Below are 57,671 nucleotides of genomic sequence, written 5' to 3' on the forward strand. Positions count from 1 at the left end.
ACCGGGCAGACCTTCGTCGCCATCGACTCGGGCGCCAACGTCAATTTCGACCGTCTGCGCCATGTCGCCGAGCGCGCCGAACTGGGCGAAGGTCGCGAGGCGATCATTGCCGTGACCATTCCCGAGCAGCCGGGCAGTTTCAAGGCGTTCTGCGAGGCCGTCGGCAAGCGTCAGATCACCGAATTCAACTACCGCTACCACACCGACCGCGAGGCGCACATCTTCGTCGGCGTGCAGACCCACCCGGAAAACGACCCGCGCAAGGCGCTGATCGCCAGCCTCTCGGCGCAGGGCTTTCCGGTACTGGACCTGACCGACAACGAACTGGCCAAGCTGCACCTGCGGCACATGGTCGGCGGCCATTCGGAACGGGTCAGCGATGAAGTAGTGCTGCGCTTCGAATTCCCCGAGCGACCGGGCGCGCTGTTCAACTTCCTCAACAAACTGGGCGGCAAGTGGAACATCTCGATGTTCCACTACCGCAACCATGGCGCCGCCGACGGCCGCGTGGTGGCCGGGCTGGTCGTGCCGGAGGAAGAGCGCCATCTGGTGCCGCAAGCGCTGGCGGAAATCGGTTATCCGTATTGGGACGAGAGCAACAACCCGGCGTACAAACTGTTTCTCGGCTGAGTCGCCACTGCGGATCCCGGCGGGGGTGAGCCAACGGTCTCTAACGCCCCTTAGGTCTACGGCGAACACCCCGACGCCTTCCCGGCTAAAGCCGGTCCTACGAAAAGCTTGCGGCATCTGTAGGATCGGCTTCAGCCGGGAAGAGGCTGATACATCCGCTGGATACTCAGCGCCCGGAATTCAGTCTTCGCGAGCAAGCTCGCTCCTACAGGTCCTGTGGCCCGTTCCCGAAACCAGTCAGCGCCGCGTTACCCTTTTAGGAGCGCGCTGGTCTCTGAGCCGCATCCGGACGATCGGCTGCGCAGCAGTCGTAAAACCGGTTGATGCGTTGTGCCTGTCACACGCATACATCCAGATCATTGGGCTGGCGCTGCCTCGGGCGCAGGTTCGGCGGCGGGCGTCGCGTTGACTTCAGGCGATGGCGCGGGTGCTGGGGCTGGCTCCGCTGGCGTGGCAGTCTCAGCTTTCAGTGGCTCAGGCTCTGCCGGGGCAGGCATGGTCTCACTGCCCTGATCCGCTGCTGTGGCAGACGGCGTGGCAGGCGTACTCAACGCTGCCGGAACCGGCGCGGGGGCGGCTGCCGGCGCGGCTTCAACCGGTTTCTGCTCATTCAACGCCGCGGCCTTGGCGGGAGCAGGCTCCGGCATGCCCAAGTCGGTCTTGGGTTTTTCTTCAATGTGCGCAGCTTTCTTCACCTCCGGCGGCAGGAAATTTTCCACCAGCGCGAAGAAACGATCATAAAACTTGGAGGACGCCACCGTCTCACTGGCCACCTTGACCATCGAGTCGTCCGTCGAGCCGATCGGCATCGAGACAGAGCCCAGCACGCCGACACCCAGGCTCGCCGAGTTGTTGACCTTCTTCAGCGCATAACGGTCCTGCAGGGCGTTGGCGAACATCGTCGCCTTGGCGTCCGCGCCACCGTCGGCAGCACACACCACATTGAAGCTGATCTCCATGTGGGTTTCGCCGGTCTGCTGGAAGCTCTTGTGGCCGCTGATCATTTTCGGATCGCTGCTGGTGATGATGTATCCCTGGCTGAGCAACGCGCGCCGCCCTGCCTCGCACGTGGCAGCATCGGACACTGGATAGTTGCGTGAGAACGTACCGGCGTCGTCGAAGTTTTCATGCTCGTAGATAGCCTGCTTCTTTGACGAGCAGCCTGCGGCGGCCAGCAGGGTCAATGCCCAGCATGCGGTACGAAAGCTCAGTAATTTAGACATCGAACATCCCGGGAAAAAGGTCGACACAATAGTGGACCGAAGGAAACGCCGGTAAGTCTGCAACAAGGCTGGCACCGGATCAACGCACAGTTTGCAACCGTGTGGATACATCGAACTTTTCATCGGCGCGACTCGCCACGTGCACGCGACTGACGGGCGTTTCATGACTGTGGGCGTCTGACAACGCCGCAGCTCGGATATCGCCGGACGGAAGCGGGAATCGACTGACGGTCGTCAGCGACCCGCTCCCGCCCGATACGCTCAGACCTGGCCGTGTTCGAGCTTCACGCCCAGGAACTCCAGCGCACGCCAGTAGCCTGGATAGGTCTTGGCGACGCAATCCGGGTCCTGAATCCGAACCCCCGAGACCTTGAGCCCGGCCAGCGCGAAACACATGGCGATGCGATGGTCCGAATGGGTGTCGATCAGCGCATGGCTGCTGGTACCGGCCAGGCTCGGGTCGGACGCCACCAGCAAGTCGTCGCCCTCTACCGAGGCCAGCCCGGGACGCACTTGATTGAGCCCGTCATGCAGCGCCTGCACACGATCGCACTCTTTGACTCGCAGGTTGGCCAGATCGACAAAACGCACCGGCGTCTCATTGAAAGCCGCCAGCACCGCCAGCGTAGGAATCGCATCCTGCATCTGCGAGCCGTTGATCACCGCCGGCATCTTCGGGAATTGCGCGATCACATCCATCGCCTTGGCATCAGGCTGGGTAAACGCCTGGGCAGCGACGCCCAGATCGATATTGCCGGCGGTCAGGGCCTGCGCAGCCCACAGATAGGTGGCGGCAGAAGCATCCGGCTCTACATGATAATCGCAGGCGGTGTAACCGGTCGGCGATACACGCCACAGCGCCTCATCGACGACTTCAACCTCAGCACCGAAAGCGCGCATGCAGGCGATGGTCAGATCGATGTAACCGCGAGCGCCGATTTCCTTGCCGGTCAAAGCCACCTCGATCGGCGCATCGCCGCACGCGGCCACCATCAGCAGTGCGGAAACGTACTGGCTGGACAGACCGCCGTCGATTTCGAAACGGGTGGCCTTGATCGAACCGTTGCCGTGAATGACCACCGGCGGGCAGCCCGTCGCGCTTTCGGCATCCAGCCCGCCTTTGCGCAATGATTCGAGCAAAGGACCGATCGGGCGCTTCTGCATGTAATGGTCGCCGTCCAGCGTGACACTGCCGTTGACCGTGCAGACCGCCGCCGTGAGAAAACGCACCGCAGTGCCCGCATTGCCCAGAAATAGCGGACCTTCAGGCACCTCGAGGCGACCCGAACTGGTGACGACGAAGCTGGTGTCGTCCGGCTCGTCGATGACCACGCCCATCTGCCTCAGCGCGTTGGACATATGGCGAGTGTCGTCGCTTTTCAGCGCGCCACGCAGATGACTGGTGCCCTTGGCCAGGGCCGCCAGCAGCAACGCGCGGTTGGTGATCGACTTCGAACCCGGCGGTGAAACATGCCCCGTCAACGGTACACCCGGCGGGATCACAGTGATGGTTTGGTTCATGCCCATGGTCCAGCTCTCCAAATTCGAAATCAGGCAGTGCGCAGCGCTGCATTAAGCGAGCCGGCAATCATGTCATTTCTCGCCGCTCTGTGCAGCATCTCGTCGCCTTCCAGACAGCGGAACATCGGACAGGAGTCATCGATTGCCCTGCCGACCCAAGCGGTATTCCCTGCCGACCTGCATGAGGGCGCGCAGCGTATCGGTGTCAGGCTGATAGCCCAGAACCTGCCTCGCCCGCGAGCAGTCAACGGTCAGTGAACCGCACAGCTGGGTGTACAGATCGCCCTTGCCCGCAGCCTTGAGCATGACGGCCAGCAACGCGCCAGGCACCGGCAAGGCGAAGACGCGCTTGCCCATTCCCTGCGCCAGCGCGCCCAGCATCTGGTGAGTCGACACGTCACTGCCATCGCTGGCCAGAAACGTCTGGCCTGCTGCATCCGGATGCTGGCAGGCCAACGCAATCAAGGTCGCGAGATTGTCGACGGAAATGATGCTGCGTGCGTTGCGAACCAGCGCGAAGGGACTGGGAATGCCTTTCTCGACCACTTTCAGCAGCGTCCTGAAATTGCCCGGCGCGTTGGCCCCGTACACAAGTGGAGGACGTATTATCACCCACTCCATGGTTGCGCCGTCGAGCAACTGGCGCAGACCGATTTCAGCCTCCAGCTTGGAGCGCGCGTAGTCGGCGACCGGATGAGGCGTTGAAGTTTCGGAGAAGCGCTGAGTCCCGGACTCGTTGCCGTTGACGCCAATCGAGCTGATGAAGACAAAGCGCCGGACGCCGGCCGACAGCGCTTCTCGGGCCAGCTGCAGCGTCGCGTCGCAGTTCACCGCCTGATACAGATCAGCCGAGTCGCCCTGTTTATCGAGCACATGCGCTCTGCCAGCCAGGTGAACCACGCAGTCAATGCCGTTGAGCATCCCGCTGATGGCCTGCGGATCTGTGAAGTCGGTCGCGATGTATTTCACGCCGACCACCGAACCCTTGCCGCTGCGGCAGATGCCCGTGACGTCCTGAGATTGATCCATCAGCAGCTGACAGAGTCGGGTGCCGATGAATCCGCTGGCGCCTGTTACAAGTATCCGCATGATCGAGACTCGCTGTCCTTAAGTTGTCCGAATGATAAGCGCAGAAACCCTCACAGCGCCGATGGCTTTCTGTCAGGCACAAAAAAAGCGACGCTAAGGTCGCTTTTTTTGTCGCTTCAAGGAGTTCAAGGGCCTTGAGGCTATGTATGGCGCAGCGGACGGGACTCGAACCCGCGACCCCCGGCGTGACAGGCCGGTATTCTAACCGACTGAACTACCGCTGCGTGTCGCACAGACTTTCATCTGCTTAACTCTTTTGAAACGGGTTGAAACCTGTTTCGTATGACTCTGATCGATCGCCTTGGCGTTCAATCTCAAACCCGGCTCTGAAAACAAAACCCGATCTGTAAAATATGGCGCAGCGGACGGGACTCGAACCCGCGACCCCCGGCGTGACAGGCCGGTATTCTAACCGACTGAACTACCGCTGCGCAGTGTGGACTTATCGTCCTGCTGAATCTCAGTAACCTTCAGCGTGTCTTGCAACTCTCAACGATGGTGGGTGATGACGGGATCGAACCGCCGACCCTCTGCTTGTAAGGCAGATGCTCTCCCGGCTGAGCTAATCACCCTTTGCTTCGCTGAGGCCGCGAAATTTACGCAGGTGCCGAACCTAAGTCAATAGCCTGCTTGAAGTTTTTTTCAAAAAAGCGGTTTTCGCTGACTGGCATGAAAAGCCAGGCAAGGAACGAAAAAGCGAGCCCGAAGGCTCGCTCTTGATTCACTCGCAGCGCGCGGCGGAAAGTTGCCGCCGCGCTCAATCCACATAAATCATCTTCTTGCTCATGCCGCCATCGACCACGAATTCCTGCCCCGTGACAAACCCGGCATTCTTCGACAACAGCCATGCCACCGCGGCGGCAACATCTTCCACAGTCCCTACCCTGCCGGCAGGATGCTGCGCGTGATCGGCGTCGGACAATGGCTCGGCGCGCCGCACAGACGGGTCGCGGGCATCGATCCAGCCGGGGCTGACGGCATTGACCCGAACCTCTGGGCCCAGGCTCATGGCCAACGCGTGCGTCAGAGCCAGTAACCCGCCCTTGCTTGCCGCGTAAGCCTCGCTGTCAGGCTCGGATTGACGCGCGCGGGTCGAGCTCAGATTGACGATGCTTCCGCCGTGCGCCCGCAGATAAGGGGCGCAATGCTTGGCGAGCAGCATCGGCCCGCTCAGATTGACCGCCAGCACGCGGTTCCAGTGCGACAGATCAAGACTCTCGAGGACCGTGTTATGAGGATCGGCCACCGCCGCGTTGCACACCAGTGCATCCAGACGCCCGAACATGCCGAGCACTTCGGCGACGCCATCCACCACTTGTGGTTCGCTGGAGACGTCCATAGCAATGAACGAAGCATTCTCGCCCAGCACATCCGCCACGGCCGCGCCGCGCTGACGGTCCACATCGGTCAGCACGACCTGCCAGCCTTCAGTGACCAGCCAGGCAGCGATTGCCAGGCCGATCCCCCGAGCGGCGCCGGTCACCAACGCGACCCGACCGTTATGCACGCCGGTCGCGCCCACCGTCCACTCATTCACAGGCGGCACTCACTGCGCGACTCACAGCGCAGCCAGGCCGCGCGCGAGGTCCACCTTGAGGTCGGCGACGTCTTCCAGACCGACCGCCACGCGGATCAGGCTGTCGCGAATACCGGCGGCCTCACGCTCCTGCGGCGACAGGCGGCCGTGAGAGGTGGTGCTCGGGTGGGTGATGGTGGTCTTGGTATCGCCCAGGTTCGCGGTGATCGAGATCAGGCGTGTAGCGTCGATGAAACGCCACGCGCCGTCCTTGCCGCCCTTGACCTCGAAACTCACCACGGCACCGAACGCCTTCTGCTGGCGCTTGGCGAGTTCGTGCTGCGGGTGACTCTCCAGACCGGCGTAGTGAACGCGCTCCACACCGTCCTGCTGCTCCAGCCACTGCGCCAGCTCCAGCGCGCTCTGGCAATGGGCGCGCATGCGGATGTTCAGCGTTTCCAGGCCTTTGAGGAACAGCCACGCATTGAACGGGCTCAGGCTTGGGCCGGCGGTACGCAGAAAACCGACCACTTCCTTCATGTGCTCGCTGCGCCCGACAACCACGCCACCCATGGCGCGTCCCTGACCGTCGATGAACTTGGTCGCCGAATGTACGACCACGTCGGCACCCATGCGCAGCGGCTGTTGCAACGCAGGCGTACAGAAGCAGTTATCGACGACCAGCAGTGCGCCCTTCGCGTGGGCGATCTCCGCCAGCGCGGCGATATCGACCAGTTCAGCCAGCGGGTTGGACGGTGATTCGACGAAGAGCAACCGGGTATTGGGCTTGATGGCCGCGTCCCAGCCCGACAACTCAGCCAGCGGGACGTAATCGACCTGCACGCCGAAACGTTTGAAGTACTTCTCGAACAGGCTGATGGTGGAGCCGAACACACTTTTGGAGACCAGCACGTGGTCACCTGCGCTGCACAGGCTCATCACGGTCGCCAGAATGGCGGACATGCCCGTGGACGTTGCTACGGCCTGCTCTGCACCTTCCAGCGCGGCGATGCGCTCTTCGAACGAATGCACCGTCGGGTTGGTGTAACGCGAGTAGACGTTGCCCGGCTTGTCTCCGGCGAACGTCGCGGCCGCGTCGGCTGCAGTGCGGAACACGTAGCTGGACGTGAAAAACAATGGATCGCTGTGTTCGCTCTCCGGCGTACGGTGCTGTCCAGCACGCACGGCGAGGGTGTCGAAACCCACGCCGTCGAGATCGCTGTCCAGTCGACCGGCATCCCATTCCTGAGTCATGCCGCCTGCTCCTTGTCTGGATTAGTTGTTGTACAGATCGATGATCGCGCTGACCGCCTGAGTCTTGGCCTTGGAGGCGTCGTTACGCGCCTGCTCGATCCGGTTCAGGTAGTGCTCGTCGATGTCACCGGTCACGTACTTGCCGTCGAAAACCGAGCAGTCGAAATTATCGATCTTGATTTTCTTGCTGCCACTGACCGCTTCGATCAGGTCGTTCAGATCCTGATAAACCAGCCAGTCGGCACCGATGAGGTCGGCCACGTCCTGGGTGGAACGGTTATGAGCGATCAGCTCGTGAGCACTCGGCATGTCGATGCCGTAGACGTTGGGGAAGCGCACGGCCGGGGCCGCGGAACAGAAATACACGTTCTTGGCACCGGCTTCGCGGGCCATCTGAATGATCTGCTTGCAGGTGGTGCCGCGCACAATGGAGTCATCGACCAGCATGACGTTCTTGCCGCGGAACTCGAGCTCGATGGCGTTGAGCTTCTGGCGTACGGATTTTTTCCGCGCTGCCTGTCCCGGCATGATGAAGGTGCGGCCGATGTAGCGGTTCTTGACGAAGCCTTCGCGGAACTTGACGCCCAGGTGGTTGGCCAGTTCCAGCGCCGCCGTGCGGCTGGTGTCAGGAATCGGGATGACCACGTCGATGTCGTGATCAGGACGCTCGCGCAGAATCTTGTCGGCCAGTTTCTCGCCCATGCGCAGGCGCGCCTTGTAGACCGAGATACCGTCGATGATCGAATCCGGACGCGCGAGGTACACGTGTTCGAAAATGCATGGCGCGTACTTGGGGCTGGTCGCGCACTGACGCGTGTGCAGTTTGCCGTCTTCAGTGATGTACACCGCTTCGCCCGGCGCCAGGTCACGGATCAGGGTAAAGCCGAGCACGTCCAGCGCGACGCTTTCGGAAGCGATCATGTACTCGACGCCTTCGTCGGTGTGACGCTGGCCGAACACGATCGGACGAATCGCGTCCGGGTCGCGGAAACCGACGATCCCGTAGCCGGTGATCATCGCGACGACTGCGTACCCGCCACGGCAGCGGTTATGCACGTCGGTGACCGCGGCGAAGATGTCTTCTTCGGTCGGCTGCAGCTTGCCGCGCACGGCCAGTTCATGGGCGAAAACGTTGAGCAGGACTTCCGAGTCGGAGTTGGTGTTGACGTGGCGCAGGTCTGATTCGTAAATCTCCTTGGCCAGTTGCTCGACGTTGGTCAGGTTGCCGTTATGCGCCAGCGTGATGCCATAGGGCGAGTTGACGTAGAACGGCTGGGCTTCGGCCGAAGTCGAGCTGCCCGCTGTTGGATAACGTACGTGACCGATGCCCATGTGCCCGACCAGACGCTGCATATGGCGTTGGTGGAACACGTCACGGACCAGACCGTTGTCCTTGCGCAGGAACAACCGGCCGTCATGGCTGGTCACGATACCGGCAGCGTCCTGGCCGCGGTGCTGGAGGACGGTGAGCGCGTCATACAGCGCCTGATTGACGTTCGACTTGCCGACGATACCGACGATGCCACACATGCGACACAACCCCTACTTAGTGGAACTGGATTTACCGAGCACTTCCTGCGGCGTTGTAGGCGGCAGGAGGTGATCCTTGAACGGAATATCAACAGGTACGCTGATTCCGCTGGCTAGCCACTTGCTGGACATCCCGAGAATCAGGTTTTTCGACCAGTCAGCGACCATGACAAATTGAGGGAGGAGCCGCGACTCCTGCCACCATTGATCCTGTTGTACCGGGCCCAGGCTCAACAGCCCTACCGCTACGACCACCAGCAAGCCTCCGCGCGCAGCGCCGAAGACCATGCCCAGAAAACGATCGGTCCCGGAAAGGCCGGTGACGCGAATCAGTTCCCCGATAAGAAAGTTGACCATGGCGCCGACCAACAGCGTGGCGACGAAAAGAATGGTGCAGCCCGCAATCACGCGTGCCGAAGGTGTTTCGATGTAGTTGACCAGATACTGGGCCAGCGAACCGCCAAACATCCAGGCGACGACACCTGCAATGATCCAGGTCAGCAAGGACAGTGCTTCTTTGACGAAGCCGCGCTTGAGACTGATCAGAGCGGAGATGGCGACAATTGCAATGATCGCCCAGTCAACCGGAGTAAATGACACGTTGCAGCCTACAGACTGATAAGGCGGCGCATTTTAGCAGAGCGCTCGCCCGGCGGTAAGCAGGGAATGCGGATGGATGCCAATTAAGGCGAACTATTGGACTTTGCCGGACGTCGATGCTCGCCAGACTGTGCAGATAAAGGCGCCTGGACCGACCCCTTCCCGGCTCAGGCCGGTCCTGCGAAGACAGTGCATGCCTGTAGGACCGGCGTCAGCCAGGAAGCGTCCTTCCAGCGGAGCGAGTCTTACTTACGCTCCGGCTGGAAACGCACAACGATGCCCTTGATCTTCTGCTGCTTTTCCAGGGTGTCGCGCAGGCGATCCGCTTCGGCACGTTCGATGACCGGGCCGACGAACACTCGATTAACCCCATCGGAGGTGCGGATGTACGCGTTGTAGCCTTGGGTGCGCAACGTTTTTTGCAGGTTATCGGCGTTCGCCCGATTGGACAGACTCGCCAATTGCACGGCCCACGTGACCGACAGGCCATTGGTGTCGACGCGAGCCGGATCGGCGACCGGAGCGACAGGCGCAGGCGCCGGGGTTGCAGGCTTGGCGGGTGTCTGAGCCGGCGCCTGCGCCGGAGCTGACGCGACCTTTGCCGGTGGCGCGGACGCTGTCGGCCTGGAAGGCGCCGGTGCGATAGGCATCGAGGGCGGTTGCTGGGTGGCAGGTGCCTGGCTCGGCTGCGACAACTCTTCATCGGTCGGCACCGGTTCCTGCGGCAGCGGCTGCTGCTCCGGCACGTTCACCGGCTCGACCTTGATCTGAGATGCGGCCGGCGCCTGCGGAGCGGCAGGCGCATCCACCTGCACATGGCGCGCTTCATCCTGACGGGAAAACAGCATCGGCAGGAAGATCACCGCGATGGCGATGAGCACCAGCGCGCCCACCATGCGCTGCTTGTACGCCTTATCCAGCAAAGCCATGTGTCACTTCCTCCGTGAGGCGCCCGCAAGCCATTCCAGGGCCTCGGCCACGCAGTAAAAAGACCCGAACAGAACGATTTCGTCGTCGGCAGTCGCCTGATTGCATTGCGCTTCGAGCGCCAGCGCGACACTGGCGTAGGACGTCACGTGCGCGCCAAGGTTCTGCAGCGCCTGGGCAATCTCTTGCGCAGGACGACTGCGCGGGGTCGGCAGGGGCGCAACTGCCCAGCTGCTGAAGCGATCAGCCAGTTCCGCCAGCACGCCGTCCAGATCCTTGTCGTTGAGCAGACCGAACACTGCGAGGCGCCTGCCCGACACGGGACGCTGATCGAGGCGCTGGGCCAGGAACGTGGCCGCATGAGGGTTGTGTCCCACGTCCAGCAGCACCTGCAACGGTTTGCCTTGCCACTGGAACGATCGACGATCCAGCCGTCCTGTGACACGTGTGCCGAGCAATGCTGTGCGGATCGACGAGGTCTGCCACTCCAGCCCCGATAGCAGGTAGGCCTGCAGGGCCAGCGCCGCGTTCTGCATCGGCAGATCGAGCAACGGCAAGTCACGCAGTTCGACTCTCGCCCCATTGAGGTCAGTGCCGAACCAATCCCATGCAGCCGGGCCGATGGTCAGATCGAAGTCGCGGCCGCGCAGCGAAAGCGGGCAACTCAGGGCATCGGCCTGATCCAGCAGCGGCTTCGGTGGATCGAGATCACCACACAGCGCGGGACGCCCTTCGCGGAAAATCCCTGCTTTCTCGAACGCCACAGACTCGCGGGTATTGCCCAGCCATTCGGCATGGTCGACACCGATACTGGTGACCAGGGCCATGTCCGCATCGATCAGGTTGACCGCATCCAGGCGCCCTCCCAGACCGACTTCCAGCACCACTGCGTCAAGACCGGCTTGTTCGAACAGCCAGAACGCCGCCAGCGTGCCCATTTCGAAATAGGTCAGCGAAATTTCGCCACGGGCCTTTTCGATGACCTCGAACGCCGCACAGAGCTGCTCGTCGGTGGCCTCGACGCCCTGCATTTGCACCCGCTCGTTGTAGCGCAGCAGGTGGGGTGAACTGTACACGCCGACTTTCAGGCCCTGCGCCCCAAGCAGCGCGGCAAGAAACGCGCATGTCGAGCCCTTGCCGTTGGTGCCAGTGACCGTGATCACGCGCGGCGCTGGGCGAGTCAGCCCAGCCTGCAGCGCCACCTGTCGCGAGCGCTCCAACCCCATGTCGATGGCGGATGGATGCAGCTGCTCCAGGTAGCTCAGCCAGTTGGCCAGGGAGCGTGCGGTCATACGTTCGCCGGAGCGGGCGGAACCACGATCGGCTCAAGTTTCGGCGCTACGAATTTAGGGGTCGGCAAGCCCATCATCTGAGCCAGCAGGTTGCCCAGACGCTGACGCAGCTCCTGGCGGTGAATGATCATGTCGATCGCACCGTGATCCAGCAGGAATTCACTGCGCTGGAAGCCTTCAGGGAGTTTTTCGCGCACGGTCTGCTCGATGACGCGAGGACCGGCAAAGCCGATCAGCGCCTTTGGCTCGGCCACGATCACGTCGCCCAGCATCGCCAAGCTGGCGGAAACGCCACCGTAGACCGGATCGGTCAGGACGGAGATGAAAGGCAGACCCTCTTCACGCAGACGCGCCAGCACAGCCGAGGTCTTGGCCATCTGCATCAGGGAAATCAGCGCTTCCTGCATGCGCGCACCACCGGAGGCGGCGAAGCAGATCATCGGGCAGCGGTTTTCCAGCGCGTAGTTGGCCGCCTGGACGAAGCGCTCGCCAACGATCGCGCCCATGGATCCGCCCATGAACGAAAATTCGAATGCGCTGCACACCACCGGCATGCCCAGCAGCGTACCGCTCATGGAAATCAGCGCGTCCTTCTCGCCGGTCTGCTTCTGCGCGGCAGTCAGGCGATCCTTGTATTTTTTGCTGTCGCGGAATTTCAGGCGATCGACAGGCTCAAGGTCAGCGCCGATTTCTTCGCGACCTTCGGTGTCCAGGAAGATGTTCAGGCGCGCACGCGCGTCGATGCGCATGTGGTGGTTGCACTTGGGACAGACATCCAGTGTTTTTTCCAGCTCGGGGCGATACAGCACCGCCTCACAGGAAGGGCACTTGTGCCAGAGACCTTCGGGTACCGAGCTTTTCTTGACCTCGGAACGCATGATCGAAGGGATCAGTTTGTCTACCAACCAGTTGCTCATGCTTTCTTTCTCCAGTACCGGTGGCTTTGAACGCGACGGCGGTCTGTGCCGTGCGCACGCCCTAACTTAATTCATCTGCGGTGTCGCGAAATGTCGTACAACGATCGGCGCCTGGCCTGACCTGCTGAACCGACAGCCCGTCGCTCACCACCCTCAACTTCCTGCGCAAGACGCAGCACGTCTCGCTTACTCAATTCGGCCAGCCCCAAATCCGGGTGGGCAGGCTAGTGGACGGCGACCGCCCGTCCGTCGTCACATCGGCAGCCGCAGCGGCCGGAAATTCGTTCAGGCGCCGTGGACCGCACTCATGAAAGCGCGAATCTTGTCGTGGTCCTTCAGGCCCCTGGATTTTTCCACGCCGCCGCTGACATCCACGGCGTAGGGGCGAACCTGGGCAATCGCCTGGGAGACATTGGCTGACGTCAGCCCGCCCGCCAAAATGATCGGCTTGCTCAGATGTTTTGGAATTAGTGCCCAATCGAAAGTTTCGCCGGTGCCGCCGGGGATGCCCGCAACATAGGTATCCAGCAGAATGCCGCACGCCTTTTGATAGAGCGCGCAGCTGGCCGCGATGTCATCTCCGGCCTGAACGCGTAGCGCCTTGATGTAAGGGCGTTGATAACCCTCGCATTGCTCAGGGGTTTCGTCCCCATGAAACTGGATAAGGTCCAACGGCACGACATCGAGCAGCGCCTTCAGCGCTTCGCGCTCGGCGTTGACGAACAGGCCGACGGTGCTCACGAACGGTGGCAAGGCGGCGATGATCGCCTGCGCCTGTTCTATCGTCACGGCCCGGGGACTCTTGGGGTAAAACACGAATCCGATGGCATCGGCTCCCGCTTCGACCGCGGCCAACGCATCTTCTATGCGGGTAATCCCGCAGATCTTGCTGCGTACGGCTGACATGTGGTGAGAACCTCAAGCCTTTGGAAAGTCACGAATGGTAGCAAATGCAGCCCGGGACGTCAGCCGTCCAGTTCCGTGAAGCCTGTCAGAAAGTGCGGGCCGATATAGCGCTCCGGTAACGGAAACTCATCGCGGTACTCGACCTGCACCAGATACAGCCCGAATGGATGGGCCGTTACACCGCCCGTACGCCGAATGCGGCTCTGCAGTACCTCGCTGACCCACTCCACCGGGCGCTCACCGGCACCAATGGTCATCAAGACCCCGGCGATGTTACGTACCATGTGATGAAGGAAGGCATTGGCGCGGATGTCGATGACGATCATCTTGCCGTGCCGGGTGACGCGCAGATGGTGAATCTGTTTGATCGGCGACTTCGCCTGGCATTGTCCGGCACGAAATGCGCTGAAATCGTGAGTGCCGACCAGATACTCGGCAGCCAGCGCCATTCGCTCGACATTCAGCGGGCGATGATTCCAGGTGATTTCCTGGCCCAGATGAGCCGGACGGATCTGATCGTTATAAATCACATAGCGATAACGCCGGGCGATTGCCTTGAACCGCGCGTGAAAGTGCGCGGGCATGACTTTGGCCCAAGTGACACTGATGTCATGGGGCAGATTGATATTGGCTCCCATGGTCCAGGCTTTCATGGTGCGCTCGGCCTGAGTATCGAAATGCACCACCTGACCGCACGCATGCACGCCGGCATCGGTACGCCCGGCGCACATCAGCGACACGGGCGAATCAGCCACTCTGGACAGCGCGTTCTCCAGCGTCTCCTGCACGGTCAGCACGCCGGTGGACTGACGCTGCCAGCCACTGTAGCGCGAGCCTTTGTATTCCACGCCCAGTGCGATCCTGGAAAAACATTCGGCGGCCATTTCGGCTGCCGCTGTCTCTGCCTCGGTGTCTGTAGTTGCCAAGTGCTTAAAGCCTGTCGATATGCGCAAGGGCGGCCATTATACGGATGGCAGAAAAAGACGCCATCGGCACCTGACAGCACGACAGACCACAAGGCCCACAAACGAAAACGACCGCCGAAGCGGTCGTTTCATAGCAGTGCCCGCGCCTGTCAGACCAGCCGCGACAACATCTCCCGCGCTTCGGTCTTCTGGCCGTCATCCCCTTCAGCGACCACTTCATCGAGAATATCCCGGGCGCCGTCGGCATCGCCCATCTCGATGTAGGCACGCGCCAGATCCAGTTTGGTGGCTGCCTCGTCCGTGCCGGAAAGGAAATCGAACTCAGGCTCGTCGTCCGCCAGCAATGCGTCGTCTTCGGTAAAGCCCGGCGTTGCATCGTCAGGCCTGGTGGTAGAAGGTTGCTCCAGGCTTTGCGACAAGCGTTCAAGCTCGGCGTTGACATCATCGATCTCGGACGCAAAGGCATTGGAAGCCTGCTCGGTTTCCATCTCGTCGGCAAGGGACAGGTCGAAATCAGCCGGCAGATCGATATCGTCTTCCACGGACGGCTTGTTCGCGCCCAGATCGGCGCGCTCTTCGAACGCCGGAAGATCGCGCAGCTCATCTTCCATGCCGAGCAGATAATCATCTTCGGCCTTCAGACCCGGCTGATCCTCGGCCAGATCCAGGTCGAAATCCGCCAGATCAGTGGGCTCGCTGGCTGACGCTTCGGTCTGCTCGCGCAAGATCGCGTCGAAATCCAGATCATCGGCGGCCGAACCTCCGAATGGCGCGTCGAGGTCCAGATCATCGAGGCGGGAATCGCCAGCGGGTGTCGAGCGATCAGGCACCTGCGCAGGAGACGCAGCCTCCAGATCGTCCAGACTGAGATCGAAGGCAGTATCGAAATCATCCGGCGCCGGCGCCTGCGCAACCGGTTCGACCACCGGAGGCACTTGCGGCGCTGCCGGCGGCTCGTCGTTGAGCAGATCCTCGACGTATTTCGCATCCATCTCCGCCGCCAAAGCCGCGGCAGCCGCCACTCCCGCAGCCGCAGCAGCAGCGGCCGCCATGGCTGGATAACGGGACTTGAGCTGCTCGACTTCAGCGTGGTTCTTTCCCGTGGCGATCAATTGCCGCTCCTGCGCGACAAAATCCGCCTGATTACCTTGCTGAGCGTAGATTTCCATCAGCTTCAAGCGCAGATCGCTGCGCTGCGGCTCTTCCCTGACGGCCTCTTCCAACAACGCCGCCGCCTGGTTGATGCGACCATAGGCAATGTGGATTTCAGCCTGAACGAGTGCGTCAGCCGGATGTTCGCGGACCGGCTCGCTGACGGCGGTCGGCGCCGGCGCCATCTTTACATTGGGCGGAGGAACCTCCAGACCCTCAAAGCTGCTTTCCGGTAAATCCATGTCGGAGGCGAAGTCCGATTCCTCGGACAGCGCCCGTGCCATCTGGCGGTGCTTCTCGGCTTCGATCAGCGCATTGCGACGGCGCGCCAGCAGCAGTAACAGCAACAACAGAACCAGCAGCGCGCCGCCACCGATCAACCCCATCAACATCGGGCTGGCGAGGATCTTGTCCAGCGTGCTGCGGTTGTCCTCAGTGGCAGCAGGATCCGGCGCGACCGCCAGAGGCTGATCCGGCGTTGCGCTGGTGACCTTGGCGCCATCGACCGGCAGCGCGTCTTCCGGAGCAATTTCATTCGGCGGCTTGCCGGCTGCATCAGGCCCTGCGCTGTTCGGCACGATCTGGGCAGGCATTGCAGGATTGGCGGCATTGTTCGGGTTGGTGACGCTGTTCGGACTGACAGTGCCGCCGGCGTCGGCAGCTGGCGCAGGCACGCCAGCACCGGCCGCCTGCATCTTCGCCAGCTGGTCGTTTTTCAGCTCGATCAGGCGCTGCAGCTTATCGACCTGACTCTGCAGATCGCTCATGCGGCTTTTCAGCTCGGCATTGTCGCGGCGCGTACTGTCCAGGCTTTCCTGGGTAACCGCCAACTGATTACTGAGCTCCGCGTTATCGCCGACAGCCCCATTGGCGCCGCGCTTCGCGTTGGCCGAGACCAGGCTGAGGTTATCCTTGGCATCGATCTGCGACGGTGCAGCACCCGTGCGATTGCGACGCGTGGCATCGACCTGACGAGCGCCGCTCGGCAAACGGCGACCCTCACGCCATGCGCGGTTCTGCTCGGCGACCTCGGCCACGGCACGGGGCTGAGGCAGCGCGGTCGCTTCCTGCGGCGACGGCAGACGCAGCACCTGACCTTTCTTCAGACGGTTGATGTTGCCGGCAATAAAAGCGTCAGGGTTGAGCGCCTGAATCGCCAGCATGGTCTGCTGGACCGTACCACCATTACGCACGCGCTCGGCAATTTCCCAAAGCGTGTCGTTGTTGGCAGTCGTGTATTGAGTGAATTTCGGCTCAGCGGCCGGGGCTGGGGCCGCTGGGGCCGGCGCCGGAGCCGGGGTTTGCGCTTCAGGCGCCTGAGCCGGTGCGGTGCTCGGCGCAGTGGAAGGCAACTGCGCGGCGGCTGCGGCGGTTTGCGGCGAAAACTTCGGCGGATCCAGCAACAAGCTGTACTCGCGCAGCGCCCGGCCGTTGGGCCAGAGCACCTGAACGAGAAACTTCACGTAGGGATCGCGGATGGGCTTGCTCGAGGTAATGCGCAAAACACTCTTGCCGCCCGGATTGACCACCGGTGTGAATGTCAGGTCGTCCAGGACCGCCGTACGGCCGACGCCTGCCTGAGCGAACTCTGCGGAGCTGGCCAGGCTCGGCACGACCTGCGAAGCGTTGAGATCCTGCACTTCCGTGAGTTCGATTTCAGCAAGCAACGGTTGATTCAGGGTCGACTTGACGGTCAAACCACCGAGACCGAGCGCCTGCGCCATTCCGGATGACAGCGCTGAAGCCGCAGCGATTGCTAAAACCAGTTTACGAACCTGAACCATAGCCCATCCCTTGTTTAAAATTTCCCCGGCAACCGAGAAGATAAAGCCTGCTAGGGCATCGAGCGTGTCAACACGCCGCAGCTAGAATGATTCTTTGAATTGTTGGCAAGTATCTTTTACGCAACATCTTTTATCAACAATTCAGCGACCTGCACAGCGTTCAGAGCAGCGCCTTTACGAACATTATCTGACGTCGCCCAGAAATTAAGTTCACAGACGTCGTCGATGCCGTGACGCAAACGTCCTACATAGACAGCGTCCTGTCCTACAGCATCGCCAACCGGCGTCGGGTAATCGCCCGCTTCTACCAGCTCGATGCCGTCAGCGGACTCCAGCGCTGCATTGACTGCCGCCAGATCAAACGCTTCAGCGGTCTGCACCGAAACGCTCAGGCTGTCGCCAAAAAAGACCGGGACCTGGATGCAGCTCACGCCGACCTTGATTAAAGGCAGCGAGAGCAGCTCGCGCAACTCGCTGACCAAACGTTTTTCCAGCGGCACATGGCCGTCGGCATCCGGCACGCCTACCTGGGCCAGCAGGTTGAACGCCATCTGCCGGTCGAAAATCCGCGGTTCGAGGGGGCGCACGTTCAGCAGTTCGGCGGTCTGCCGCGCCAGCTCGGTGACACCTTCGCGCCCCTGACTGGACACTGCCAGGCAAGCGGTGACGCTGACTCGCTCGATCTTCAGCAGGTCGCGCAGCGGCGAAAGCACCAATGCCAACGCTGCGGCGCTCGGACTGGGGCAGGCAACCTGAAGGGGTCTTGCCAAGGTGGCGAGCAAGGCGCCGTTGACTTCAGGCACCACATTGGGGGCCTGATCCACGGGCAAGCCGCCCGACAGGTCGATGACCGCGCAACCGGCGGCCGCAGCGCGCGCGGCATAGCTGCGCGTGACTGCCGGGCCTGCGGCAAAGAATGCGATGTTGACTTTACCGAACTCAAACGCGTCGACCTCGCGCACGCGAACATTCTTGCCGCGATACGGCACCGAGCTACCGGCCGACTCTGCACTGGCCAGCAGATACAATTCGCCAATCGGAAAGTCACGTTCTTCGAGGATCTGGACGATGGTTTCGCCGACAGTACCGGTTGCGCCGATCACGGCGATATCAAAGGACTGGCTCATGGAAAAACCTCAGAAAAATCGGGGGGGCGGCACTTTAACCGCGTGGCGCACGCCAGGCAATTGAGCCATGAAACGGGTCGGCATCGCGGCAGCGCGCAGTTCAGGGCTCAAGACCGATGCGAAAGAACTCGCCAGCACTCCAGACGCCCAGCCAGCGCTGCCCCTCGATCTGGCGCACGACGGCCAGATCGACCAATTGATAAAAGACGTTGCGATGAATCAACGCCTCGAGGTTGGCGCGCACATGCACATAAGGGGCGGGCTCTTGCGTGTGGGGATCCACGATGACACGCATCGGATGCTCAGGACCGAGTTCGATCATGTCCTCGACGTTGGTGGTGAAGCTCAAGACCTGAGACTCGCCCTCGCCCTGCACGTCCAGCAAGACTGCCACGAACGGCGCGTCGTCGACGGTGATGCCCACCTTTTCGACCGGCGTGATCAGGAAGTAGTCATCACCGTCGCGGCGGATAATGGTCGAGAACAGTCGCACCATCGGCTTCCGACCGATGGGCGTTCCCAGATAGAACCAGGTGCCGTCACGGGCGATACGCATGTCGATATCGCCGCAGAAATCAGGATTCCACAGGTGAACGGGCGGCAGACCCTTGCCGGTCTTGGGGATTTGCGCCAATAGATCGTTGGCTTTGCCCGGACCACTCATACGTCTCTCCTCAGCGGGCTTCGACGCCCAAGAGACTGCGAGCGTAAGCCTGCATCGGTGGTCCTAGCAAATCTTCAGGCTTGGTGTCACGCAAGGTCAGCAGACCACCACGGTTGTGAATGCGCGCCGAATCGATCAAGTAGCGGGTGTTGGTTTCGATCAGCATCAGTTGAATCACACCACTGTCAACGCCCAGACGGTCCACGACTTCCTGATCCGACCACTCATCAAAGGTGCCGATGCGATCGTCAGCCTTGGCGAAACGGGTGTAGAGCAGATAATGCGCGCCGGCGGCCCTGGCTTCATTCATCGCGTCATCCAGCCCTTCCGGTGCCCGGGCGCGACGAACCATGGGAAAATATTCGACGAAACCGTTGAAGGCCTCTTCGGCCACCACATTGGGACGAGGATACGCCCCGCCTGGCGGTGCAAAAGCGCCTTGCGCGATATAGATGTAGGAATCAGGTTGCAGACGGAAGTTGTTCAGACGACGAGTCGAGCTGTGATCCAGCAGACCTGCATCACTGAGCTCATCGTGAGCGCCCTGTGCCAGATCGCTGACGTGCATGCAGCCACTCAACGCCAGAAACGCCAGCAAAAGAACCAGGCTACGCATTATTTCCTCCAAAGTCCGGCGACGGAAAACCGGCGAATGGCTGTGTAATGCAGCTTTTGCGCCAGCTCGGGAAGTGAGCAGCCGTTGGTTGCAGATTTGACGTGAAGCGGCCACCCGCGAGCCCAAAGCCCTGATGGCGTTTCATCGAATCCGTAGACTCGCCACCGATGCTCAGCGGCGAATTCACCGGCGATCAGTTGCTGGAGATTTCCGGCTTGATGTCGTGGCCGGGCTCGACGTCGCGCTTGCGCTTGTTACCCATGCGCACGCCGATGTCCATCAGGAACTGGAAGAACCCTTCCTGATCTTCCAGAACATTGCTCCAGAACGGCGAGTGATACAGCGCAACGGCGCCATGCACCAGCGCCCAGGCGGCGCAGTAATGGAAATACGGCGGAACGTCTTCGAGCTTGCCTTCAGAGATGCGGCCCTTGATCAGCAAGGTCAGGTGCTCGAAATTCGACGCGCGGATCTTGTGCAACTGCTCGACCATCTCGGGCACTTGGTTGCCCTTGACCACCTTCTCTTCCAGACGGTCGAACAGACGGTAGCGCTGCGGATCTCGCATGCGGAACTCGAAATAAGCGCGGGACAGCGCTTCTTTGTCCTTATCGACGTCAGCAGAATGCAGCAGCTCGTTCAGATCGCGCTCGTAGTCGAGCATCAGGCGCAGATAAATCTCCGCCTTCGATTTGAAATGTTTGTAGATAGTGCCTTTGCCGATACCGACGGCATCCGCAATCATCTCGACGGTGACGCTGTCTTCACCCTGTTCAAGAAACAGCTTTAATGCGGTATCGAGAATTTCCTGCTCACGGCGCCGAAATTCACGGACCTTACGAGGTTCTTTCTGCATAGGAAGAGGCTGCGGGTTCAAAATCGAAGCCGCACATTATGCCTAACTTGCAGCAAATTGCACGGATCATCCGACCATATCGACGCTTCCTGACAACTTGGCGCACCTCGTGATCAGGGAGTCCGAACACTTATGCATCAATCGAGTCCCGGCTTTTGTCGCTTTTGCCGTAGACCGATGTCAGAGTTCATGAGGCGTAAATCAACCGTTCCCGGGAACCGGCTCCGACCCTTCCACGTTCGTGAATGATCCCTGCACGATTGCGCCGAGTTGGATGCAATTGCGGGAAGAAATCTCGACCGCCATGCATTGAGCTATCAACAGCAGGTCAGGTATTCCAAAACTGTTTAAAAAACGTACAGCGGGCGCTGGACGACGGCGAATTCTGACCAATACTTAGATTCGTCGATGCGGCATCTCCCCCAAGTGCCAGCATCGGTAAAGACACCAATGGATAGCGTGTCTTTGTTTTACTCCTAATGGTCTTAACCCGGATTCACCCCCCAGAACCCGGGTTTTTTTTGCCTGCGATTTACCGTCAGGCCGCTGCTTTCACTCTTGCCAGCGGGAACAGGCGCTTGAAGTTGGCGCTGGTCTGTTCGGCGAAGCGCTCGTAACTTTCACCTCGCAGCATCGCCAGAAACTCTGCCACCTCGCGCACGTACTCAGGCAGGTTGGGTTTACCACGATAGGGAATGGGCGCCAGATAGGGCGAATCGGTCTCCACCAACAAGCGGTCGGCGGGCACTTTGCTGGCGACGTCACGCAAGGCATCGGCATTGCGGAAGGTCACGATGCCCGAGAGCGAAATGTAGAAGCCCAGGTCCAGGGCCGCCTTGGCCATGTCCCAGTCTTCAGTGAAGCAATGCAGCACGCCACCTTGCGGCAGAGCGGCCTCGCGCAAAAGCTCCAGGGTATCGGCGCGGGCGCCGCGGGTGTGCACGATCACGGGCTTGCCGGTGACGTTCGCCGCCTGCAGATGCAGACGAAACGACGCCTGCTGCAACTCTGCGGCCTCAGGTTCGTAGTGGTAATCCAGACCGGTTTCGCCGATGGCCACCACGCGGGGATGATTGAGTTCGCCAAGCAACCACTCAAGTGCCGGCGCTTCGCCCGGCTTCAGGTCCAGCGGGTGAATGCCGACCGAGCAGTCGACATCGTCGTAGCGATCGGCCAGCGCTTTCACAGCGCCCGCATTGTCGGCGCTGACGCCGATACACAGAAAATGACCTACGCCCCGCGCCCGCGCGGCCGCGAGGGCGTTATCGAGGGAGCCGTCGTGGGCGCTGAGATCGAGTCGATCGAGGTGGCAATGGGAATCTACAAGCATGGCGACAGGGGCAACTTACATCGTGTGGGTCGGACGGTCGGATTTGAGGGCTCCGGCCAGGTAGTTTTCAATCATGTTGCGGGCCGTGTTGTCGCCGTCGTTGAACTGCACACCAACGCCGGCAGCCCGGTTACCCTGCGCGCCCTTGGGCGTGATCCAGGTGACTTTGCCCGCGACCGGAATCTTCTCCGGCTCATCCATCAGATTGAGCAGCATGAACACCTCGTCACCGAGCTTGTAACTCTTGCTGGTGGGGATGAAGAGGCCGCCATTCTTGATGAACGGCATATAGGCGGCATACAGGACAGACTTGTCCTTGATGGTCAGGGACAGAATACCGTTACGTGGACCTGGACTCAGTGGCACGCTCATCTCGATTCCTCGGGTAGTACTGATATCAGGCAGATGGCCAGTCTAACCCTGTCCGGTAAGACCTGCCCACTGCACCAATAACGCTTCGAGCAATAAAACCCGGTTCAGGTTCGCCTTGGACAGCACTTTCTGGCGCTGCAGGAGTATCCAGTCCTGGATCGCCAGCACGCCGCCCTGTGGCGATTTCTGCGCCAGGTACTGCAGCACTTTCCGCATGTCGGACAGCCCGAGCCCGTCTTCATCCTGCGTCAATTGGTAGCGCAGGATCAGGTTCGACCAGTCGCAGAACCAGTCGAACAACAGCAGCAAGGGTACATCCTTCCAGCCTTCGGCCAACTGCGTCGGCGACTGTTGCCCCTTGAGCAGCTTTTTCACACCATCGACCACCAGCGCCCGCTGCTCGCGTACACCTTGGGCCTGCAGGCTGACAGCCGCCAATGGTGAACCGGCGGCCAGCGTCAGCAGCTCGCGTCGCTCCTCATCGGTACACTCCGGCAAAGCCTCGGCCAGCCAGGCGACACTCATTGCCTCACCCGGCAGTGGACACGCCTGCTGCACACAACGGCTTTTGATGGTCGGCAGCAATCGGCTCGGCTGATGACTGACGAGCAACAGAACGGTATCACCCGAGGGCTCTTCCAGACTCTTCAGCAATGCGTTGGCGGCGTTGATGTTCATCGATTCGACGGGCTCGATGAGCACCACCTTGCGCCCGCCCATTTGCGAGGTCTGCACCACGAAACTGACCAGATCGCGAACCTGATCGACCTTGATCGCCTTGTCCGCTTCTTCCGGCTCCAGCACGTAATTATCTGGATGACTGCCTGCTGCCAGCAGCGAGCAGGATTTGCAGTGACCGCACGCCTCAAGCCCCTGCGGCTGCTGGCAGAGCAGCAGGTACATGAGCCGTTCGGCGAGGGCACGTTTGCCAATGCCCGCCGGGCCATGCAGCAGATAGGCATGGGCATGCCGGGGTCGGCCAGCCAGTTGCTGCCACAGGCTTTGTTGCCACGGATAGGCCTCAGCCATTGCGACGGACCGCCAGCAGGTCGAGCAGATCCGGCACCAGCGCGTCGAGCGACACCTGCACCTGCGCCAGCGGCTGCGCGGCATCCACCAGACGATAACGCTCGGGCGCTGCCGCGGCGCGGTTCAGATAGGTATTGCGTACGGCTTCGAAGAAGGCCCGACCTTCCTGCTCGAACCGATCCAGCCGACCACGGGCAGCCGCTCGCGAAAGGCCGATCTCGACCGGCAGGTCGAACACCAGGGTCAGATCGGGACGCAGGCCACCCTGCACGAAATCTTCCAGCGCCGAAATGCGCTGCACGGAAAGACCGCGCCCCCCACCCTGATAGGCGTAAGTAGCATCTGTAAAGCGGTCACACAGCACCACCGCGCCGCGCGCCAGTGCCGGGCGGATCACGCCTGCCAAGTGCTGGGCACGGGCAGCGAACACCAGCAACAGCTCGGTGTCGGCGTGCATGGTTTCATCGCTCGGCGCAAGAAGCAGCTCGCGGATACGTTCGGCCAGCGGCGTGCCGCCAGGCTCGCGGGTGAGCACCACGTCAACGCCCTGGCTGCGCAGGCGTTCGGCAAGATACTCGCGGTTGGTGCTTTTACCGGTGCCTAATATTTTCCTTGGCAACGACGTAAACCAACCGTCAGCACCGAGTAAAACCGCTAAAAATTTCATTGAACCGATGATTTTCAATGAGTTAAATAATCCTGAAAGTAGTGAAATAGGCCCAAGGGAGGCATCGTTGTCAACCAAGGCCTCGAAGGGCCAGTAAGCACCCCAAAAGGTAAACCAAATCGTCTTTTTGGAGCCACCCGAAGTCAAATCCGGGATCCTACCTCCCGCAAAAATGTAAACCAAACGGGCTAAGTCCGTGATTGTATAGCGTCTTTTTCGCGCTGTCTGGATGGATTAAGTGCGGCAGCGGAGCACTCCCTTGAGGTGAAGCCACGCATTCCAAGCTGACGAATGGTCTTCTGTAGCCACGCACGTCCCGCAGCTCTTCCCTCACATCACTGTCGAATTTAGGGTTGCCTCACTCCTGTCGGATCGCGCGATTCTGAAACCTAAAATCGGGACTGCTGACCCGCTGGGGTCAGCCGTACATAGCGCAGCCATACGGTTCAACGCTCGCATCGGTATGATGTTCAGCCGCACCTGGCGCCGACATACGAACGACGACACAGCCTCCCCCAATCAAGTCTTCAGGATTTCGCATGAGTTCGCACGAGCTGGTCAAGGATCTGGAAAAGAAACTAGGGACATACGAGCATGCTCATCCACACAAGCCTGATTCGATCCTCGATGCTCACTCGCCCCTAGCCGACCTAATCTTAAAAGCAGAGATCTATCCTCCCCTGCTTACAAGAGAGGTAGTCAGACAATTACTGGAAGATCAGAAGTCCTGGCCAGTCGGCGAAAGTGGGCCATGCTGCCTCGCCTACCCGGTCAACCTTGGCGAGCTAGAAGCATCTCGGGCTGTCAGTTTTCCCAGCGGTACGCTCTCGATGCTCCGGCCTGTAGAACTTAATGCGGATATGCCTAGCAAGCTGCGCCACCAGCTGGGTGCCCTACAGTTCTTATATGACATCCGCACCCAAGCAAACGGACTACTTCGGCCTCAGTTGACATTGACACTGGACGATGTCGACGAGCAAGCCCGGAGCGCGCTGGCACCGTATCTTGAGCGCAGGGGCATTCACTTCCGAGTATCCATCGAAGCTGAAGACATTTTCGGAGTAGGTACCTGCCTGTGGGAGCGACTGCGCTTAACGAAGCAGACAGAGCAGGCGGCCTTCGCCGAGTACGTTGTGAGGATGACGCTCGCCTCGGATCGCAGTTACATTTTCGACATCGACCTGACTGCGAATGAGGAAGAAGGATCATTTCTTGAGGCCGCCTTCAACTTCCTAGAGTCGAATCAACGCCTGCGCGAGGACTGGAGTACGTGCGCAAAAGATGTCGCGTTGGCGGCACACGGATTGAATTCCATTATCACCCTACACCCGGCATCAACTGCCAAAGTAGGTACGCCCGACGCTCCCCGTATCTACGCCGATCAACTCGATCTGAGCCAGCTAGACGATGTGGTCAGCTCGCTGATGAGCCGCCCTCATGACACGTTCCTCCAGGCCAGTGAATGGTGGAGAAATACCTCCAATTACGGTTACGACTGGCGGAGAGATATTTGTGAACATGTGGTGTGGCTGATCATTCGACGCGAAAGGAGTGTCTATTTTCGCGACCACAGCTTTCCACTAACGAAAAGGCTGATTGAGCTGTCTAGCAGCGCTCCGCGCTTGATCGGCATCCTCCGGCAAAGCACTTCCTATCCGCCATTGATTTGTTTTTTGCTCTCTAACCATGTGACGAGCCATATAGGACTCATCGACCTCTATCGTCAATTACAGGCATATAGGCCGCCGATTTCCCAAAAAACCGATTACGAAAAGCTGTGGAATGACCTCATCTGGATGCAGGCGCTGGAAATCTTTTCGAATGCGTTTCCACCGCGCATGGATGGGCGAGGTCTACGTCAGGTCATCCACAACTTATGTGAGATGGTGGAATGGTTTGTGGGGCATGAGCTCGGATATAACTCCAGGGGTAAGTCAATCAACGACACGCGCCTTCCCAGCCTCAGGAAGGCCATAGCGTCCATCTGCGTTGATCTACAAGGCTATTCGAGAGAGGGATGGTTCTCAGAGAATATCGCTGGCTTTGTGGAGGTGATCGAAGCCAGGCTAACCCGTTTCAAAAGTGACCTGGGGCGCATGCCTTTGGGAGAATGGCTTGTCTTGTTCTGGTGCATGGACGACATCGTTTCGACGCATAAAGGAGATGATCAATCCCCCCAGTTGTTGGCCATCTCAAATACGCTAATCAGCAGCTATCTGCAGATGCTTGCGGATCGCGTACACAATGATACTCACCATGGTGATGACTCCATCGTCTTCGACGAATTCGAATGGAGCCTGATACATGCAAACGCCCCGCTATTAGCCAAGACGAAATTGGTTCACGCGCTGGATGAAATCGGACTCAGAACTATTGACTCGAACTCAAAGAATCGAGCGAGTCAAGTTTCAGCGGTACGTACACACTTGCGGCTATTGCTGGTGCTTCATGACCGAGAATCTGTACAGGTTCAGAAGGCAGTATTCGTCGACCATCTGTTGGAGCTGACTGATCGGTTTGGTTTCAGCCAGGCCTTTCTGGCAGGAGCTTTTGACAGCTACGTCGACGAGTCGGAGTACAGCCCTATTCGGCTCTGGCCAACGATCTGTAATGTCGCTAACTCCTTCAGCGAGATTCAATTTGACCGCCTCCTAAAAATCCTGGAACGGCCAGAAGCACCGTTTACGTGCTTGTTTCAACTGCTGGAGCGAACGCTCGCGTCTCATCGCAAAGACAAGGTAAGACTCAAAATCTCGGCACGAAACGTTACTAATGAAGATCCGCACTGGATGCCTGAGGTCTTTAACATGATCCACCTCGCAATTAATAACGGGGCACCGGAGGTTGCGCATTACTATCTAGACTTCGCACGCAAGCACAGCCGTACAGTTCACAAAAACAAAGTCGACGAGCTGGGTGCCAAGGTTGAGCTTAAGATTATTTTTGATCGGGAAGACTATTCTCCTGATGAGCGCGTGCAAGCTCTTAAGGCATACCGAGTCGACTTTGAAGAAAAAAGTGTCGACAACGAAGTCTCGAAATTCAAGGCGCTGCTGGTAGCCACTGCCAACATTGAGGCTAGTCCTCCTGACGCCGTACAGATGTTCAGCAAGGCGCTTCGAAGCGCGCCGAACATGCAAAACGCTACCGGTTTGGTCAAAGCGGTGCTTGCGCTCGAACCTGCGTCCGACGCGGCAGTGATCGAACTGATAGACGCTTACTCTCGCTGGAAGGACATCTATCAGGATTCCGGCGGTGGTCGCCTCTCGACTAGCGACCTATATCATGTGCTACGGCTCGCCCTTAGGATCTCCGATTTTGCGGGGTTCGAAACATTTTGGTTGCAGGCTACGCCACTGCAGCGCTCGTCATATGAACTGATTGAATTGAGATTCGAACACCTATTGGCTGTGGACAGAAGGGAGGAAGCCATCAGATACGTTGACGAATTGCGTCTCATCCATCTTACGTTGCCGCCAGGAGTCGCTGATCAAGTTGAAAGCTTGCGGGTTGGGACACAGCTATCGAAACCCGAAGCTCCACCTACCTTCGTGTATCAGAGCGAAACTGCGGTTCGCTCAAGCTTGGAGGAGAAACACCACGTTTGGCTCGAAATCCGAAATCTAGGCCCGCACGATCAATTGCAGGTTTTCAAGCCTGCGCTCGGCAGCCTTGGTGCGTTCTTATTGGAGGCCGTTCACGCGGTTGGTCTGGAGTTGCTCAAGAGGCGGAGCAACCTTCAGCGCAAAAAGTTGGGCGGCTCGGATTCGGTCATTCATCTTGACGAAGAGAACATGATCAACGACTGGCTCGTGTCGCTTTTGAACCAGAGAATGAATTATGCACGATGGACGATGGGCGACCAAAATCGCACTGGAGCATCGGCATCAGGGCTAAGTGTTGGGTCAGCCGATGGATGGATCCGAGACGGCGATGGAAATCCAATCATGCTGGTCGAAGCATTCCGATTAGGCAATTTTGATAAAGGGGTGGTGACCAAGCACCTCAATAAGCTAGCGAATTATAATTCAGTGGGCATCAGCCCTATCATGGTGGTGGCTTACGTGGCGCATCCAGAGTTTTCCGATCTGTGCGACCAGTATGAGTCGTTCGTCCGCAGCATCAGCGCTTACGACGGGTTCGATAGCACACCAGGCGAGCCGCTCAGAAGAATGCTTAACATCGAGTATCGGTCAGCTACGGTTAGGTATTACGAGGAAACACGGGTGATGAACGACCATGATGTGAAGATTTATCACCAGTTATTGGATATGAGGCCTTGAGCCTTAGTTTCGGCCCCCCCCCATACAGGTATTCGAACACGGGCAAATGCCAATGCCCGTATTCACTCATGCAGCTCCAGCATGTTCTACCCGCTGGGTTTCATAGCGGTTGAGCGTCAGCCCATCGATGCTAAGTCTCAGATCATTTTCTTGAACCGTGTCGTGTTTGTGCTAGCGATTTCAACCCAGAAGGTACCTACTACAGACAAGCGATGTTTCAGGCTGGTTGCTGGACAGGCTGCCACTGGCGTCGGCAGGCACCCAAGCGAGAATACCGTATCCATCGCAGCCCCCATCCCATAGGCTGGCGCCCTTCTCCAAATGCGAGGCCGGGCCGGATGATGTATTTGGCGCATATCCGGAAAAGATTGCAAACGGCCATCATACGATGAATGTGTGCGCTTCCAGATCGCTTCATACCTGCCCAGCTACCTACTCCGTCGACAGTCGAGAACTGCTGCAAATCACGCCTAAAGTAATCAGGATGCACCGCCGGACGGGGGTCGTTTCCATATGACCACCTTCATATGCCCTTCCAATAGCTGCTGCATGCGGAGGTATGACAGGTGAGTAGCAAATGTGGCTTTGGAAAAAAACTTATCCATGTGGGCTCACAGAGTAAAACGACGCATCAATATTTACCTAATGCGCTGGTTACATACCCGTCGGCAGACTGAGGGCCGCCGAAACTCTCTGCGGTGGATAGCCCAGCATTTACGGCACTGTCAGCTGCCGCTACCGCCAAGAACCAACCAATAAACGCCTAAACATCACTTTCCGGCCAACTAGAAAAAAACACACAACTCCAATTAAATAAATATTGGCCAGAACTCAATATAAGAAACCCATACCATCAAATCAATAATCCATTAACTAGCAGTATAAAAAAAGATTACCCACCTCACCTTGACACTTCCCAAACCATCGACTTCATTTAACGAACACTCACATCACCCATGGCGTAAAAATGATCTACTCCCGCGCCCTACAGATTGAATTCGAGCACGCTCACAACGAAGAAGGCGAGGGTGCATATACAGTTTTCAATGTCATCCAGCCATTGCTCATCAACAATAAGCCTGCAAATGAAATCATGCTCCAGAGTTTTGCAATCCTTTGGACGGGCTCTCCGGACACAAGGCTGATTGCAATGGCCGAGGAAGCGCTGATAACTGGCGTCCTCGCACCAGTCAAGCTGCTTCACGCGTCAAAGGGAAGTTTGTCTGTTGTCTACAACAAAAAACTCCGGGGCAAAGACTGTCGCCGTTTCCAAGAGAGTTGGGCTGATATCGCGTTAGGCGTTTGGTACGACGAATGGACTGCAGAGTTCGTCAGAGAAGACGAAGTAAGTTCTACGTGGGATGTCGGAAGGCTTTTCAGAACCTTTGCGCCCGTAATACTCGACAAGCATGACATTGGAGTAAAGCCGTTCACGACAGAGATGTTCCTTCACCACGAAGACTGGATGCCAGATAAATTCATTGACCCCAGCGACAATGATAATCCTTTAGATGAAATGTTAGCATTTTTCGACCCGAACCCGTTTCCTGGGTTTGACCTTGGCATCCCCCACCCAGAGACACTTCCAAAAAAGTACTGACTGCCCGCAGCTCGATAATCACTAGCCTTCTAGAATACAAGGAACCTGGGAATGCGAAATCACCGCGATCGTGCGACGTTCTTAAAGACCTTTGACGCCAAAGCGATCAAGAAGCAGATTGAGGTGTACGTGGGGCACAAACCAATTCCAGTCACTTCAGACTACATATACATGAAGACGACCTCGCCTCAACCCCCCAATTCCACCCGACATTAGCGATGGCGGAAAGAACACCAGCAAGAGAATTACCATGAACAACGCAACCTATTCCCTCAATTTGGCGGCAGGAACTTATGCGTGTACCTATCTGTATTTCTGATCTTCAAGAAGGCCAGGGCTTCACACGCCTCACAGAGGCTCTCCAGCGCGAATGGCCCGGTGCTGATCCCCTATCACTGACCGACGCCCGGCATGCCCTGTCACGGGGTTTGGGCTATCGCGATTTCAACGACCTTCAGCAATCGGCGCACAACGCACTTGCGTGCGAGCCGTTGACTGATCAGGCAGAGGCCCGGGATGGCATCAGCACGGCCCTGTTCGTTTGTTGGCAAGCGGGCAATGCCGAGGAAATGGATGAGAGCAATCTGCATCGCCTGGTGATGTCGCTCCCTTTGCAGGGGCTGATTGCCTTCGGCGCCTCCCCGGCTCATCCTCCAAGTAACCAACCCGACCCATCCGCGCCGGCACTTGCGGATGTGATCCGGGACGACTGCTGGGATTGCAGCGGACTGGCTGCTGAAGCACCAGTGCTTGATGAGGCTGGAATACGCCGAATCTGGGAGACCGTGAAGTCCAAAGGGCACCTGCGAGACCTGTGCCTGTTCATGCTGCTCATGACTGGACATCGCATGAACGCCATCAGATTGGTGAGATTCTGTGACATCTCAAAATTGGACTCAGGCACATTGGTCAAACTTACGACCGATAAAGTGACCAGTCAGGAGAGCTTCGCATTCCTTCCTCACCGCTTCATGGACATGGTCACTCAATACAAGCGCCAGGCAAATCTTTCCGAAGATGACCATTTGTTTCACTCCCGCGCGGACGCCAGCGTCCCCATGCGATCGGGTGTACTGAACAGACTTGCCCTGAAATACCTGGATGTAGCAGTGCCCAACCCTGCTTTGCGATCAGTGTATCTGTTTCGAAGATCTGTACTTTTCAATCAAATGAAATCGGGCCTGCTGCCGCTCGCTGATTTTTATGAGTACATGGCTCAACATCGGAATTCAGGCAGCTTCACTCTGCGCAAGAAATAGATAACGTCGCTCAAGCCATGCTCCGTAGACATCGGAGCATGGCTAGGCTTCTGGGTTAACTCATCGCGGCGATAGCGAAACGTCGGGTAACTCCACGGGTTTTGACCTAGCCACTACCCAGCGGCTCGTTGATGACTTGGCGATTGATATAGACCCCGGGGTAGGCACACCAAGGTCAATACTGGTGAGAAAATGGATTTCCAACCCGCTCTGTCAACGGAGCAGTTTGACTAGCTAAGCGATCGCTGGACTACCACGGCAGGCCGAGAGCCAGTGTCACGGCGTCTTACACCTGGCAGGCCGACAGTCAGGGCTGGGGCGACGTCCCAGCCGAGCCCCTCAACAGATGTTGACCCGCTCATCCAGAGTTCGCGGTTGACCTGCGCGGCGTGGGATTCACGAACTTAAAGCCTCCGCGAGCGATGCTGTCCTATGTCGATCTGAGCCATGCCAGCTTTCACGTTAGCGATCTGGAAAAGGTTTTCGTCCAAGGCTGGACACTAGGCGAGGCGATTTTTTTCAAATGTAACCTCATGCGAAGTGATCTGTTGTAGGTCGTCGCAGCCCCCTCGATGTGCGACCGCTGTACATGGACGACGCGGTGTTGGTTGGTGCTGACTTCAGGTCATCTTGTCAGGATCTGGGAGCTAAGGCCTCCAAGTCGAAAGTATCGAGGGGAAAGAATATCGTTGCCCCACTAGACACGAGCACCTGTTCAGTGACCACTCACTCCTCTTCCTCGTCCCCCAGCACATCGGTAATGAAATACCCGCCGCCCCACCATCTGCCACAGAAGGAGGGAATGTCATCCGGAGATTGCGAGTTCAGCACACTGAAATAACTGCTTCGGACGCCAAACCGCTCCCGCAACTGCTCCGAAAACTCTGTGACCATTTCCTGCCGTTCACAGAGGTCACGCCCATGATCCAATTCATCCAGGGATGCAAGGTAACGCCCCTTTTGGTTCGGCTTGACCCGGCCTGCCTTGATCAGGGCTCTGACGAAAGGGTGGGTGTTGTCCTCGAACCAGAGCCAGCATCCGCCCTGCTCCACCACGGGTTTTCTAGCAGTCGAGGCTTCCAGCATCATCAAGCGGGATGACAAGTCGAGCTCTGAAACATCGGCAGTCAGCGCCGACACTGCCATGCACGATCTGAAATCCAGGCATGCCCGGGAGAACGCGGCTGCGCGTTCCTGCTCGTCAAGCCCATCGATGCTGGGAGGCAGCTGGTCGCACACCAGGATGTGATCAAAATGCGTATCCGAAACAAGCCCTCGGTCAATCAAAGATAGGATGTCGTACTGAAGCGCACGACCTACCTGCATATCGGGTACCACGACACCGATCCCACACCACTCCTTCTGGAGCAGGTTAAGTCCAGGGATCGGACGCTTATGCATCTCATCCATCCCGATATCCTCCACACCATCGATTCCGATTTCCTCCACGCAGTGGCCATAGTCTCCAGAGTAATACCACCGCCATTCTGAGCTGCCGCTAGAAGATTCAGCGCGATCAGTTACAGCGCAGTTGGAGTCACCAGCGTTGATTGACCCAAAGTCGCTGAACAAATCAGGCAACCTGAGTCCTGCGCCGTCCGCCAGACCCGAATGCTCATCGGCACCTTCAGTCCATGGAAGGATGCCGCCCTTCTGCGCCGCCTCCGTTGGGAAAGTCAGCGCAAACCAAGTGGCGGCTTCGTTTTCAGGGGGAATGCCGTTGCGAACAGCGATGAGGTCAGCCAGGTTGAAGGGAGAGAAGCACACCGCCGGTTGCGCGCCCATGATCGTCCTCTCGCCGTTGCGGTTGCCATAGGTGGCCCACAGGTGATGCAGACGCACGGCTATCCTGAGCAAAAAGGTGGCAGACCACTGATCATCGCCACTGTCACAGTTCATGGGGAAATCGGCAGGTATCAGTTCCGGACGCGACGTGCTCGTCAGATCGACATCTCGAAAATAGTGGGCAATCCGAGGAGTCGGGCGCAAATCAATCTTCTCAGACATCCCATGCATCTCCGTTATTCAAAGACACAGCCTCCCCTCCTTCCAAACTTTTTGGAGGGCTTATACAAAACGAACTAACGTCTTTGAAATATAGACACTTGCAGCCAAGTATGCAAGCCCATATCGAAATCACGACGAAGTGCCGAATAACTAATATATTGACGAGTTTCAAATCCGCAGCCCATCCATTTAAATACCAACATCCAAAAAAAACCGTTCCACGAAACTACCAATATATTTATAACTCGATACTAAGGAGTGGCGAACACCTCCAATTTGACCCGCTTACTCAGCGGGCACACCCTAGGCCGCATGCAGCTCAAATCAATTACGACCGACAGCCGCCCTGCTCGCCAGCGACGCTGGTGAGGCATAATATTGGGCCCCGGCGTCACACGATGCTCGTATCCATTCCCAATGACAACTGGGGCAACTTCCCCCTGACCCCCGCCATGAACCTCCCGCACGCCACCCTTGTTTTGCTTTTGGCCGCAAAGGATCAAAGGCAGCACATGAAGCACCGTATGAAGCAGGCAGATCGATGCATAACCGACCATGGGGCATCTCAGCGAAGAAACAAGCTGAGGGACGCTGGCGAGCTTGCTTGGCGTGGCTCTTCGAGGACGGCTGTCGTGAACCAAGCCGCCCCGCGTCTTGGCCTTGCGGGCTTCCATCCTCACGCCATCGTATTTGCTTACAAACTACGGCGCCACATGCATCTTTGGCTTCGCAACAAATGGGTTACGGTAATGGGATGGAAACCCTGACTTTAATTGAAGGACGCTCTTTCGTGACAACCCGATCTTCGCTAGTCGCCGAACGCCTGCACAACCGTAAATTCCAAGTCGCAGGCAACCCCCATGGCCTGCCCGGGGCCGGCACTGTTTTTGAGTACCAAGTCGATGGCACTGCGATCACGAGCACCTACAGAGGCGGAAGAATCCGCAAAGGGCACCAGATGGGTCATGTGACGGGCCCCGACACATTCGATCTGCTCTTCCATTACATCACAACCGATGGAGAGATTTTTTCCGGCCGCTCTCGCGGTAAGGTCGAGGTCGATGCGGCGGGTCGCACGACGCTGTCATTTGTTTGGGCCTGGTTGTCTGGCGCCAGCGGTGGTGGCGAGTCCAGCTATGTCGAGCTCGACTCCAGGTAAGTGGTATTTCGCGGCGCTGCCTACGTGATTGCGGAGAGACTCAATGACATCCGTGTGCAACCCCTTTGTGGTAGGTTTTGGAGCATCAAAAAGCTTGGCATTGCGCCGGTAGGCTCCTCGAACTGTCCTACTCGGAATCTCGGGTAAACCAGCTGTAAAACCACCGGTGCATTTCGCCAAGCCCGAGCAATTACCAGAATTCGAGAAAGTACATGAGATAGCTTATCCAGACTCCCCACCCGATCTGGAAGGCTCATGTGGACAAAGCCAATAAGCACTGCGCCTACTACCCACAGACACAACGCGAATGCCCATGCTCTCCGTTTGTAAACCCAACATTCGTTCCTAGCCATCGACGCTCGATCTTAGGGGCTTACTGATTTGGCCATTTTTGGCGCGAATCGTTTCCAGCAATTGAGCGTCATGAGCTCGGACGTCTGAGCGAGGTGGAGGTCGTCAGGTGCATCCCCCCATCCATCCCGTCACGCCTGGTTCTGTGCAACCACTCGGAACCCCGACGAATTAGCAGCGCGTCCTGTTTCTGCTGCGACCTAGGCCTACATGCAATATCCTTACGCCACGCAATCAACCTAGAAGCAGTGAATAGAACGATGGGTTTTGAACAACTAGCTGAGCTACGTGACCGCCTGCGGGCTGAGAAAGAACCCCAAAAGGCCGAACGCGGGAAACATTCCAAGCGTAATTCTCCCCCACAGGCGAAGCCTCGCAACCAAGATCCAGGCGTAGAAGCAATCTGGCCATTGCAGAAGCATTTTCCCCTGGCGTTTCCCGTCAATCCGGCTCCGAAGGTTCCGCTCAAAGAAGGCATTCTCAAGGATGCCGAGCAACACTTGGAGCTGCTAGGGTTGACCAGCGAACAGCTCAAGCTAGGCATCTCAACTTGGTGCCAAGGATCCCGGTACTGGAATAGCATGGTGGAAAATGCACCACGCTTGGACTTGAACGGTCAGCCATTTGGAATCGTGACGACTTCACAAGCGCTACATGCGAAGCGTCAAGCCTCTCGGCAACGTGGCCAAGATAGGCGAAATCGTACACAGCCAAAATCCGATGCACCAGCGTCCGCCGCAGATCCAGATCTAAAGCGAACAGCTGACTAAGGAATGACTTAAAGATCATTCAGTCTGGAATACGCGGCTGCATTAGTGCCCCTACACAAGCGCCAATCAGGCCTTGAGAGTCAGCAATCACTTGCAGCCGTTCTCTCACTGAACTGGCTGCTTCGGGTTAGCCGCTGTTCTCAATCCAATTCGCAACGTCCTGAAGAGCAGCCGTGATAGCAGCCTGGTTTCCCAAGATGGCGTTCAGCAGCGTGGGGGTAACTTCACTGCGATGCATCGGCTGCTCCTAGCTGGTAGGCAAGTACCTTCGGGCAATACGCCACTACACAGACCAGTATCTCATCCTGGTCAATAGCTCCACATCCAAATGAACGTGTTTGTCATGTCCTGATGGGGCATGTGGAAGAAGCGCTCGCAGGATCGTAAGCGTCCGGGGAAGATACATTGCGATGGGCTAAGCTGTGATCATTCAGGATTGAGGTCTCAGCATGGAATGTCACGTTCGCACCGCCACCAACAAAGATGCAGCAGCGATTAGCCGTGTAGTTCTAGCCGCCCTGCGTGAGTCAAATTCACAGGACTACCCGCCTGATGTGATCGCTCAGGTCGAACGAAGCTTTGCCCCTGAAACCGTCATCGCACAACTCGCTAAACGCAGGGTTTTCGTAGCCTTGCTAGGCGAAAATATCATCGGTACTGCTGCACTCGACGGTGACGTAGTCAGGAGTGTTTTCGTTGACCCAGCTCACCAAAAAGGCGGTATCGGTCGGCATTTGATGGATGTCATTCACGGAAGCGCAGCCCTCGCTGGCATTGGGGTTGTGCGCGTGCCAGCGTCGATTACAGCTGAAAAATTCTATGCCGCGTTGGGTTATCAGAAAATCCGCGATGAGTTTCATGGAGCTGAACGCACCATCGTTATGGAAAAACAGCTCTAGGATTAGCCCAGACTATTTACCCACTTATTCGGCAACAAGTCAGCGATCTCAATCGCCCGCTGTGTCGGCAACCGCGTCAGCACATCTTTGAGATAGGCATACGGATCATGCCCATTCATGCGCGCCGACTGGATCAGGCTCATGATTGCCGCAGCCCGTTTTCCGCTGCGCAGAGATCCGGCGAACAACCAGTTGGAGCGACCAAGCGCCCATGTCCTGATCGTGTTTTCGACAGGGTTGTTGTCGATGGGTACAGCACCATCGTCCAGGTAACGCGTTAGCGCTACCCAGCGTTTCAAGCTGTAGTCTAAAGCCTTAGCCGTAGCAGATCCTTCGGGCACAAGCTCGCGCTGAGCCAGCATCCATTCGTGCAACTTCCCTGCGATGGGCGCCGCTTTTTCCTGGCGTAATCGCTTGCGATCTTCATCGCTCATTTCCTTGGCTTGCCGCTCGACTTCGTACAGGCCGCCAATCGAGTGCAGTGCCTGCTCTGCCAGTTGGCTTTTGTTCGCCACATGCAGGTCGAAGAACTTGCGGCGGGCGTGGGCCATGCAGCCGATTTCGGTGATACCCAGCTCGAAGCTGGCCTTGTAACCTGCGAAGTCATCGCAGACCAGTTTGCCGCTCCATGCGCCGAGGAAGTTACGCGCATGCTCGCCAGCACGGCTAGGGCTGAAGTCGTAGACCACGGCTTTCAGTGCTGTAAACGGCGTCGTGCAATAGGCCCAGACATAGGCGCGGTGCATTTTCTTTTTGCCCGGCGCCAACATCTGCACGGGCGTTTCATCGGCATGTACAACTCGCTGGGCGAGCACTGCTTCGCGCAGTGCATCCACCAAGGGCTGAAGTTGCACCCCTGTTTGTCCTACCCACTGAGCCAGTATTGAACGAAGGATGGCCAAGCCTACTCGGCCAAAGATATTTTCTTGCCGGTACAACGGCAGATGGTCGGAGAACTTGGCTACCATTACATGGGCTAGCAGACCGGCAGTTGGGATACCCTTGTCGATCACTTGCGCAGGCACCGGCGCCTGGATCAACGTTTCGCACTGGCGGCAGGCCCACTTTCCGCGCACGTGCTGTTCGACAGTGAACACGCCAGGCGTGTAATCCAGTTTCTCGCTGACGTCTTCGCCCATGCGCTGAAGCTGGCAACCGCAAGCGCACTGAGTGTTCTCTGGCTCGTGACGAATGACGGTACGTGGGAACTGGGGCGGCAACGGCGCACGCTTTGGCTTTTGACGGGTTTCGTCCGGCGCCGGGGCGGGACGAAGCGCGTTTAGCTCTGCTTCGATAGCTTCAAGATCAGTGTTGAGCAGGTCATCCAGCAAGCTGCCTTAAGCTGGACTGATTTGCTCACTGCGCTTGGCGAACTTGTGGCGTTTGAGGATGGCAATTTCGTGAGAGAGTTGCTCGATGATCGTCTCGTCGCGGTGGATCTTTCTGCCCATGGTGTCAACCTTCGACAGCAACTGCGCAGCGAATGTACGCAGTTGATCGGGCGTCATCTGATCGAGATTGGGCGAGGAAGTCATGCCGTGGATTTTACCAAAGCAACTCATCCGCCACAGCTGAGAGGCAGGGCTAAATCAATGTAATTGCGCCGTTAGCGCCGACCCGTTGCCACGGCAAGCCGAGCACCAACGCTTGCAGTTGCTCGGCATCGAGTTCGACTTCCAGACCGCGATGAGTACCAGGCCAGTGGAACTTCCCTTGATTTAGCCGTCGTGCCGAAAGCCAGATGCCCACACCATCATGCACGAGTACCTTCATCCTATTCGCACGGCGGTTGGCGAACAGGTAAGCACAGTGCGGCTTCGCCACACCAAATACCGCGACTACACGAGCCAATGCTGTGTCGGTGCCAGCGCGCATATCCATAGGTTCGGTGGCGAGCCAGATGGAGTCGATACGGATCATTGAGTCAGACCACGGATGAAACGTGCGCAACCGTCAGGATCTGAAGTTGGCCAGCTCACCATGAGTGTTTGTTTACCGAAGCCGATTTCGATATTGGCTACTGCCTGTTGGGCTGGTACCGAAGCCGTCTCCAGCTTTAACGGCACGAACGCCGGGAGCGTGGATGGTAGTTGGTCACGGAAAATGGGAATCCACTTTCGAACCAGATTGGTGTTGATGCCATGGCGCAGGGCAACGCTCGCGATGGATACATTGGGAAGTAGGCATTCCTGAACGACCTGGGCTTTGAACGTTTTGGGATAAGAGGTGCGCTGGTGCATGAGATTCCTTGCATTAAGGGTGATGGTGTCCACGTTTTTTTAGGTGGACACCATCGCCCTTAATTTGGGGGTTCTGAAGGTGTGTTCGTCGGACGCTTACGCAGGATCAGGGTGGCTTGCAGTAACAATGAAGCCGCCCTTAGGCGGCTTTATTTAATAGCTCAGATGTCACTGGGAAACCCAGGACTCCACGACATCGATGCCATGCTCGGCCTTCCAGGCTTTCAGCGTTTTATGGTTACCGCCCTTTGTCTCCACGATTTCACCATTATGAGGATTCTTGTAAACCTTCACGGTACGTGCGCGACGAGTCACTTTCTCCTGAACGACTGGTGCACCCTTCCGACTGGCTACTTGTGGATCAAGGATGTTGATCACGTCACGCAAGCTGTAGCCGTACTTAGCTAGGAGATCACGGAGTTTGGTTTCAAACTCAATTTCTTTCTTTAAACCGCTGTCATTTTTCAGTGTTTCCAGCTCAGCCAGCTGAGCAGCCAGCTGCTGTTCGAGTTTGCGAAATTCTGCGAGACGAGACATGTGAAGCTCCTTTGATCCTAATGATGATGCTCAGTGGTGTAATGCTAGTTCAAAGCCCACAGGCGGGTCACCTCTATTGAGTACAAAACTGGGTTAAAGTCCTAACTTTATTCCAAAACCGCTGGACGCCAGATGAACCTAACAGACGCGATCATTGCCCTACTGCTGGCGGCGCGAATTCATGGTACCGATCAGGCTGTCCGCGCGACTGCGAAAATGTTGTGAAGAAGCTACTACGGAGCAAACGAGAAATTATTTATAAGGTGATCGACAGCAAAAGCCCACTGTTGATGGTCGAGTTAATCGCAGAGAATCTCGATCCATAACGACACTGCTTCCGAGCCGAAAAATCGTGGTATCACCTCCTTCCTCACCTACCTATGCTGGAGAATCCTTTGAGCCAAGCACTGAAGATCACTATAGAAGACTGGGACGGTGATGGCTTGATTCGCATATCTGCTCATCATCGCGCTTGGCTTGCGCCTGCAGACCCACCGCGCTCGCCGCCAACAAATGGCAGAAGAGTTACGAGAATCCTCCTTTCAAGACGAACTGACCGGTTTACCCAACCGACGCTATCTCTTGGAGCACGTTAACCAGGCCATCTCAGACGACAGCGGCCGACATCTGACGCTTGTCTATTTCGACGTAGACAACTTCAAGACCATTAACGATTCGCTCGGACATGTTACAGGAGACGCGATCCTGAGGTGCCTTGCCCAACGGCTTGAGGCCCTCAAGCCTTCGGTAGATAAAGTCGCGAGGATCAGCGGCGATGAGTTCCTGGTCTTGGTAGATGATGGTGACCCAAGCCGGATCGCCCAACTGGTTAAGCGTATCCTGCAATTCATACAAAAACCGCTCGTGTTCGATGGCTACAATTTATCGGTGTCCGTTTCGGCCGGGATTGCCCGTTACCCTAGCCACGGCCACGATTTTACCTCCTTGCTTAAAGCCGCTGACACCGCCTTAACGCAGGCCAAACAAAACGGGCGCAACACATGGGCTTTTTACGAGGCAACCATGGGCGTGCGCGAGTTGCGCTTTCTGCACATTCAAAGCGAACTTCGTCAGGCTTTTGAACGAAATGAACTCCAGGTTTTCTATCAGCCTCAGGTTGATCTCGTCACAGAGGAGGTGGTTGGTGCGGAAGCATTGCTGAGATGGAATCATCCAACCCATGGGCAAATACCACCGTATGAGTTTATCGCGGTCGCAGAGGCTAGCGGACTCATCGTGCCGATTGGAAATTGGTTGGTGAAAGAGGTCTGCACGCAGGCGATGGCTTGGAATGAGGCAGGTCTTGGCAACCTTAGCGTGGCCATGAACTGTTCGGCAGTGCAATTTCGTCAAGGCAACCTGGTTCAGCAAGTCAGATGGGCGCTTTACGAGAGTGGACTCGACCCGAGACTACTGGAGCTTGAGTTGACGGAATCAATCCTGATCGAGCATTCCGAACATGTCATTGCAACGATGCACGGGCTAAAAGCATTAGGGGTAGGAATGTCCATTGATGACTTCGGGACAGGCTACTCCAGCATGTCCTACCTAAAACGGTTTGCCGTGGATAAGCTCAAGATTGATCAGTCATTTGTTCGCGGTATGTTGACGAGCCCCCAGGATGAAGCAATCGTCCGTGCGATAATTACTCTAGGACATAGCTTCGGCATGACCGTCATCGCAGAAGGCGTCGAAGAGATTAGTATTCGTGACGCACTGGCAACCCACGGATGTAACCATGCACAGGGTTACCTCTACTCAGAGGCGCTCAGCGCAACCGCGTTTCAGGTGTTTGTACAAGATCGGATTGAGTCTTCGTTCAGATCCCAACGTTGGGTCTGATTTTTCGCCGTCGCTGAACACGATCCGCGCGCCTGCCAAAGCAAGGTTAAGCAGCTCGAAAGCCTGCGGCACTCATCTCAGCGTTTGTTTTGATGATTGACCTCCGGCGTTCGCGAGCGCTTTGCAACAAATGCTTTGCTGAGTCATAGATACGTCTTCGACTCAGCAGGCGTCGCGGCCAAATCAACAGGGGGAGCAGACTGTCAGCTTGAAATGCTTAGCTCAAGTACAGATAACGGCGAAAATAGCGCTAACAAAAAATGAACTCGGAAGTAAACCAAAAAATCACTCGTCCAGAGGAGAAGGGAGGAAAATCGCCGAACGGGTCGGATCAAAATCCAGAGGGTGTGAAAAATAGTGCTGCCCGATCCTTCATCCAGGAAGGGCAGCACGCTGGCAAATACCCAGCCAATCTTAGGGATAACGATAATATCAAAAACGAAAAACTGCTCTGCGGTATCCGAACCTGCCCATCAACTTGTTACCTAGGCACAAGAGCAGGCGTGGGAAGGCCGCAATCGAATGGTATTTAACCAGGTACAAACACGCATCAAACCTAAAAATTTACTTATGAACGGATGTGATGTGATCCAAGTGGCTGAGCGCTCCACTTTCCAAGAGATTTTTGTATGCAATTGCATCAGACTCTCGGTGGTACACGCCTACCAATAAGTCCCCTTGCAACACTTCCCACATCGTGACGCCTGCGCTAATCGCATCATGGGACATGTGATCTTCAGTTCGCTCTTTGACAATGACTTCCATTTTGAAAATCCTCAGGTGACCGGTACTATGCAGAACATGATACGCTTTTACTTCTGAAGCACATATACAAACCAAAGCATTATGATGGAAGCGACGCCTAACGCTTAAGTATGATTGACACGTGAACTTGATTCATATTGATGTGCAGGCCGAAATTTCTGTAAAGCGTGGCAAGCTTAAGTCAGACGACCCAGAGTCAAATTATTATGTCTTGGCAAAGCCAAAGCCGAGCGGCTCCTCTATTCATACAATCGAGCGCATGGATAATTGACACTTCACTTTTTGAACCTATACTAAGAGCAAGATTTAGCCAGCTAAAGCCAGGAAGACAAAATGAAAAAGAATGTCCATCCAAACTATCGTAATGTGTTGTTCCACGATACAGCAGCAAACGTATATTTTGTCATTGGTTCGACGGTTGAAACTGACAAGATTCAGCTCCACACAGACGGCGTAGAATATCCTTACGTCACCCTGGATGTATCAAGTGCCTCTCACCCAATTTATACAGGTCAACAACGTCAAACGACGACAGAGGGCAGGATCGCTGGCTTCAATAAAAAATTTGGCTCCATCAGTTCAAAACGGTAAAAAAACGTTGACAACTTAGAAAAACAACATAATACATGAGGCCCCTTGAAGGGGCTTCTTTTTTGAGATGGAGAAATAAGTCACATTGCGTCAACTGAAGCATTGAGCGCGCGTTCAACACACTTGATGAGATTATCACTCTGAAAAGGCTTATCCAAAATACACACTGCTCCGCCATCCATAGCTCGTTTACGAATAGAGGGGTCAGCAAACCCTGTGATAAAGATGATAGGGATTTTAATTCCAGATTTGACCAACAGCGATTGCAACTCTAGCCCGCTCATGCCAGGCATCTGGATATCGACAATCAAACATACAGTCTCTGAAAAGTTGGTCGAGTACACGAAACTTTCAGCGGAACAAAATAGATCTACTGAAAACCCGGCAGATCTGATCAAACTCCCTACGGACGAACGAATTGAATCCTCGTTATCGATAATTGATATGATGGCATTTCGAGCCATACGCCTAACCTCTCACAAAAAAGTTAATAACCCTACCACTCGCTTAACTTCTATTGGGTGATCCCATCAGCGAGCATGACTTCCATTTTGACCAAATCCGCGAATGTTTTTGCGCACATTTTATCCATGGCTTGCTTGCGATGGATCTTTACGGTTACTTCACTAAGCTCTAGAATTGAGGCAATTTGCTTGTTCATCAAACCGTTCACAGCATGTGTCATGACCTGCCGCTCGCGCATCGTCAGCGTCGCATAGCGAGTGCGTAGTGACGCCAACATCTCTGAAGTATTGCGACGTTGATTGCATTGCTTTATAGACATCGCAACACTGTCTATTAATTCTTGGTCACGAAAGGGCTTCGCCAAGAAATCCAAAGCGCCGGTCTTCATAGCGCTGACTGACATTTTTATATCACCATGACCGCTGATGAATACAACGGGACTATCTATGTTCTTACTTCTCATTATCGTTGGCAAATCCAGCCCGCTCTCACCCTGAAGCCTGACGTCCAGAATCACACAATCGGGATGTTCCAATTCCGCCGCATTCAAAAAACTTAACCCAGAGGAGAACGTCTTCACCTTCAATCCAATCGATCGCAACAGAGAACTGATTGACTCACAAATAGCCAAGTCATCATCAACAACAAAAACATCTGCCGATTTAGTACTAGCCATTAAATGCTCACTTTGCCGAGCTGCGGCAATGAGAAACTAAATACCGTGCCCGAATGTCGCTCGCTTCCGGCCCAAATCCTACCGCCATGAGCTTCTATGATTGAACGGCAAATCGCCAACCCTACCCCGACCCCATTTATCTTTGTGGTAAAGAATGGCGTGAACAATTTATCGAAATCTTCACTTCTGATTCCACCTCCGCTATCACGAACAGATACGGAGAGATCACCATTGATATTACGGCTCGCAAGAACAATCACCTGGCGGACGCCCTTATAGCTGAGCGATAGAGATTCAATTGAGTTTGAAACCAAATTCATTACCACATGCTGAATTTGAACCAGGTCTCCAGCAACGACGGGAATGTCATCGTCAATATGAAAACGAACGTCTACTTGATTGAGGCGAGCGTCGCGCATCATGAAAACTTCAGCACCTTTCAAAATATCACGTATACAGACCGGCTCTACGACCCGCACGCTCTCCAGTGACTTTCCTCTTAAATTACTCATGAATGCGCCGGCACGATTAGTTTGTTCCGCCACCCGCAGCAGGGCCAGCTCCACCTCGGCAATGTCCGGTGTCGAACGATTCAGCCACCGCAAACCTGACTGAGCACTCGTAACGACAGCTGCAAGCGGCTGGTTTACCTCATGGGCTATAGAGGCAATAATTTCGTTAAATGTCATAACGCGATTAATACGTATTATCTCTGTTTGACGTTCCTGAAAACGATCTTCGCACTCACGAGCAAAAGTGACGTCTATCAAGACCACAGTGATTTCAGAAAAATCACCGGCTAGCCCTAATGGCTTAGCCACTAGCCGGATCATTTTAGTTTTACGGTCAGGCAGGATGATGCGGAATTCGGCATCGGTTGAAGACTGCTGGCGGCAAAGCCCCTGAATGGTGGTCACCACCAGGTCGTGATGGTCGACGTGAGTCAATCTGATTAAATCTCCCATCAAAGGGGAGTGATGGCTATCGAATCCAAAAATTTGCTTCGCCTCAGCCGACCACTCCATATCCATCGATGGGAGCGAAAACGAAATGCTTCCTGTAGAGCTAAGACTCTGCGTTATTTCAAACAACGCCTGGCTACGGTCTAGCACCTTTTTTTGGGATTGCAGTTTGTTTTTCGTCTCATTTTGGCCCATAACGAAATACGAAACAATATATATGGCAACGAGGGTAGACAAACACGATTCTAGAGAGAACTGTAAATTGAGACCATGAAAAAAAACATATGAGAGTACAGTCAATGCTCCGCAGCCGGACGCAACACTCAGGATCCATCGTCGGCTGCCAGTTTCACCTGAGATCGCCACAACTCCTACATAAGAAAAAGCGGCAACCATATCGAATGGGCCAATGCTGTCTATCAAGAAAATGATCATCATCATGATTATTATGAAACCTCGCTTAGCTGCGAGGCTCAGAAAATAGGCACGTCCCCTATCTATTGTCGTCGACATTTCAAATCTCGCTCGATGATCTCTTGAGGCTACGCAGCGAACCGCACAAAGCGGCGGTCGGCATTACTGGCAGATACGCAGCGCGCGCCCAAGATCCAAACACAAATGCTGAGATATGAAAGTGGTCAGCTGACGAGAAATTCATAGTAAATCTCCATATTTGTTTTTTCTCCTGGCAAACTTTTCAAGCCTGAGTTTTATCGCCTCCAATTCGTGTCTACGGCCCTCGAAGATCGAACCTGCGTCACTTTCAAAATACATCATTAAAAAACGCAGATAATCGCGTTGGGTGAGCCCGATATCCAGCGCCGAAAAGGCGAGCCCCGCTAAGTCCTTAATCATCCAACGCCCCGTTACCGATTGGCGTATCTGAGCGCGATGAAGATCGATGACTGACAACCTTATCATCCCGCTGAGGGAGTCACTGTGCAGAAGAAAGTGGCAAAGGTAGCAGTCCCGGTGGTTTACGCCGGCCTCGTGCATGTCGCGAATCAGGCGAGCAAGCGCCCCTATTAAGGAATGCTTAAACACAAAAGAAGGTGGCTCTATCTTCCAACTTTTAGTAAGTACTTCGAGATCAACAGCGGGGGCTATCTCCTCAGTTACCAAGAATGATTCTGTGCGGGCGGGGCTAAACCCTTTTGCACCAAAAGCGCCAACGGTCAGCGTTGACACACCGAACTGCTTTAGGTGAGTCGCAGCACGAAACTCTGATGTTGCACCTACAACCGGTAGTTTACCTGTCACCAAATTTTTGAATATCTCTCCCCACCCCACTCCTCGGTGGATTTTGACAAAATACCCTGTGTTAGCTAACTCAATGCGGAAAGTACGGCGACCGGCGACGTTTCTGAATTCTTCGCCGCTGAGCGCATTGACTCTGTCAAACGCCTCTTCCTCACTCCACAATGAATTGAAAGGTGCTGCAAGCACGAGCGCTGGCCGACGGCTCAACATTTCTCTCAGCGTCATGACAAAGCCTTCAAAAAAATTAAAAGGCCTGGGGATGCTCTGCATGAGAAAGGGTTCCAATGCAAATCATGCCCAAGCGCAACAACTGCAATTGCGCAGCTTTAGAAAGGCCTCTCCACTATCAGTAAGAGGCCCTCTGACCGTTAACCGGTTTACACGCCACCGCTAAGCATCGGAAAATCTGATTGATGCCACGTAGGGTAGGACGGTTGCTGTGCACTAGCAGTGTTTAGACTGGCAAGTTGCTCGGTGTTCAGGTTCCAACCGATGGCCCCTAAATTTTCCAACAACTGCGCCTCATTACGTGCACCAATTAAAATACTTGACACCGACGCTTGCTGCAGCAGCCAGTTAAGTGCGATTTGCGGAACGGACTTGCCAGTTTGCTCAGCGATTACATCAATCGCATCGATGATCCGGAACAGACGCTCTTCAGGAGCTTGCGGGCCAGTCCCTGCAATATCATATGCCCTGGTTCCCGGTTGCGCCGATTGATCGCGCCGAATCTTACCGGTTAATTTGCCCCACCCAAGTGGGCTCCAGATGATGGCCCCCACACCTTGATCTAGCCCCAGCGGCTGCAACTCCCACTCATAGTCGCGGTTCAAAAGTGAATAGTAGGCCTGATGCGCAATATAACGGGCGTAGCCATGGCGCTCTGAGCATGCAAGCGATTTCATCAGGTGCCACCCGGAGAAGTTCGAGGCCCCGATATACCTCACTTTACCGTCGCGCACCAGTTGATCCAGAGTGCTGAGTGTCTCTTCAACAGGCGTGTTCAAATCTTGGCCGTGGAGCTGCAGCAAATCGATGCGATCGGTGCCGAGGCGGGCTAGCGCTTTATCGACGCCATCGATCAGATGCATCCGCGAGGAACCATAGTCATTCGGGCCCTCGCCGGTTGGAAACGTGAGTTTTGTCGAGATCAGCAATCTGTCACGCTTGCCCTTGATCGCTTCACCAAGAATGCTCTCGGATAGCCCATCGGAGTACACATCAGCACTGTCGAACAGGGAAACCCCGTGATCGAGGCAAATATCAATCAAGCGCGATGCAGCGTTGGCGGTTGTTGAACCAAATCCCTTAAAAAATTCATTTCCGCCCCCGAAGCTGGCCGTACCAAAGCTAAGAACCGGAACTCGAAGACCTGACTTTCCCAAATGACGATAAATCACGGCGATTCCTCACAAAAATTATTGGCGTTCAACTGAAACACACCGCTCTTGCAGCCTAGAGCGGTCATTTATTAGCTAACTAGCGTAGCTTCTAAGCTAATTTCGGCGTTGAAAAGCTTTGATACTGGGCAATGAAGCTTTGCCAACGTTGCCAACTGCTGAAATTGATCGTTACTTATCTCGGGGATACTCGCCGTTAGATCCAACGAGATGGACGTGATTGCAAAACCTTTTTCGACGGATTCAATGGCAACGGTTGCGGAGGTCTCCAAATGACTGGCAGTGAATCCTTCTTCTCCAAGAATCATTGAAAACGCCATGGTAAAGCACGCGGAATGCGCCGCGCCAATGAGTTCCTCTGGGTTGGTGCCTGGTCTGGTATCGAAACGGGTGCTCACTGCGTACGGATATTCTGACAAGGCTTTACTAGCGGTTGAAACTGAGCCACCACCATCCTTGAAACCGCCTTGCCATTTTGCAGAACCAATTCTTTTAATTTTCACGATAAACTCCTTAGCGCGGAAGAGCAGCGAGGTATTGATTACCAAAATTTCAGAGCAAAAAAACTCCATTCACTGCAAGAAGTCCTTGAGATGGACAAGCAGCTCGGCCGGCTTTTCTTCGGAAATGAAGTGGCCACTACCCTCCACCCGGAAGGTCTGAGAGTTCTCCGCCTGAGCATCCAAAGCACTCTTTAGACGGGGATAACCTGGCCCTCCCAGGCCCAATACAGGCATTTGAATTTTGGAGTAGGTTTCGTTGTCTTTAATGTCCTGATCGAACGCTTGATACCATCCATTTCCCGCGCGTATTGCGTCTCGGCTGGAATACGCCGCCGCATATACAGCACGATCGCGTTTATCAATAGCGGATTCGTTCTTCAGCATATAACGGAAGAACCAGGCCTGTTCTATACCGGCGCGACCTTCCAATAAATCTTCTGGAAGGCCTTTCACTTGGTGGAATGCAAACCACCAAAGGTAAGGGTGATTCTCATCGATCTTTTCATTGAACGTTCCGGACTCCGGAAGCATCGGAATTTTCAGATAACCGGCGCTTGGATGAGCGACATCAAGCATCACGAGCTTTCTCACCTGGTCGGGATGGTTGGCCGCAAGACTGAAAGCCACCATTGCTCCGATGTCATGGCCCACCACGTCGGCCTTCTCGAAACCCAACTGACGGATCAATTCAGAGATGTCTTTCGCCATGCTTTTCTTGTCATAGCCGCCAGCTGGTTTGGACGAAGAGCCCATGCCTCTAAAATCCACAGACACCACACGGTGCGTCTTGGCCAACTCCGGCATAATCTTATGGTATGCCCACCATGTTTCCGGCCAACCAGGAAGCAGTATCACTGGCTCGCCCTTCCCTCCACTTACGTAATGCAGCCGTACCCCATTTACCTCTGCATACCCATTACTGAAGCCGGGCAGGGCTTTCACCAGCGCCGCATCAGAAATGTCCTTTCGCTCGGATGCATAAGCAAGCGAAGCCAACGCAACCAAGGTAGAGGCCAGAGCGAGATGCCCGAGTGCGCGAATTGGTTTGATCAACATCGGTAAACCCGCCTTTTATTTTAGGGTCTTCAAAACTCAGTGTCTGAGCTAACACCTTGGTTTCCAGCGTGCCCCCTTGAAGCATTCGGAAGCGCAGCCAAGCGTTTACAAAAATCACCGGGTCAAACAGTCATAACAGAGCTCGCCGGCGAGCTCCCGTGCTTTCATACGATCCCATTTATCCGCCGCCACAGCGCCGGTCTTCGTGTTGTTGGAGCCATCCGAGGCAAGCCCGCGTTCAACACGACTGTCGGCCACGGCTCCTGCGCCGACGTGGTCAGCACCATCCGAAGCCAGGGAATGCGCACTGACGTGATCCGCACCGTCCGATGCCAACGAATGCGCACTGACATGATCTGCGCCATCCGATGCCAGCGAATGCGCACGAACATGATCCGCACCGTCCGATGCCAGCGAATGCGCACGAACATGATCCGCGCCGTCAGATGCGACGGATCGAGGTCTCACATGATCGGCTCCGCTCTCTGCCACCACAGGAGGCAAAGTGTCATCATCAGCTGCGTTGGCAATGGCATTCCCGAAACCAACCATCGAGATCAAAACTATATAAGCAACTATTTTGTTCATAACATTGTGACGCCTATAGAAACATTGCGTTGCGCATCTAAAAAACATCATCGGCTACAGAGCTTGCATTTCGCTGATAAGCTCAGCAATAAACAAACCATAGGCAGGATCAGCCTGATAAAAATGCTTAAGTTGTCGATCTACTACTTCCTTAGACACACCGCGCATAGCGCCAGCGATGTTAAGAACCAAAGCGGACTTTTGTTCCTCACTCATCAAATTGAACAATTTACCAGCTTGGCTGTAGTAGTCCGCGTCCTCACGGTGATCGTATCGCCCCGCTACGCCGCGCAGTGACAGCCCTGGTTCCGCAAATGCACTGTCTTGTTTCGGCGATTCAGCGTAGCTGTTGGGTTCATAATTCGGTGAACTTGCGCCGTTAGAACCAAAGCGCATCGAGCCGTCACGCTGATAGGTATTGACAGGGCTCACCGGCGCGTTGATAGGCAACTGTTGATGGTTTGTACCGACCCGGTAACGTTGCGCATCTGCGTAAGCGAACACTCTCCCCTGCAGCATCTTATCCGGAGAAAGCCCTACTCCCGGCACCATATTGCTAGGTGCAAATGCAGCCTGCTCGACTTCTTCAAAATAATTGAGAGGATTTCGATTCAGCTCAAGTTCGCCGACTTCGATTAACGGATATTCTTTTTGAGACCATACCTTGGTGACGTCGAATGGATTTTCAACGTGGGTTTCTGCCTGATGCTCGGTCATCAGTTGAATGCAGACACGCCACTTCGGGAAGTCCCCACGCTCGATTGCCGAAAACAGATCTCGCTGCGCATAGTCTGGATCGGTGCCCGCCAAGCGCGCAGCCTCAGATGGCGCCAGGTTCCTAATGCCTTGTAGGGTCTTGAAATGCCATTTGACCCAAAAACGAGCGCCCGAACTGTTGACGAGACTGTACGTGTGGCTTCCGAAACCATGCATGTGGCGGTAGCCATCTGGGATTCCGCGATCAGAAAATAGCGTAGTTATCTGATGAAGCGCTTCAGGCGAGTGAGACCAAAAATCCCACATCATCTGCGCATCTTTGAGGTTGGTCTGTGGGTCACGTTTCTGGGTATGAATAAAATCAGGAAACTTCAATGGATCACGAATAAAAAACACGGGCGTGTTATTGCCGACGATATCCCAGTTGCCTTCCTCGGTATAAAATTTGACCGCGAAGCCACGAGGATCACGTTCAGTATCCGCAGAACCACGCTCTCCGCCTACAGTCGAAAATCGGATAAAGATCGGCGTCTGTTTTCCAACGGCGGAGAAAATATTAGCTGAGGTATATTGACTGATATTGCGGCTAACAGTGAATGTACCGTGTGCTCCTGAACCTTTAGCATGCACACGGCGTTCAGGGATATTCTCACGATTGAAATGAGCCAGTTTCTCAACCAAATGAAAATCATCAAGCAGGAGTGGGCCTCGCGCACCGGCAGAGCGAGAGTTCTGATTATCAGCAACTGGCGAGCCGCCAGCAGTTGTAAGAACGTTCGGTTTAGTCATCTCTTATTCACCAATATGTATTATTAACAAAACCACGATTGAAACTTAATCAATCGTCTTGACGAATTCATCGGTATCCGAGAATCATGGAGCATCTAGAACGAAGCCAGCGGGTGGAGGGACTGTCATCTGCACCTGCTCGCCAAGACATGAACAGTCCAAAATTGCCTTCTTGAATCGGCATCAATTCAGAACGCAGGCCTCCCCTCTTGACCAACTGTTCACCCACGTAATCAGGTACGATCGCTAGGTAATCAGTTCTTTCCAACACACTCGGCAGATTTTCGAAGTGAGGAATTTCTAAAGAGACCTTTCTGTTGTGGCCGAGCTCTCGCATCATGTCGTTAATCTGCAGGTCGACATTGATCGAATAGTTGACAGATGCGTGGGAGCGATAGCAGATCTCTTTCAATGACAATGGCCCAGGCCCAGTGTCGGCACGGAGAACCACAGACTTACTAGTTCGCAACAGCTGCGTATTTGCGAGGCGGTGACTCCGCGAGTCTAAGCCAATTCCGAACGAAATCTCCCCAGAAGCCAGCAATGACGGCATTGCTGATGGGTCTACTCGCTGAACGCATAAGGGAACCTTAGGCATTTCAATGCGCAATTTGCACAGAAGCGACTGTAGAAAAACATATTCCACGTCCGTGGATACGCCTACGCGCAGCTTCTTTGAAAACCTCATAGGGTCTTCAGAAAAAGGGGTGGCTTTCAACGCTGAAGTTTTCATCATTCTACCTACCTGCGCGTATAGGTTCGGCACTCAGCTCAAGCAGAACCTAATGCACGTACTTAACCGCTAGCCGGGCTAACTAGCTGAGAAGTCACAGTAGAACATTTACAACTCAGATTCATCATACAATGGTATTAGCGATCAGATATAAAATAAACAGCAGACGAAGAAGTACCCACTACGATAACAGAGCGTCAATTAACGTTACCGACCAAGAACTAGTTCGTCATAAATGCATCATTTTTGCGCATTCCCTCCCTCAGTTCATATGAAGGTAAACGAAAACCAACAGCAACCCATCCAGCCGACTCATTTTCAGCCCAGATCTGGCCTTCATGTGCCTCAATTATAGACTTGCATATTGAAAGACCTACCCCCATGCCTGAGGATTTGGTCGTGAAAAATGGCGAGAAAACGTTTACGACATCCTGATCGGGTATACCACCCCCGTTATCTCGCACGATCAGTTCCAGATGATCTGCGTCACCGCGCTTAATACAGACGACTATCTTTCGACCGTGATCACGCGTCGCGCATAGAGACTGCATTGCATTCAGTACTAAATTGATAATAACTTGCTGTAGCTGCACCTTGTCTCCGTAGATGCTGACCGGAGAAGCTTCGGTCTCGGTGCTGACTGTCACTTTGTTGATATAAAGCTCTCGCTCAACTAGCAGTAATGACTCGGCCAGCAGACTGTCGAGCTCAAGCTTTTCTTGAAAAATTTTTCCCTTCTTCGAAAGGTCTCGCACCCGCCGTATGACATCAGCGGCACGTTGAGCTTGCGCTCCAATCCTTTCAACAGCTTTTGTGACCTCATGAAAGTCGGGTGGGACTCGACCCAGCCAACGCAGGCCAGCTTGAGAATCCGTTAACACCGCCGCGAGCGGCTGATTCACCTCATGTGCAATGGAGGCCGCCAACTCTCCCAACATTGTCACCCTGGTGATGTGGGCCAACTCGGCCTGGCTCCGATGCAAAGCCTCTTCTGCTTTTCGAGTAGTGGTGATGTCCATCAGAGCCCCAATGAACTCACACTCATGCCCCGTGATCTCGTATTGCCTGGCCCACATTTGAAGGTACTTGATTCGGCCGTCCGCCATGACAAGACGAAACTCCACTTCGACCTGGCTTTGGCTAGCACACACATCCTCCAACATGGATCTCAGACGCTGCTGGTCATCTGGGTGAGTAACCCCAAGCATCAAATCCAGAGTCGGCGACACCGCTTTGTTGAATTCAAAGATTCTTTTGGCTTCCTCCGACCAGTACATGTCAGTTGACGGGACACGGAACCCGATGCTCCCAGTCAGGCTTAGTTGCTGCGCACCCGCCAAGAATGCCTGGCTTCGCGCTAAAAGCTGCAGTTGCGCCCTGAGCTGCTCCCGACTTGCGCTACTTTTTAATGCCAGCAACGAAGCGATGCCGATAGCCGCAATGCTGATCCCGCCTCTTCCACAGGACTCATCACTGCACTCCACGCCATGAGATATGATGAACGCGATAATCGTCAAAATGATGCATAAACAGGTGATGCCGAGCAGCATTTTTTTCGAAAAAAGATCGACCGAGATCAAAATTACGAGAACATAAAGCACCGCCACAGCAATATCGAGCGAACTGAACACGTCCACTAGGAATATGACAACTGCGATAAGCAGTGCTCCGGCTTTTTTCCAGTCAGAAGACATGGCGAGAGCCCTCGCAGATTCTTAATTTCATGAACTCACGCCGCATTGGAGCTCTTACCTACAAAGGAGAGGTTTTCAATCTCTGACACCGACTCTCTCCTAGCAGAAGTTGAAATGGCCAATGCGACCAGCGCGGCAATAAAACACAACAGCCCAGCAATAAAAAAGGAGGGTGTGTAGGTGGCCAGGAGCGTACGGATTAACCCTGCCCCATACGCAGCAAATGCCGCGCCTAGCTGATGAGCTGCGAAGATCCACCCGAAGACAACATTTGCCCGCTGAACTCCAAATGTGGCAGCGGTGATCTTGATTGTTGGCGGAACTGTTGCAATCCAGTCCAATCCGTACAAGACCGCAAAAATGGAAAGACCCGAGATGGCAAAATCCGTGAACGGAAGCACTATGAGAGATACGCCACGCAAGCCGTAATACACAAAAAGAAGCTTGCGATTATCGTAGCGATCGGAAAGCCAGCCAGATCCCACAGTACCCACAAAATCAAAAAGTCCCATCAATGCGAGCATGCTTGCAGCAGTCGTTGCGACGAGACCGAAATCTCCACACATTGATACGAAGTGAGTTTGAATCAAGCCAGCTGTGGAAGCCCCACATATGAAAAAAGTCGCGAAAAGGATCCAGAATGTAAGGGATGCCGAAACATCTCGCAGTGTCACCAAAGGCACCAAGAGCATTTGACCCAAACTTGTTCGGGGCGTGTTTGCAGCCACAACAGTAGTGGTCTCACCGTACAGAGCAAGCCCAAGGTCAGCAGGATGGTCGCGCATCAATGACCAAACAGCCCCCGCCGCGAGCACCAACATCAGGCAGACAAAGAAAAGCGCCGACCTCCAGCCGAAATTCTCCGTCAATTTTGCCAGTAGAGGAAGAAACACCAGTTGCCCGGTCGCCGAGCTTGCAGCAAGGATTCCAACTATCAGACCTCGCCGCGCAGAAAACCAGCGAGTCGCAACGGTAGCGCCCAGCACCATCGCCGTTAAGCCCGTCCCAAGCCCCACAAGCACGCCCCAGAAAAACACGAGCTCCCAAAATTGCGTCATCACGTAAAGAGACAGTACAAATCCTGCGATGACGGTCGCCAGCGCCACCATGATCACTCGGCGCATGCCGAAATGATTCATGAAAGCAGCAGCAAATGGGCCCATTAGACCGAACAGAACAAATCGAATAGCCAATGCAGATGAGATATCTGCCGTCTGCCAGCCAAACTCAGCTTTGAGGGGCTGAATAAAAACACCTGGTGCGCCCACCGCCCCCGCCATCACCAACATCGTCAAGAACGTCACCGCCGCAATCACCCAGCTGTAATGAATATTCTGACGGGCCATTGATCTGGCTACTAATGATGAAAGCATGGTTCAACCCTTGGTAGACTGATGGCTCACATAATATGTCACTCATCATTTATTATATATTTAACGCATCATCTATTTGAAGCAGGGTCTCATACGAGAGGACAGCCTACTACTGAGCGCAGATGTCGCTTTAATTATTAAACCTGCATTACTCATGCGTCAAGCAATAGTTGCTTTAATTGATGAAGCATCGATAGCTGGCTTAATCTAATCGATTCTGACGCGCTCAAGCCGGTGGAGGGCGAAGGGTAGCAATCAAAAATAACCCCATAACTGCGGTCGCAGCCGCAAGCAGAAAAGCATCGGAATAGGCCAAGGTCTGGGCTTGCGCCCTTACCTGGCCGGCCAACAACGCCGTCCCACGAGCTGTATTGAGTGGATCCCCGACTCCAAATCGGGACAGGGTGCCATGGGTAAATCCAGACAAACGCTCCACGAGTGACGAGTCTCCCGCCACAACATGCATTCCCAACAAATTGGAGTGTATTTGGGTCGAGACCCTGGCAAAGCTCTGCACGAGGGCACTTGCCAATTCCCCCCCCATGAGCCTGGCAGTCTGAATGACGGCCCCAAAAGTAATGACGAGGACAGGGTTGAGATGTCGGACGGTATAAAAGATCAAGGACGTGAGAACCATGGTCTGACCAATTGCCTGCATCAACATCGATGGGATGAACTCACTTTCCGACCAGAGCGATGTCAGTCTGCTAGCAAGAATGCAAGCTGTGAGAATCAAGCTCATTCCAATAGTCATCAAAATGCGGGCATCTACGTATCGCAGGATTACACCGACACAAGGCCCGATCAAAAACTGCGGCAATGCCACCCATAGGAGGATTTCGCCAACTTGTTGTGGTCGAAATCCCGCGACTTGGGTTAAAAATTGCGGGACGATAAAGTTGCTGCTGAGTACTAGCAAGCGCGCGGTGACTAGAAGCAACACCAATGGAATGATATTGCGCGCCAGAAGGAACCGGAAATCAATAAATGCTTGAGGATTTTTATAGCCGTGGACGATAAACGCAACGATTAGTCCCCCTCCCCCTACCAGCAGCCCAACCACGAGGCCTGAAGAGCCCCAGTCCAAACGGTTACCCTGATCCAATGCAGCATAAACGAGTGAGAAGCCCAAGCCAGCGAACGCCATCCCCCAATAGTCACCCTTTCCCTTTACATCTTGCTTGATCGGCTCTCGCGGTATTCCGAAATAAACGCAGATCACCAATGCAATTGCCAAGGGGAGGTTTTGCCAAAAAATCCATTCCCACCCGCCGTGATCCAGATGCCACCCTTCAAGTGTCGCCGCGATGTTGAGGGACAGCTCCAGATTCATGGCATATACACTAATGCCGAGGGGCCACAGGTGCTTTGGCAAATTCCTCACGACCACGCCAATGGCCAGGGGCACAAACGTTCCCGATCCCAAGCCAGCTAAAAAATGCAATACGAGAAAGCCTTCAAGCTCTCTGCACATTGGCAGAAGCAACTCGGCAAAGCCAAAAACCAAGGTTCCCGTCAGCAAAACCCGCCTCGGCCCATAGACCAGCCCAAGCCAGACAGCTAATGGCCCCATCAACATTTGTGCTGAGCTGAACGAGGTCGTGATCCAAGCCCGCTCGTCAAAACTCGCGCCTAATGCACCGCCAATATCAGCAACCCCAAAATTAGTGAGCCGGCTAGACAGCGTAGACACAAATGCCGCGAGTATTACCGCGAGAATCCCGATCCAGGGTCGAGTTGACTCGTTTCGCATTCCATCGGACAAATGCAAGAGGTTGATCAGCGGGTTTTTGCTCGCAAATGCCATGCTAGCGGTTGTCCGAGGAGGAGGTATCAATCGAGGCAATGACCGAAAGGCCCGGCCTTAAGAGTGCATTCGCGTCTTCACTCGACAAGTCATCAAGCACGATTTTCACAGCCACTCGCTGTATGACTTTAGTGAAGTTCCCCGTCGCGTTATCCGGTGGCAAAAGAGCAAAACGAGAGCCCGAACCCGGCGCCCAACTATCGACATGCCCGTGGAAGACCACGCCAGGGAAAGCATCGATTTCCACGGTCGCAGATTGCGCCTTGCGAACATGAGTCATCTGCGTTTCCTTGAAATTTGCAACAACCCAGACCTCCGGCAAACTGACAACCGTGATGACCTGCGCACCTATCCCCAAGTACTGGCCTGGACGAACCTGTCGCGCGCCGACCACACCATCAACCGGCGACCGGATATGGGTGTAATCCAGATTGATCATTGCTAGATCCAATGCGGCGCGCTGACTGGCGACATCGGCCTGAGCAACCAGGATCTGGGAGTCGATCGTGTCGAGGGCACGACGCACTGCCATCAATTGCGCCTGCTGTTGCACATGCCCGGCTGCCGCCTGTTTGTTGCTGGCATCTGCCTGGTCAACCGCCTGCTGTGAAGCAAAATTACCTCGGGTCAATAGATCATGCTGTCGATTAGCTTCCAGCTTTCTCAGCTCTGCGCCTGCTGCAGATGCCACGACGCCAGCGGCGTTCGCGTTTATCGTGGCCTCCTGCTGGGCTCGTTGCTTTTCCAGAACAGTTACTTGCGCCAAGCTCCTATCCAGGCCGGCCTTGGCTTGAGCGACCTGAGCCTTGTAGTCCCCGTCGTAGAGTTGCACCAATACATCATTGCGGTGCACGGTCTGGTAATCATTTACTGATACGTCACTGACGAGCCCAGACACACGGGCCGACAGCGGAATGACGTTGCTTTCCAGATACGCATCATCTGTAGTCTGAACCGCCTTCAACCCCGTCCAGAAATTCCAGTTCGTGGCAAAAACCCACACCGTCGCCACGGCCAATAGAACAACTGCACAACGCGCCACTAGCCACCAGTGATTTGGCTTGGGCGGCTGTTCTATGTCGACTTCTGACGTAGGTGTCGACTTGGGATTTACTGCTTCATTCATGGTGATATCGCAGGGCAAAGAAATGGAAAGAAAACACAAATGGTGTGCTGCTTCGGGCTGATTGCCTCCCGCTGAGCGCATCATGAGGCTGCAATGACATCAGGATCTAAGCGCTATAACCGCCGTGCCCCTACGGCGTTGAGGACACGTGAAATTGCGATCAATCATCAAAACGTCTCCACTCCTCGACACCTGCGATATTCCGCCTGCGCGTCTCGGCGGCGCTAACTGGTTGAGCAGGAAAAGCTTGAGCGCCTAGCATCCAGCGAGCGGTTGTTCGGGCAACCCGAC

General features: G+C 55.6%; 47 protein-coding genes, 3 tRNA genes and 4 pseudogenes (1 of these 54 running past the window's edge). 10 read left to right on the plus strand and 44 right to left on the minus strand.

The window, feature by feature from the left end; translation table 11 throughout:
• Positions 1-630, plus strand: a pseudogene (locus BMZ10_RS26035) (threonine ammonia-lyase, biosynthetic); the annotation flags it as partial.
• 356 nt (positions 631-986) lie between these two features.
• Here BMZ10_RS26035 and BMZ10_RS26040 read toward each other — a convergent pair.
• From BMZ10_RS26040 to tmk, 24 genes and pseudogenes are all read right to left on the minus strand, one after another.
• Entirely contained in the window at positions 987-1,853 is an 867-nt protein-coding gene (locus tag BMZ10_RS26040; protein ID WP_093469322.1) for a DUF2242 domain-containing protein, read from the minus strand.
• 261 nt (positions 1,854-2,114) lie between these two features.
• Positions 2,115-3,380 carry a 3-phosphoshikimate 1-carboxyvinyltransferase gene (gene aroA / locus BMZ10_RS26045; RefSeq protein ID WP_093469325.1) on the minus strand — a complete coding sequence of 422 codons (1,266 nt, stop codon included), beginning with the start codon at positions 3,378-3,380 and terminating at the stop codon, positions 2,115-2,117.
• A 129-nt stretch (positions 3,381-3,509) separates the two neighbouring features.
• Entirely contained in the window at positions 3,510-4,463 is a 954-nt protein-coding gene (locus BMZ10_RS26050) for an NAD-dependent epimerase/dehydratase family protein (RefSeq protein WP_093469328.1), read from the minus strand.
• 147 nt (positions 4,464-4,610) lie between these two features.
• Positions 4,611-4,687: transfer RNA gene (locus BMZ10_RS26055), tRNA-Asp, on the minus strand.
• Positions 4,688-4,817: 130 nt separating this feature from the next.
• Positions 4,818-4,894: transfer RNA gene (locus BMZ10_RS26060), tRNA-Asp, on the minus strand.
• Between the two features lie 65 nt (positions 4,895-4,959).
• Positions 4,960-5,035: transfer RNA gene (locus BMZ10_RS26065), tRNA-Val, on the minus strand.
• 185 nt (positions 5,036-5,220) lie between these two features.
• Positions 5,221-6,000, minus strand: coding sequence for an SDR family oxidoreductase (locus BMZ10_RS26070; protein WP_093469330.1), 780 nt, complete (start codon positions 5,998-6,000; stop codon positions 5,221-5,223).
• 21 nt (positions 6,001-6,021) lie between these two features.
• Entirely contained in the window at positions 6,022-7,233 is a 1,212-nt protein-coding gene (locus tag BMZ10_RS26075) for an O-succinylhomoserine sulfhydrylase (RefSeq protein WP_093469333.1), read from the minus strand.
• Positions 7,234-7,254: 21 nt separating this feature from the next.
• Positions 7,255-8,763, minus strand: coding sequence for an amidophosphoribosyltransferase (gene purF / locus BMZ10_RS26080; RefSeq protein ID WP_093469336.1), 1,509 nt, complete (start codon positions 8,761-8,763; stop codon positions 7,255-7,257).
• Between the two features lie 12 nt (positions 8,764-8,775).
• Positions 8,776-9,363: a CvpA family protein gene (locus BMZ10_RS26085; protein WP_093469339.1), complete on the minus strand. Its 588-nt coding sequence runs from the start codon at positions 9,361-9,363 to the stop codon at positions 8,776-8,778.
• Between the two features lie 245 nt (positions 9,364-9,608).
• Positions 9,609-10,292, minus strand: a complete 684-nt coding sequence (locus BMZ10_RS26090; RefSeq protein WP_093469344.1) for an SPOR domain-containing protein — start codon at positions 10,290-10,292, stop codon at positions 9,609-9,611.
• Positions 10,276-11,582, minus strand: a pseudogene (folC, locus tag BMZ10_RS26095) (bifunctional tetrahydrofolate synthase/dihydrofolate synthase). The gene BMZ10_RS26090 and the pseudogene folC overlap by 17 nt, the downstream one beginning before the upstream one ends.
• Positions 11,579-12,499 carry an acetyl-CoA carboxylase, carboxyltransferase subunit beta gene (accD, locus tag BMZ10_RS26100; protein WP_093469348.1) on the minus strand — a complete coding sequence of 307 codons (921 nt, stop codon included), beginning with the start codon at positions 12,497-12,499 and terminating at the stop codon, positions 11,579-11,581. Before accD ends, folC begins: the two are co-directional and overlap by 4 nt.
• A 285-nt stretch (positions 12,500-12,784) precedes the next feature.
• A complete protein-coding gene (locus tag BMZ10_RS26105; protein ID WP_093469352.1) occupies positions 12,785-13,405 on the minus strand; it encodes a phosphoribosylanthranilate isomerase in 621 nt (206 codons plus the stop codon).
• Positions 13,406-13,464: 59 nt separating this feature from the next.
• Positions 13,465-14,289: a tRNA pseudouridine(38-40) synthase TruA gene (gene truA / locus BMZ10_RS26110; RefSeq protein WP_093469355.1), complete on the minus strand. Its 825-nt coding sequence runs from the start codon at positions 14,287-14,289 to the stop codon at positions 13,465-13,467.
• A gap of 191 nt (positions 14,290-14,480) precedes the next feature.
• On the minus strand, positions 14,481-17,267 hold the full coding sequence (locus BMZ10_RS26115) for a motility hub landmark protein FimV (RefSeq protein WP_093469358.1): 2,787 nt from the start codon (positions 17,265-17,267) through the stop codon (positions 14,481-14,483).
• Positions 17,268-17,383: 116 nt separating this feature from the next.
• A complete protein-coding gene (locus tag BMZ10_RS26120; protein ID WP_093469361.1) occupies positions 17,384-18,394 on the minus strand; it encodes an aspartate-semialdehyde dehydrogenase in 1,011 nt (336 codons plus the stop codon).
• 100 nt (positions 18,395-18,494) lie between these two features.
• A complete protein-coding gene (locus tag BMZ10_RS26125; protein ID WP_093469364.1) occupies positions 18,495-19,058 on the minus strand; it encodes a DUF1285 domain-containing protein in 564 nt (187 codons plus the stop codon).
• Between the two features lie 10 nt (positions 19,059-19,068).
• Complete coding sequence (locus tag BMZ10_RS26130; protein WP_093469367.1) at positions 19,069-19,674, minus strand: DUF4823 domain-containing protein; 606 nt, start codon at positions 19,672-19,674, stop codon at positions 19,069-19,071.
• Between the two features lie 193 nt (positions 19,675-19,867).
• Entirely contained in the window at positions 19,868-20,530 is a 663-nt protein-coding gene (locus BMZ10_RS26135) for a TetR/AcrR family transcriptional regulator (RefSeq protein WP_093469370.1), read from the minus strand.
• Positions 20,531-21,068: 538 nt separating this feature from the next.
• A complete protein-coding gene (locus tag BMZ10_RS26140) occupies positions 21,069-21,860 on the minus strand; it encodes a TatD family hydrolase (RefSeq protein ID WP_093469373.1) in 792 nt (263 codons plus the stop codon).
• A gap of 15 nt (positions 21,861-21,875) precedes the next feature.
• Positions 21,876-22,232 (minus strand): PilZ domain-containing protein, encoded by a 357-nt coding sequence (locus BMZ10_RS26145; RefSeq protein WP_037011754.1) that lies wholly within the window; start codon positions 22,230-22,232, stop codon positions 21,876-21,878.
• Positions 22,233-22,274: 42 nt separating this feature from the next.
• Complete coding sequence (locus tag BMZ10_RS26150; protein WP_093469376.1) at positions 22,275-23,261, minus strand: DNA polymerase III subunit delta'; 987 nt, start codon at positions 23,259-23,261, stop codon at positions 22,275-22,277.
• Positions 23,254-23,880, minus strand: coding sequence for a dTMP kinase (tmk, locus tag BMZ10_RS26155; protein WP_256214605.1), 627 nt, complete (start codon positions 23,878-23,880; stop codon positions 23,254-23,256). The genes BMZ10_RS26150 and tmk overlap by 8 nt, the downstream gene beginning before the upstream one ends.
• Before the next feature lie 587 nt (positions 23,881-24,467).
• On the opposite strand from tmk, the gene BMZ10_RS26160 reads away from it, so the two are divergent.
• The 3 genes from BMZ10_RS26160 to BMZ10_RS26175 all read left to right on the plus strand — a co-directional run bounded on the left by BMZ10_RS26160 (position 24,468) and on the right by BMZ10_RS26175 (position 31,070).
• Complete coding sequence (locus BMZ10_RS26160; RefSeq protein ID WP_093469379.1) at positions 24,468-28,211, plus strand: tetratricopeptide repeat protein; 3,744 nt, start codon at positions 24,468-24,470, stop codon at positions 28,209-28,211.
• Between the two features lie 967 nt (positions 28,212-29,178).
• Positions 29,179-29,811, plus strand: a complete 633-nt coding sequence (locus BMZ10_RS26170; protein WP_093469385.1) for a hypothetical protein — start codon at positions 29,179-29,181, stop codon at positions 29,809-29,811.
• A 293-nt stretch (positions 29,812-30,104) separates the two neighbouring features.
• Entirely contained in the window at positions 30,105-31,070 is a 966-nt protein-coding gene (locus BMZ10_RS26175; RefSeq protein ID WP_093469388.1) for a hypothetical protein, read from the plus strand.
• A 726-nt stretch (positions 31,071-31,796) separates the two neighbouring features.
• Here the strand turns inward: BMZ10_RS26175 and BMZ10_RS26180 are convergent.
• Positions 31,797-33,077, minus strand: coding sequence for a DUF4427 domain-containing protein (locus tag BMZ10_RS26180; protein ID WP_256214597.1), 1,281 nt, complete (start codon positions 33,075-33,077; stop codon positions 31,797-31,799).
• A 754-nt stretch (positions 33,078-33,831) separates the two neighbouring features.
• Here BMZ10_RS26180 and BMZ10_RS26190 point away from each other — a divergent pair.
• The 3 genes from BMZ10_RS26190 (at position 33,832) to BMZ10_RS26200 (ending at position 36,256) form a co-directional block, all read left to right on the plus strand.
• Positions 33,832-34,236 (plus strand): avidin-fold protein, encoded by a 405-nt coding sequence (locus tag BMZ10_RS26190; RefSeq protein WP_371266290.1) that lies wholly within the window; start codon positions 33,832-33,834, stop codon positions 34,234-34,236.
• A gap of 611 nt (positions 34,237-34,847) precedes the next feature.
• The gene (locus tag BMZ10_RS26195) at positions 34,848-35,357 is read left to right on the plus strand and encodes a ProQ/FinO family protein (protein WP_093469394.1); all 510 of its coding nucleotides are present in this window, start codon (positions 34,848-34,850) and stop codon (positions 35,355-35,357) included.
• 449 nt (positions 35,358-35,806) lie between these two features.
• On the plus strand, positions 35,807-36,256 hold the full coding sequence (locus BMZ10_RS26200) for a GNAT family N-acetyltransferase (protein ID WP_093469397.1): 450 nt from the start codon (positions 35,807-35,809) through the stop codon (positions 36,254-36,256).
• Positions 36,257-36,258: 2 nt separating this feature from the next.
• Here BMZ10_RS26200 and BMZ10_RS26205 read toward each other — a convergent pair.
• From BMZ10_RS26205 to BMZ10_RS26220, 4 genes and pseudogenes are all read right to left on the minus strand, one after another.
• Positions 36,259-37,791, minus strand: a pseudogene (locus BMZ10_RS26205) (IS66 family transposase).
• 49 nt (positions 37,792-37,840) lie between these two features.
• Entirely contained in the window at positions 37,841-38,176 is a 336-nt protein-coding gene (gene tnpB, locus BMZ10_RS28070) for an IS66 family insertion sequence element accessory protein TnpB (protein WP_143070340.1), read from the minus strand.
• A complete protein-coding gene (locus BMZ10_RS26215; protein WP_093469400.1) occupies positions 38,173-38,496 on the minus strand; it encodes an IS66-like element accessory protein TnpA in 324 nt (107 codons plus the stop codon). The genes tnpB and BMZ10_RS26215 overlap by 4 nt, the downstream gene beginning before the upstream one ends.
• Before the next feature lie 168 nt (positions 38,497-38,664).
• Positions 38,665-39,033, minus strand: a complete 369-nt coding sequence (locus tag BMZ10_RS26220; protein WP_093469403.1) for a histone-like nucleoid-structuring protein, MvaT/MvaU family — start codon at positions 39,031-39,033, stop codon at positions 38,665-38,667.
• 132 nt (positions 39,034-39,165) lie between these two features.
• Here BMZ10_RS26220 and BMZ10_RS28075 point away from each other — a divergent pair.
• From BMZ10_RS28075 to BMZ10_RS26240, 3 genes and pseudogenes are all read left to right on the plus strand, one after another.
• A pseudogene (locus BMZ10_RS28075) lies at positions 39,166-39,359 on the plus strand (hypothetical protein).
• Between the two features lie 151 nt (positions 39,360-39,510).
• A complete protein-coding gene (locus BMZ10_RS26230; RefSeq protein WP_143070341.1) occupies positions 39,511-40,875 on the plus strand; it encodes a putative bifunctional diguanylate cyclase/phosphodiesterase in 1,365 nt (454 codons plus the stop codon).
• 1,098 nt (positions 40,876-41,973) lie between these two features.
• Positions 41,974-42,231 carry a type B 50S ribosomal protein L31 gene (locus BMZ10_RS26240; protein WP_093469412.1) on the plus strand — a complete coding sequence of 86 codons (258 nt, stop codon included), beginning with the start codon at positions 41,974-41,976 and terminating at the stop codon, positions 42,229-42,231.
• An 80-nt stretch (positions 42,232-42,311) separates the two neighbouring features.
• On the opposite strand, the gene BMZ10_RS26245 is transcribed toward BMZ10_RS26240, so the two are convergent.
• The 15 genes from BMZ10_RS26245 to BMZ10_RS26315 form a co-directional block, all read right to left on the minus strand.
• A complete protein-coding gene (locus BMZ10_RS26245; RefSeq protein ID WP_093469415.1) occupies positions 42,312-42,695 on the minus strand; it encodes a response regulator transcription factor in 384 nt (127 codons plus the stop codon).
• 50 nt (positions 42,696-42,745) lie between these two features.
• Entirely contained in the window at positions 42,746-43,372 is a 627-nt protein-coding gene (locus tag BMZ10_RS26250) for a response regulator transcription factor (protein WP_093469418.1), read from the minus strand.
• Positions 43,372-44,775 (minus strand): sensor histidine kinase, encoded by a 1,404-nt coding sequence (locus BMZ10_RS26255; protein ID WP_177182231.1) that lies wholly within the window; start codon positions 44,773-44,775, stop codon positions 43,372-43,374. Before BMZ10_RS26255 ends, BMZ10_RS26250 begins: the two co-directional genes overlap by 1 nt.
• A 213-nt stretch (positions 44,776-44,988) precedes the next feature.
• On the minus strand, positions 44,989-45,804 hold the full coding sequence (gene rfaP / locus BMZ10_RS26260; RefSeq protein WP_093469703.1) for a lipopolysaccharide core heptose(I) kinase RfaP: 816 nt from the start codon (positions 45,802-45,804) through the stop codon (positions 44,989-44,991).
• Positions 45,805-45,971: 167 nt separating this feature from the next.
• Complete coding sequence (locus tag BMZ10_RS26265) at positions 45,972-46,994, minus strand: aldo/keto reductase (protein WP_093469424.1); 1,023 nt, start codon at positions 46,992-46,994, stop codon at positions 45,972-45,974.
• A gap of 71 nt (positions 46,995-47,065) precedes the next feature.
• Positions 47,066-47,491: an OsmC family protein gene (locus tag BMZ10_RS26270; RefSeq protein ID WP_218147281.1), complete on the minus strand. Its 426-nt coding sequence runs from the start codon at positions 47,489-47,491 to the stop codon at positions 47,066-47,068.
• Between the two features lie 75 nt (positions 47,492-47,566).
• Positions 47,567-48,553: an alpha/beta fold hydrolase gene (locus BMZ10_RS26275; protein WP_177182232.1), complete on the minus strand. Its 987-nt coding sequence runs from the start codon at positions 48,551-48,553 to the stop codon at positions 47,567-47,569.
• Between the two features lie 114 nt (positions 48,554-48,667).
• Positions 48,668-49,141 carry a hypothetical protein gene (locus tag BMZ10_RS26280; protein ID WP_143070342.1) on the minus strand — a complete coding sequence of 158 codons (474 nt, stop codon included), beginning with the start codon at positions 49,139-49,141 and terminating at the stop codon, positions 48,668-48,670.
• 54 nt (positions 49,142-49,195) lie between these two features.
• A complete protein-coding gene (locus BMZ10_RS26285; RefSeq protein WP_093469433.1) occupies positions 49,196-50,647 on the minus strand; it encodes a catalase in 1,452 nt (483 codons plus the stop codon).
• A 67-nt stretch (positions 50,648-50,714) separates the two neighbouring features.
• Positions 50,715-51,383 carry a LysR substrate-binding domain-containing protein gene (locus tag BMZ10_RS26290; RefSeq protein WP_093469435.1) on the minus strand — a complete coding sequence of 223 codons (669 nt, stop codon included), beginning with the start codon at positions 51,381-51,383 and terminating at the stop codon, positions 50,715-50,717.
• A 218-nt stretch (positions 51,384-51,601) separates the two neighbouring features.
• A complete protein-coding gene (locus BMZ10_RS26295; RefSeq protein WP_093469438.1) occupies positions 51,602-53,074 on the minus strand; it encodes a PAS domain-containing sensor histidine kinase in 1,473 nt (490 codons plus the stop codon).
• Between the two features lie 35 nt (positions 53,075-53,109).
• Positions 53,110-54,447, minus strand: a complete 1,338-nt coding sequence (locus BMZ10_RS26300) for an MFS transporter (protein ID WP_093469440.1) — start codon at positions 54,445-54,447, stop codon at positions 53,110-53,112.
• A gap of 226 nt (positions 54,448-54,673) precedes the next feature.
• The gene (locus tag BMZ10_RS26305; protein WP_093469443.1) at positions 54,674-56,254 is read right to left on the minus strand and encodes an MFS transporter; all 1,581 of its coding nucleotides are present in this window, start codon (positions 56,252-56,254) and stop codon (positions 54,674-54,676) included.
• A 1-nt stretch (position 56,255) separates the two neighbouring features.
• Positions 56,256-57,464 (minus strand): HlyD family secretion protein, encoded by a 1,209-nt coding sequence (locus BMZ10_RS26310; RefSeq protein ID WP_093469449.1) that lies wholly within the window; start codon positions 57,462-57,464, stop codon positions 56,256-56,258.
• A 76-nt stretch (positions 57,465-57,540) separates the two neighbouring features.
• Positions 57,541-57,671: the 3' end of a flavodoxin family protein gene (locus tag BMZ10_RS26315; protein WP_093469452.1), read on the minus strand. 559 nt of this gene lie beyond the right edge of the window; the window shows 131 of its 690 coding nt (coding positions 560-690); its start codon lies off the right edge, out of view; the stop codon is at positions 57,541-57,543.

It is taken from the genome of Pseudomonas sp. NFR16 (genome assembly GCF_900108875.1).
Classification (GTDB): domain Bacteria; phylum Pseudomonadota; class Gammaproteobacteria; order Pseudomonadales; family Pseudomonadaceae; genus Aquipseudomonas.

What these genes read in the sequence shown, in the direction of transcription:
- BMZ10_RS26105 (WP_093469352.1), bottom strand. Translation starts at nt 13,405, where the DNA reads ATGTCAGCCGTACGCAGCAAGATCTGCGGGATTACCCGCATAGAAGAT.
- accD (WP_093469348.1), bottom strand. Translation starts at nt 12,499, where the DNA reads ATGAGCAACTGGTTGGTAGACAAACTGATCCCTTCGATCATGCGTTCC.
- BMZ10_RS26130 (WP_093469367.1), bottom strand. Translation starts at nt 19,674, where the DNA reads ATGCGTAGCCTGGTTCTTTTGCTGGCGTTTCTGGCGTTGAGTGGCTGC.
- BMZ10_RS26300 (WP_093469440.1), bottom strand. Translation starts at nt 54,447, where the DNA reads ATGCTTTCATCATTAGTAGCCAGATCAATGGCCCGTCAGAATATTCAT.
- BMZ10_RS26240 (WP_093469412.1), top strand. Translation starts at nt 41,974, where the DNA reads ATGAAAAAGAATGTCCATCCAAACTATCGTAATGTGTTGTTCCACGAT.
- BMZ10_RS26115 (WP_093469358.1), bottom strand. Translation starts at nt 17,267, where the DNA reads ATGGTTCAGGTTCGTAAACTGGTTTTAGCAATCGCTGCGGCTTCAGCG.
- BMZ10_RS26310 (WP_093469449.1), bottom strand. Translation starts at nt 57,464, where the DNA reads ATGATGCGCTCAGCGGGAGGCAATCAGCCCGAAGCAGCACACCATTTG.
- purF (WP_093469336.1), bottom strand. Translation starts at nt 8,763, where the DNA reads ATGTGTGGCATCGTCGGTATCGTCGGCAAGTCGAACGTCAATCAGGCG.
- rfaP (WP_093469703.1), bottom strand. Translation starts at nt 45,804, where the DNA reads ATGTTGAGCCGTCGGCCAGCGCTCGTGCTTGCAGCACCTTTCAATTCA.
- BMZ10_RS26160 (WP_093469379.1), top strand. Translation starts at nt 24,468, where the DNA reads ATGAGTTCGCACGAGCTGGTCAAGGATCTGGAAAAGAAACTAGGGACA.
- BMZ10_RS26145 (WP_037011754.1), bottom strand. Translation starts at nt 22,232, where the DNA reads ATGAGCGTGCCACTGAGTCCAGGTCCACGTAACGGTATTCTGTCCCTG.
- truA (WP_093469355.1), bottom strand. Translation starts at nt 14,289, where the DNA reads ATGGCCGCCGAATGTTTTTCCAGGATCGCACTGGGCGTGGAATACAAA.
- tnpB (WP_143070340.1), bottom strand. Translation starts at nt 38,176, where the DNA reads ATGATCCGTATCGACTCCATCTGGCTCGCCACCGAACCTATGGATATG.
- BMZ10_RS26200 (WP_093469397.1), top strand. Translation starts at nt 35,807, where the DNA reads ATGGAATGTCACGTTCGCACCGCCACCAACAAAGATGCAGCAGCGATT.
- BMZ10_RS26305 (WP_093469443.1), bottom strand. Translation starts at nt 56,254, where the DNA reads ATGGCATTTGCGAGCAAAAACCCGCTGATCAACCTCTTGCATTTGTCC.
- BMZ10_RS26140 (WP_093469373.1), bottom strand. Translation starts at nt 21,860, where the DNA reads ATGCTTGTAGATTCCCATTGCCACCTCGATCGACTCGATCTCAGCGCC.
- BMZ10_RS26135 (WP_093469370.1), bottom strand. Translation starts at nt 20,530, where the DNA reads ATGCAGAAAGAACCTCGTAAGGTCCGTGAATTTCGGCGCCGTGAGCAG.
- BMZ10_RS26170 (WP_093469385.1), top strand. Translation starts at nt 29,179, where the DNA reads ATGATCTACTCCCGCGCCCTACAGATTGAATTCGAGCACGCTCACAAC.
- BMZ10_RS26180 (WP_256214597.1), bottom strand. Translation starts at nt 33,077, where the DNA reads ATGTCTGAGAAGATTGATTTGCGCCCGACTCCTCGGATTGCCCACTAT.
- BMZ10_RS26285 (WP_093469433.1), bottom strand. Translation starts at nt 50,647, where the DNA reads ATGACTAAACCGAACGTTCTTACAACTGCTGGCGGCTCGCCAGTTGCT.
- BMZ10_RS26195 (WP_093469394.1), top strand. Translation starts at nt 34,848, where the DNA reads ATGGGTTTTGAACAACTAGCTGAGCTACGTGACCGCCTGCGGGCTGAG.
- BMZ10_RS26215 (WP_093469400.1), bottom strand. Translation starts at nt 38,496, where the DNA reads ATGCACCAGCGCACCTCTTATCCCAAAACGTTCAAAGCCCAGGTCGTT.
- aroA (WP_093469325.1), bottom strand. Translation starts at nt 3,380, where the DNA reads ATGGGCATGAACCAAACCATCACTGTGATCCCGCCGGGTGTACCGTTG.
- BMZ10_RS26275 (WP_177182232.1), bottom strand. Translation starts at nt 48,553, where the DNA reads ATGTTGATCAAACCAATTCGCGCACTCGGGCATCTCGCTCTGGCCTCT.
- BMZ10_RS26050 (WP_093469328.1), bottom strand. Translation starts at nt 4,463, where the DNA reads ATGCGGATACTTGTAACAGGCGCCAGCGGATTCATCGGCACCCGACTC.
- BMZ10_RS26150 (WP_093469376.1), bottom strand. Translation starts at nt 23,261, where the DNA reads ATGGCTGAGGCCTATCCGTGGCAACAAAGCCTGTGGCAGCAACTGGCT.
- BMZ10_RS26075 (WP_093469333.1), bottom strand. Translation starts at nt 7,233, where the DNA reads ATGACTCAGGAATGGGATGCCGGTCGACTGGACAGCGATCTCGACGGC.
- BMZ10_RS26280 (WP_143070342.1), bottom strand. Translation starts at nt 49,141, where the DNA reads ATGAACAAAATAGTTGCTTATATAGTTTTGATCTCGATGGTTGGTTTC.
- BMZ10_RS26290 (WP_093469435.1), bottom strand. Translation starts at nt 51,383, where the DNA reads ATGATGAAAACTTCAGCGTTGAAAGCCACCCCTTTTTCTGAAGACCCT.
- BMZ10_RS26295 (WP_093469438.1), bottom strand. Translation starts at nt 53,074, where the DNA reads ATGTCTTCTGACTGGAAAAAAGCCGGAGCACTGCTTATCGCAGTTGTC.
- BMZ10_RS26220 (WP_093469403.1), bottom strand. Translation starts at nt 39,033, where the DNA reads ATGTCTCGTCTCGCAGAATTTCGCAAACTCGAACAGCAGCTGGCTGCT.
- BMZ10_RS26175 (WP_093469388.1), top strand. Translation starts at nt 30,105, where the DNA reads ATGCGTGTACCTATCTGTATTTCTGATCTTCAAGAAGGCCAGGGCTTC.
- BMZ10_RS26190 (WP_371266290.1), top strand. Translation starts at nt 33,832, where the DNA reads ATGGAAACCCTGACTTTAATTGAAGGACGCTCTTTCGTGACAACCCGA.
- BMZ10_RS26090 (WP_093469344.1), bottom strand. Translation starts at nt 10,292, where the DNA reads ATGGCTTTGCTGGATAAGGCGTACAAGCAGCGCATGGTGGGCGCGCTG.
- BMZ10_RS26120 (WP_093469361.1), bottom strand. Translation starts at nt 18,394, where the DNA reads ATGAGCCAGTCCTTTGATATCGCCGTGATCGGCGCAACCGGTACTGTC.
- BMZ10_RS26250 (WP_093469418.1), bottom strand. Translation starts at nt 43,372, where the DNA reads ATGGCTAGTACTAAATCGGCAGATGTTTTTGTTGTTGATGATGACTTG.
- BMZ10_RS26040 (WP_093469322.1), bottom strand. Translation starts at nt 1,853, where the DNA reads ATGTCTAAATTACTGAGCTTTCGTACCGCATGCTGGGCATTGACCCTG.
- BMZ10_RS26245 (WP_093469415.1), bottom strand. Translation starts at nt 42,695, where the DNA reads ATGGCTCGAAATGCCATCATATCAATTATCGATAACGAGGATTCAATT.
- BMZ10_RS26125 (WP_093469364.1), bottom strand. Translation starts at nt 19,058, where the DNA reads ATGAGTGGTCCGGGCAAAGCCAACGATCTATTGGCGCAAATCCCCAAG.
- BMZ10_RS26255 (WP_177182231.1), bottom strand. Translation starts at nt 44,775, where the DNA reads ATGATGATGATCATTTTCTTGATAGACAGCATTGGCCCATTCGATATG.